The sequence below is a fragment of the Mesotoga sp. H07.pep.5.3 genome (assembly GCF_002752615.1).
Classification (GTDB): Bacteria; Thermotogota; Thermotogae; order Petrotogales; family Kosmotogaceae; genus Mesotoga; species Mesotoga prima.
In genome coordinates, this window is sequence record NZ_AYTV01000024.1 from 57,672 (window position 1) to 99,895 (window position 42,224).

The window sequence follows — 42,224 nt, forward strand, 5'->3', positions numbered from 1 at the left end:
CAGTTGCGAAATCCATCGAAGACCAGGCAAAGTGTTTTTCCAGCATTGCCTCTGAAAAGTATATTGGAGGACGAATTATTATCATGCCTTCAGTCGCGTTTGACAACTTTGTCAACGCTTCGTGAGACATTTCCGAGTAACCTCTGTAACTCGCGCTAATAGTATGAAATGGATACGACTTAACCAGCTTCAACAACTTGTAGTTGTCATCGTAGGTAGCTTCGAAAGTTAGATCGCCCGATGATATGGTGATTTTTCTGCTGTTGGGAAGATCCAGAAAGAGATCGACCACATAGCTTTTCCTGTTCACCAGGTCAATGAAGTTGTCTTCCACATCTTTGATTTTTGTGAGCGGCTCGAAAGCAATACTTCTTGTGCGAAAGATAGCAAAATGGCCTGAGCTGTTTCTCACCCAGCCAAATTCACCCTTTGCAGAAGAATACGATGTAACCAGTTTATAGGGACCGGATTTGATTACTCGCTCGTTCTTTGCAGTAGTAACTATTCCGCTCTCTTGTACGTATCTATCTACTTCATACGAAGAGTTCTTCAAAACATCTATCAGGGTAGTTAACTCTTCGACAGCATCCTTTCCAACCGCCAGCCCGACAACAAGCAACAGGACAACGAGTACGGACAGTTTTTTCACGGCGATTTCACTCCTTCTGTGTCTTAGAGCGTCTATAGATTAGTAGGTCGTGCTAATTCCAGAGATCTCAAAATCATTCTCCACAGCTGATTCACTAAGAAAGCCGAGCGAACGCTCCATTTCCTTCTCCATCATTACTAGATTATTCCCCTCTGCTTCGTCCTGCGCAAAGGCATTCAGATTGACCCTGAGTCTTTCATTCAGACTCGAGCTACTGCCTAGGACATCTGCGAGCTGGTAAAGCTCTCCCTTTTTCTTAATAAGAATAGTGTTACCCGTGAAGAACGAAACCGAAAAGATACCCAGTACCAAACAGGCAGCTACTGTACCGAGAATTTTGTAAGGTCTGCTCTTTAGCTTCCTTACATTGCTCAGAGTTCTTTTCTTCAGTTCATCAGAAGGCCTGTAGCAACAACTCTCTTTCAGAGCGTCTATAGCCTTCACATAGCCCTTTAGTTCTTTCCTTTCATCTACCCTCAGCTTATCAAACGGGATCTCACGATCCAAAATGCGGACAAACCTTTCTTCATCCAATGTAACCTACCTCCTCGAGAAGCTCCTTAAGCCGCTTTCGAGCGTAATGCAATCTGCTCTTGACCGTGCCGACCGGTTTATCAAGTATGTCGGCTATCTCCTCGTATGACAGATCATCTATGTCTCTCAATTTAATAAGTAATCGGTCATCTTCAGCAAGTCTCTCAACAACAGACATCAGTTCCTCAAAAGAGATCTCGTCCATAACTTCTCTGAACACGTTCGTCGTTGCCGGAGGTTCAAACGTGGCCTTATCTTCACTCTCTCTGAAATCTGTAAGAAATTCGTTGTTTCTCTTCCTCTTCACCAGAGTATCCTTACAGACATTCACGGCTATTCTATAAAGCCAGGTCGAAAGTTTTGCATCCCCACGAAACTTTCTAACGTTCTTGAAGACCTTTATAAAAACCTCCTGGATAACATCCTCAACATCATCGTATCCAAGGTATGATTTTACGACACTTCCCAACCTCGGAGCATATTCATCGTACAAGACTTCGTATGCCCAGACCTTCTTCTTCTTTAGTCCATCTATTAGCTTCTTTTCGTCCAACCATACCACCCTAATCTGTTCTATATGACGATGAAGGAGCGAATACAGTTCAACTCCGCACGTAAATTATATAATTATCCTCAAATCAATCATAACACCGGAGAAGAGACTGCGAATCTTTTGATTAGCGAATCATGAAAAACAAGACCATCTGCAAGCAAAAACTGAAATTTTGAAAAGCAAATCACTGAGCTCCAAAAAGCCAATCATATCGGATAAAATTAAAGGTGAAAGAACTTATTCGCATTACTGGAGGTGAAGTATTGAAACGGGAAGATGCAAAGAAGCTCAGTGATAAACTAACGATGAGGAAAAGGAGCACCTGGTTCTCGCTTGATAAGGAAGAGGTCTTCGCCTACTCGAAAGAGTACATGAAATTCATTGGCAAATCCGTTACAGAGCGCCTGGCAGTGAAGAATCTCGTTGATCTTCTTGAATCGAGAGGTTTCAAGCCTGTATCATCATTTGAGAAGACGGGCGTGAAAAGGGGAGACCGAATTTATCTGACCAAAGACAACAAGGCGCTTATCGCCACAGTGATTGGCGAAGACCTCAAGGAAGGTATCGACATGGTTGCCGCTCACCTAGATGCGCCAAGGCTTGATCTTAAGCCCAGTCCGTTGGTCGAAGATTCGGAAATCGCAATGCTCAAGACTCATTACTATGGAGGAGTTAAGAAATACCAGTGGCTCAACATTCCTCTTGCCTTTGTGGGAACTGTAATCAAGAGTAACGGAGAGTCCGTTGACGTCTCGATAGGATTGAACAGTGAAGATCCCGTCTTCGTTATTTCCGACCTCCTTCCACACCTAGACAACAGGGAAGGGGATTTCAGAAAGGTATTTCAGGGTAAAGACTTGAACGCAATGTCCGGCACGATACCTATTGTTGAGGGAAAGGATTTCGAGAATCCCGTCAAACTGATGTTCCTTAACCTCCTCTACGAAAAGTACGGACTTGTCGAAGAGGATTTCTTTTCTGCCGACATCCAGCTGGTGCCCGCTCTTGAGCCCAGGGAAGTCGGACTGGATAGATCCATGATCGGAGCTTATGGTCATGATGATAGAGTCTGTTCCTATTCTGCCCTTACTGCGCTTGCAGATATGTCCTCGATTGATAATCCTAAGCGTACGGCAATGGTTCTCCTCTTTGACAGAGAAGAAATAGGAAGCGAGGGGGTCACCGGAGCGAAGGGACAGTTCTGGGTTACGTTTATCGAAAAGCTCCTCAATCTCTCGGGGGCAAAAGGACTTTACGAAATAGATTTCCTTTTGGAGAAATCGAGAATGCTTTCCGGGGATGTCGCAGCCGGGTTCGATCCTACTTTTAAGGATGCTCATGACCAGGCAAACGTGGCGAGATTCGGCTATGGAATCGCTATCCTCAAGTACACAGGTTCCAGAGGAAAATCGGGGACAAGCGAAGCCAGTGCAGAATTCATGGGCTACGTGCGAAGACTGCTTAACCAGAAGGGAGTGCATTGGCAGAGCACCATACTTGGAGAGGTTGACAGAGGCGGTGGCGGTACAGTAGCAAAGTTCTTTGCTGAAAGAGGAGTCACCGTTGTCGATGCAGGAACGCCAGTCTTTGGTATGCATTCGCCGTTTGAGCTTCTCTCCAAAGCAGATCTTTACGAAACTTACAGAGCATACAAGGTTTTCCTGGAGGGGGGCGATGTCTAGAAACGACTGCTCTCCCGAAGCTGTTTCTAGCTGGATAGTTGAAAATTTCCCGCGCGAACAGGAATACGGAGACCCGTTCAAGGTTCTGGTAAGCACAATTCTCAGCCAAAGAACAAGAGACGAAAATACCGAGGAGGCCTCTCGCAGGCTCTTCTCGGTTTACCCAGACCCCCAATCCTTAATTGAGGCGAAACCCGAGGATCTCTACGACCTAATAAAGGCCTCGGGGATGTACAGACAGAAAGCCGCAAGAATTATCAATTGCGCCAGAATGATTGTGGAGAGCTTTGCCGGCGTAGTGCCGGATACTCTCGAGGAGCTGGTGACAATCCCTGGAGTCGGGAGAAAGACAGCCAACATCGTTCTAAACGTTTCCTTCAAAAAGGAGGCGCTGGCCGTTGACACCCATGTACACAGAATCGCCAACAGGTTGGGATGGGTGAAAACGAAGACTCCCGATGATACTGAATTTGCACTAATGAAGATCTTGCCACCTAGTATATGGGGACCGGTGAATGGATCGATGGTCGAGTTCGGCAGAGAAATCTGCAGACCGATCGGTCCTAAGTGCAATCTCTGCGGAATCAGCCAGTGTTGCGAATACTTCTCTCTGGTTTCTGAGCAAACCACCGAGAGACAGAAACAACAGAAATGATAATTATTCCCAACGCCGAACTGAGAAATCTCGCCTCCAGAAGATAGCGGCTGCCGTTGAGTCTGTAGATCGCAACGGCAAAGGTTGGAAAATCTTTGCTCCCAAGCATGAGCGACCCACCGAACTCACCCATAGAGATCGCGAAGACAACGGTTGCCGCATATATAATTGTGCTTCTGAAGAAGGGAATGATCATGTATCTTAAACGCTCTATCTTTGAGGCGCCGTCTATCTGTGCCGCCTCAAGGAAGTTCAGTTCTGCTCCGATAACCTGACCGCTTATATAATTTAGAACAACCGGCAGGGAAATCACAATATAGAGCATTAGAATCAAGATTGGAACCGGAAAACCACCGAACACAGTAAGATACGATACTGCCAGTATAGAGGGTGTTACGGAGAGTGCGATCAAAGAAATTATCCGAAGCTGTTTCGAGCCTTTTATGGTTTTTCGTGCCTGCCAGGAAAGCAAAAAGGCTATCGTTACGGTCACTAGCGCCGCAAGGGCAGAGAGTGTTAACGAATTGATCAGAGTATTTGTCAGACCGGCTCCAATGAGTACGAGTTTCTCACCAAAGAGCTTTGAAATTCTACTGAATATGAATTCCCCTCTCGTCCAGTCGTAGAAGGAACTCAGGAGCGCACCAAGAATTGGAAGCCATTCGAAAAGAAGGAAAGTCCATGAGTAAATCGCCGTAAATCTGTTTTTCTCTTTATACTGCTCACCCTGCTCAAAAGTCGCACTTTTTTCACTCGCTGAGATAAGCAATCCAAACAACATGATGAAAATGAACTGAACGACGGCAAGCACGACTGCGTTTTGAGGAGCAGCCAGAAGCCTGAAATTCATGTAGATCGAGACTTCAAGAGTGGCGAACTGAGCACCGCCAAGGATAAGTACTACTGCGAAAGAGGTAAAACAATAAGTGAAGATGAGCAGTGCCGAATTGATTATTGCCGGCGTAACGAGAGGCAGTTCAACGCGGAGAAGCCTCATTATTCTTCCAGATCCGTCTATCTTTGAACTCTCGAGAACATCCGAGGGCAGTTTCCTAAGAGCGTTCCCTAGCACGAGAATAACAATTGGCGCATTGTAAAACACGTGCCCAAGGAGAACGGCCCCCAAAGAATAAAGAATCTGTACCCTTTCGAACCCTAAACTAGACAGGAAGTTGTTGAAGATTCCATTTCTGCCATATACAGACAAGAAGCCAATTGCCATAGAAATACTTGGAAAGAAGAATGGTATATACGTAGTTATACCCAGCAAACTTGAAAGCCGTCCGCTGCTCCTCGCATAGTGTACCGCCGCGGGGAAACCTACGATCATTGCAAGCAAAGTGCTTAGCAAAGACTGTTTTACAGTGAATCCCGCAATTGATTTGAATGAAGGCGATGAAACCACAGAGAAGATCGTTTCAAAGTTTAGGTTTCCAAATGCGAGAAACAGCGGCAAAAGAACAACGGCCGCGATAGCGACTGAGTATATTGTTAGTGACTTACCTTTCGTAAATTACCTCTTCCCACGTTTCAATCAGCTTGGAGAGATCAACATCGGCTGAGAGTTTCAGAATCTTTTCAGGTTTTACCGCATAATCGAAGGCCGTCGGCATCTCTACTTCGATAACCGGGAACATCCACTGGTTCAAAGGGATGTGACTCTGGAAATCTTCGCTAAGAATGAAATCCATGAAGAGCTTCGCTTCTTCAAGATTATCAGTCCACTTAATTATCCCCGCTCCCTCGACCTGAACATATCCCTTACCCTCGGGTATAACGGTTGAGTAGATCGATTCTCCGTAGTAGTGCTTCGAATACGCTCCATCGGTGGCGTAGGAAACCATGATTGGAGCCTCTCCCGACTCGAACTTCTGGAAGGCGTCGTCCCAGCTCAACGAAACCGTCAGAATCGACGGAGTTATCGCCCGCCAGAACTCTTCGAAGCGCTCTCCAAACAAAAGGTAAGTCCATGCAAGAAATGAGAGACCGGTACTGGAGGTTCTCGGATCTTGGATTATTACGCTTCTTTCGAACTCCGGCTTAGTAAGGTCCCACAAGGTTGAAATTGACTCTTCGATCTGACTTCCGTTACAGATGAGCGCTATACTTCCAAAGTCATAAGGCGTGAGTCGCCACTCCTCATCCAGCAGGAGATCGTTGCTTATGATTCTCTCAAAGCCCATGGGGCGATAAGAGAGAAATATGTCCTCTTCGAAGGCCCGCCGCGAAAGAAGATTGTCAATCCCAATAACGACATCTCCATCAAACTTCTCTCTCTCCGAAATAATCAAGCTCAACAGTGAGCCCGAGTCTCCCACCGCACGAAACTCGACGTCAATTCCAGTCTGTTCTGTGAATTTCCCAAAACTCTCTTCGGCAAGCGGTTCGAGGGAATCATATGAGTAGACAGTCAACGCTGATACTGCTGAAAGAGAAAGGAAGAAGATCATCAGTGAGAGCAGTAATGCTCTTCTCATAAAAATACACCTCCTGTAAATGATTACCGGAGGCGCACTCATTGGCCGTCCCTACGCCGGTCCTAACCGGATCAGGTTCATGGGGTCTGCTTTCAGCACTCTCAGCCCTTTGGGCTCCCCCGGCAATCAATTATACCACCATCCTTTTGGTGATACAATTGACGAGGAGGTGGTCATTTGAAGGCTGCAATCCTTCTTACAGGCGATGAGATTACTAAAGGAGTTGTCAAAGACAGTAACGGCGGCTATCTTTCCGAAAAACTCACTGCCCTGGGATTCGAAGTTCAGTCAATAGTCATTGTTCCCGATAGGAAAGAATTCATAGAAAGAGAAATCAGTAACGCTCTGGATAGAGCCGATCTCTTGCTAATAACTGGCGGACTCGGAAGCACTTTCGACGACATAACGCTCCAAACGGTTGCCGATTTTCTTGGGAAAGAGCTGATTTATGACAGCGAGTATCATTCGTCGCTCTCCGAAAGTTTTGAAGAAAGGTATGCTCGAGAAGCTCCCGCAGGGTTGAAAAGACAGTCTTTTGTGATTCAGGACTCCATTCAACTAGCAAATCCATCGGGAAGCGCGAGAGGAGCTTACATAAGAGAAGACAATAAGGAAATCGTTATACTTCCGGGACCTCCAGTGGAGATGGAAGCGGTGTTCAGAGAGGCGCTTAAGTTCATCACGCTCCCACCGCCTTCTTATTCTAGAACAATTGGTTTTGTCGACCTTACGGAACCAGAAGTAGAGGAGTTCACGGAGCAGATGCTCACGGAATTTCCAAGCGTCAAGTTTGTCACGAGAGTAAGATACTTCTCGGGGCCGACTGTCATTCTCACTTCGGATAATGAATCTATCCTTGAAGAGATCTGTTCGTTATTCACAAGACGATGGAAGAAATACGTGTATACCACGACCGGTGAAGAGTTGGTCCAGGTAGTAGTGAAAGAGCTCAAGGCTAGAAAACTATCTGTCTCGGTTGCAGAATCCTGTTCGGGGGGGCGTCTCTCAGCTCTTCTAACATCGGTTCCCGGAGTATCCGATGTTTTTCCCGGTGCAATTGTCTCCTATTCCAACGACGTCAAGATGTCACTTCTGAAAGTGAATGAAGATACTCTGAATCGCCATGGGGCAGTTTCAGAAGAGGTTGCCTCTGAGATGGCGGCCGGAACAAAGATCCTTTTCGGCACAGACATCGGTCTTTCCGTCACGGGAATAGCCGGACCGACTGGAGGCACAGAAACTAAGCCCGTTGGTATGGTCTGCTCTGCAGTCAGGATCGGCGATTTAACAAAAACTTATACCGACATGTTTAGAGGGGATAGAGAGACTATTCAGCTAAGAGGGGCAAGTACTGTTTTGAAGAGATTGTGGAGGTTATTTTGGAACGAGTTTTATATAGAGTGAATGAACCAATCTCCTGGGTTGAAAAAGGAAATTATAATGCTTCGCGAAACTTGATCATCTTCCCAAGTGAGAGAATGCTTGAATCCTTCATTGAGATCCATGAGAAACGTGAAGGAGACGGCTTCTTTTTCTCTCATGATGTCTTTCCATTTGAGGAAATAGGTACTTCTTCGAGGATAAGATCGGAAAGGTTAGCCCTGCTCAGAAAGCTTCTCCTCGGAGAGCTGAGAACGGTTTACACTTCTTTTCACGGAATCCTGAGAAAAACCGTACCGATCGAAGTTTTCGAAGAGCTGTCCTTCAAGGTTGAAGTCGGCGGCCCGATGACAATCAGCGAGAGCCAGCTTCAGAGTCTCGGATATTCGAGATCATTCTCAGTTACTATCCCGGGAGAGTTCGCAATAAGAGGTGGCATTGTAGACGTCTTCATACCCGGATCGGAAATGCCGGTGAGGATAGACACCTTCGACAGGGAAATTGAGTCCATCAGGAGTTTCGATCCCGTCTCCCAGAAGAGTCTACAAAGGTTGAACGAAGTGTTGATTACTCCTGCCGCAGAAGGAATTACGGCTTCGCCTTTCAGAGAAACTGCATTGAAGCGAATCAGGGCGGCCGAGCAGGCGACTGGGGTCTCAGATGAGATTCTCTTAGACCGATTGGATACCATGGACACAACGGCCGGCATCTTCTACGAACGCCAGTCGATACTTCTCGACTTTCTAGAAGGTTACAACGTTATCTTTGTGAAGCCCGACGATGCGATCGTCGAGTATGGAAGAAGAGAACGAGAAACACTGGAACTCCTTTCCGAAAAGGCGGTAAGAAAGTTCCTTTACATTAGGTACGGGGGAGTATCGTCGGAAGTGCTGATGAAGCTCAAGGAATATTCGATCGTTTCCGACGGCGACGTCTCTTCTCTAGACTACGACGAAGAACTGACTGAAGAACTTCAGATCATCAAGAGACCGAGAAGAGAAGAGGAGTACTTACCGAGAATTCCCGTTGTCGACTGGACGGAACTTGAAGAGGGAGACTACGTAGTCCATAAGGAGTATGGCATCGGGCGGTATCTTGGAGTTAGAACGGTAGAGAATATTTTGGGAACGAGAGAATATCTTCTACTTGAATACAGAGATGGGAACAAGATCTATGTACCGGTAGACAGGGTAGATCGGGTCCATAAATATATAGGAAGCACCGAAGGAATTCAGCTGAACTCCTTGCGCGGAACTGCCTGGACGAGACAGAAATCTAAGGTCAACAAAGAGGTAAAGGCCCTCATCTCGGACCTGTCGAACCTCTACGGATCTAGAGAAGTCACTTCCGGCCTTCCGCTCACTGGAGACAGCGAAATGGAGAAGGGCTTTCGCGACAGCTTCCCGTATGTCGAGACAGAAGATCAACAAAAGGCAGTAGAAGAAGTAATGGAAGACCTTCAAAGCACCAAACCAATGGACAGACTCATAAGCGGTGACGCGGGCTATGGAAAGACCGAAGTTGCTTTACGCGCTGCGTTCCGAACGGTGGTATCCGGAAAACAGGTGGCCGTTTTGGTTCCCACTACGGTACTGGCCCGACAACACTACGAAAACTTCGAACGCCGGTTGAATCCCTTTGGAATCAGAGTCGAGATTCTCGACCGTTATCGGACCGATGTACAGCGAAACAAGCTTTTGAAGAAACTCAAGAAGGGCGAAGTCGATGTTGTAGTAGGAACACACTCTCTACTTTCGAAAGAAGTGGGGTTTGCCGACCTCGGTCTCGTCGTGGTCGACGAAGAACAACTTTTCGGAGTCCTTCAGAAAGAGCATTTCAAGAAGCTCCGCCTTCAGGTAAACGTTCTCTCAATGAGCGCGACTCCGATTCCGAGAACTCTTTACATGTCTCTTTCGGGTCTGCGGGATCTTTCGATAATCTCCACACCGCCTGCGGGACGCACCTCTCCAGAAATCTACGTTGGGCAGATCAACGATAGACTGATCAGAACCGCGGTCCTCAGAGAGACCAATAGGGGCGGCCAGACGATCTTCGTTCACAACAGAGTGACTGAGCTGCAGGAGTTACTCTCTCGATTGAGAGACCTTCTGCCCGAAGCTAAGATAGACGTCGCCCACGGGCAAATGAACAAGTCCGCATTCGAGCGAACAATCAGAGACTTCTATCTTGGCGAACTAGACATGCTTTTGTGCACAACGATAATCGAGAGCGGAGTCGACGTTCCTAATGCCAATACTCTTATAGTCGATGACTCTCATAGATACGGACTTGCCCAGCTTTATCAGTTGAGGGGAAGAGTTGGCAGAAGCAACAGAAGGGCATTCTCGTACTTTCTGTACGATCCAAAGAGATTGTCCGATCCGTCGAGAGAGAGACTGAAGGCTTTGAAGGAGTTTTCCGGAGCGGGAAGTGGTATGAAGATCGCCATGCGGGACCTGGAGATAAGAGGATTCGGGACCTTATTGGGAGCGGAGCAGCATGGAAACATAAACTCCGTTGGACTTTATCTCTACCGCGAGATGGTAGAAAAGGCAATGAGGGAACTTCATGGTGAAGAAGAGATCGGAGTAGAGGAGCGAACCGTCGATACTGAACTTAAGAACATTCCATTCGATATGGTTATCCCCGAGGAATATGTTTCCGATTCCATTGAAAGATTGAAGATCTATCGGAGAATAGCCGCATGCAAAGCTCAAGACGAGATAGATGAGATCGAATCGGAGCTTCTGGATAGATTCGGTCGGCTCCCCTCTCAGGTCAACTCGCTTCTCGAAGCTTCGAGGGTAAGATTAGGCGCATTCAACATCGGGATAAAAATCGTAGAATACGATCCACATTCAGAGAGTATAGTTATGTTACACGGTGAAAACCATATTCGGGATTCATTGGGGATCAAAGGAAGAAGGTTAGTTGTAAATGAACGCGAGGGCAAATCGATACTCTACGGCGTGCCGGAAAGACATCTCATGAGAACACTGAAATCGCTTTTTCTTGGAGCTGAGAGAAATGTTCAATGATCCTATATGTGCACTTTCAACACCGCGCGGACTTTCTGCTACCGCTGTAATTAGATGTTCCGGAAAGGGGATAGCTTCAAGGATAAGTCACCTGCTGCCGGACTTGAAAACCTTGAAACCAAGGCATGCTCACTTGACCTCATTTATGGAAGGTGATCGCTATATCGATGAAGTTGTCGTCGTCTTCTTTCAAGGACCGGCTTCGTACACCGGAGAAGATCTAGTTGAGCTTTCTTTTCACGGCAATCCCCTCATAATTGAGAACGCGCTTGAATCATTATTCAGAGTGGGTTTTAGAATGGCCCTCCCCGGAGAGTTCACAAAGAGAGCAGTCCTGAACGGGAAATTCGATCTTGTGAAGGCGGAAGCGATCAACGCCCTGATAGCCTCTAAGACCGAAAAGTCTCTTGAAGCTGCAATCAAAAGCTTCAGAGGATCTCTTTCCGAAGAAGTGGCTTCATTCAGAGAGAAGATGGTTCGTCTCCTCGCCTCAGTTGAAGTCGAGTTGAATTATCCCGACGAGATTGAGACCGACTACTCTTCGCTCTATGACGACCTTGTGAGCTTGAAGAAGGAAATGTGCGAATTCATAGAAAAATCCAGGAACGGTGTTGTGATCTCTCAGGGTATAAAGACCGCAATCGTAGGAGAGACGAATGTAGGTAAGTCGACTCTTCTGAATGCCCTTTTGAAAAGAGATAGAGCGATCGTGTCCGAAATCCCAGGAACTACAAGAGATACGATCGAGGAGGATCTCAACATCGGCGGCGTACTCTTCCGAGTAATTGACACGGCAGGAATAAGACAAGCCGAGAATGAAATCGAAGTGCTTGGAATTGAGAGAAGTCTCAAGGCCATCGAAGAGGCCGAACTGGTAATACTGCTGCGCGACCCACACAACCCTGAGAGCAAAGACCTCGAAGAAGAATTGAGAAACAAAGGAAAGAGGCTTATAGTAGCCGCGAACAAATCCGACATCAGAAAAGTCGAGCAGCATCATTTCGACGTTGTTATTAGCGCAAGAACCGGAGAAGGTTTGAAAGATCTAGAGAAGCTTATGTTAAAGAGAACGGAGGAGATTACTTCCATTGGAGACGAGGTAATCATCAGTGCGAGGCAGAAACAAAAGCTCTTAGATGCGGTCGATTATATTGCCAGATCTATTGAGGTCATCGAAGGTAACATTACCGTTGATGTTTTAAGCACGATGATCGAGCAGGCAGCAAGGAGTCTGGACGAACTTCTTGGAACACACATAACGGAAGACGTGCTGGAGAGAATCTTCAGCGATTTTTGCGTGGGGAAGTGATTTCGATGACTGGAATTCTTTTGCTTTTAGTCGGATCTGCGACAAGATTTCTGCTTTCGCCTCTATGGTTTTTCCTTGCCTGTACACCGTTCTATATAGCCTTTACGGTTCTAAGAAAGAGGTTCGACTATCGAGTTCTGGTCCTGGCTCCGTTTGTTCCCATAGTTGCAGAGATAATCGCAATTCTTTCAGGCAATTTCAGAGCCGGATTTCTTTTTGGTGATGTAATCTGCATAATTACGGTTCTACTGGGAATGGGAGATGAGCGTCCCAAGGAAAAGATGACAAGGGAGCTCGGCCTGTCAGGACCCGTAAACAGAAGAAGGGTCAGTTCGGTGTTCTACACGTTCGGAAGAGTCGCCCAGATCGAAAAAGTAAATATGAGCCAGAGCTATTCGATAGTCCATGAAAATGCCTTCCATTTCACGGTCGATGTGCCCGGAACGGGGAGAGTGAAGATGACAGTTCCGCTTGAAGAAATAGAAGAGGTCTCGGTTCACATGAGCATGTCCCCCGGTGAGCTGTATCTTCCTTCTCTGAGGGATATGTTTCTTCCCGCAAAGAAGATCAAGATGATAGGAAAGCCAAAGATTAAAGACTACTTCCTGCTCGTAAAGACTTCTGAGGATACTTACTCTTTCTATGAGGAGCCGTCGACGGTACTGAGGATTCAAGAGGAAATTGAAGAAGCAAAGAAGAAAATCTCAGTGACCTGAAGAAAGGCCTTCCCTCGACGTCCGTTATTAATACAGCGGTCGATACAAGTAGAGATATTTGTCGGCTAACGATTCTATCAATAACATACTTGTTTTACTAGCTTCATACTTAATGTTACCGGCGCTCCTTCTTTCCTACGATATAATGTCATAAAGGAAGCGAGGTGTTAATTATGGATAAGACGAAGAAGCACCACTTTGATACCCTCTCGATTCACGCCGCAGAGCAAGAAGACCAAAATCAGTCTCTGAATCCACCAATATACATGACCTCTACGTTTACATTTACTGACCTGCAGCAGGCGGAGGATACTTTTTCATTCAAACGACGTGCCTACGTATACACACGAGGTGGGAACCCTACGATAAATCTTTTCGAACAGAGGCTGGCAACCCTGGAAAACGGTGTTGACGGGGTAGCCTTCTCTTCAGGCATGGCAGCCATAAGCTCAGTTGTCATGTCCTTTGCCGCCGCTGGGGATTCGTTAGTTGCCCACAGGAATCTCTACGGCTCTACATTCGGTTTTCTAAATCACCTAATAACGAACTACGGGGTCAAGACGAAATTCATAAACATGACCGATCTTAACGCCGTAGAGAAAGCTATTACTTCGGAGACAAAGCTAATCTACCTTGAAACTCCTACCAATCCTGCACTCGAGATAATCGACATAGAAGCACTCGCTAAGATCGCACATTCAAACGGTGTCAAGGTAGTTGTCGACAATACATTTGCAACACCCGTCTTTCAACGACCGCTTGATTTCGGCGCGGATGTCGTGCTTCACAGCGCAACGAAGTACATATCCGGTCATGGAGACGTAATCGGCGGCTTTGCAACTTCAAAGGACTTCGACTACGTTCAAAAGCTCAAGTTTGGATACATGTGCGAACTGGGGGGAGTGATGAGTCCCTTCAACGCCTGGCTGTTGCTTAGAGGTATGAAGACATTGGGCCTTAGAATGGAGAGACACGAAAAAAACGCAAGGGAAATCGCAAACTTTCTGAGGAACCGCCCCGAAGTAGTGAAGGTATCTTATCCTGGCTTTGAAGATCATCCCGGACATGATATTGCATCGCGGCAGATGGAAGGATTTGGAGGTATCATAAGCTTCGAATTGAAGGGTCCAAGAGAGAACGCTGAAAGCTTCGTGAGAAATCTGAACCTAATCAAACTCGCGGTATCTCTCGGTGATGCCGAGACACTGGTGGAAGTGCCAGCGATGATGACTCACAGAGATTATCCGGAAGAAGAGCTGCACGAATTCGGCTTTTCAAGCAAGACTGTACGAATTTCTGCTGGACTTGAGCATTACTCGGATTTACTCAATGATATCGAAAATTCTCTCGACAAGGTTTACAGACAATGAAAGCGCTTGTCTTTGATGGCACCCTTAAACTGCTGGACGTTCCGTTACCGGTAAGATGGCCCGGAACATCTTTGGTAAAGGTCAATCTTGCCGGGATATGTAATACAGACTTGGAGATCACCCGCGGCTACATGGACTACCATGGAATTCTCGGCCACGAGCTTCTGGGGACGGTTATTGAAAGCGACTCGGCCATCTTGTCAGGCAAACGTGTAACTACGGAGATCAACATTCCCTGTAAGACCTGCGGTCTCTGCAAACAGGGGCTTCTCAAACACTGCAGAAACATCAAGACCGTTGGAATCTCCGACTACCCGGGGGTATTTGCAGAGTACGCGGTACTTCCAGACGAGAATCTTCATGTGATTCCAGAATCTGTTTCAAGTCTGAAGGCAGTATTTACCGAACCTCTGGCAGCGGCCGCTCAGGTCTTCGAGTCCGTAGAACTCTCACCGGATCAGAGAGTCTGCCTGATTGGTGACGGAAAACTGGGTTTGCTTATTTCAATGGCTCTTTCGGCAAAGAAGATTGAACACCGACTGGTAGGTAAACACTCCGAAAGGATAGGGCTTCTCGGAAGCAGCTCCGGTGCGCTATTTTTGAGTATCGATGAAGCCGAATCTTACGACAGGCACTTCGATATCGTAATCGAAGCAACGGGAAACTCTTCAGGACTTGCTCAAGCGCTTAGGGTAGTAAAGCCACAGGGGAAGATAGTGCTGAAAAGCACGTATCAAGGAATACCGTCATTTGACGTGACGAGCGTGGTCGTTAGGGAAATAGAATTGATCGGTTCAAGGTGCGGACCCTTTGATAAAGCTATTTCCATGCTTGAAGAAGGAACGGTAGACCCAACAACACTTATCGAGAATATCTTTCACATCGACGAATCACTAAAAGCTTTTGAAGCGGCAAAGAAGTCGCTCAAGGTGATAATAAGGATGGATTGATTTTGAGCAGTAAATATAGGATGTACTTCTTTGATCTGGATCACACGATCCTTGACTTTGAAAGGAGCGAAGTAGAATCTCTTCTAGAGCTCTTCAAAGCGCGAGATATTGATCTCTCTGAAGAACAGGTGAGATCCTATCAGTCTATAAATTCAAAGTGGTGGGGCTATCTTGAAAAGGGAACAAGGAATAAAGAAGAAGTAGTAGTCGGAAGGTTCAGGGAATACTGTGATTCTATTGACGTAAGCTTTGATCCTGAGGAGCTTAACGATGAATACCTTACAAGGCTTTCGAGAAAGGCATATTTCCTGCCCGGCGCAAGAGAGTTTCTCACGACCCTGAGGCGACAGGGTAAACGGATGGCAATAATAACCAACGGTGTATATCGCGTACAGCATAACAGATTTCTATCTGCGGGCCTCCCCGAATTTTTCGAATTCTCACTTTCTTCCGAAGAGGCGGGAGTGGCAAAACCCGATCCAGGAATATTTCATGAAGCAATCCGCAGGGCTGGCGTTCAAAAGAATGAGGTTGTGTATATAGGAGACAGCCTTGAGTCAGATTATAGAGGAGCCGAGAATGCGGGAATCGATTTCATCTGGTTTGGAAAACATGTCAGGAGAAACAAAGGCCCCGTTAACATAGCAAGAAACTACGACGAGCTATTAATGCTTCTTGTCTAGCTGCTGTTCCCTTGCGTTAGTTTCCAGTTCCCGACAAGGGCAACGGGGAGGTTAGAGGTATGAGGTTAGAGGTAAGAAGATCAAGCTCTTATCGCTCTTTCAACCTCTTCCCTCTGACCTCGGCTTTTACCAAGAACCTGGACGCGCAGCGTCGGAACGAAGAACCGGTGTTTATTGGCGGGGACGCTGTACCGTTGACTGGCAAATGGTTTTCATCAGCGTACATCGGGTTCTTGCTCCTAAGCGAACAGCGGCTCTCAGGACCTGGATGCTGAAACAAGTTCAGCAGCACAGGCCGACGTTTTCGGAATCAGCAAACACTGTCGTACCCGGCTCGCTTTCTCGAATGTTCTTAACTTAGTCATCCCGAACTTGTTTCGGGATCTGTGTTTGCATCTTCGAAGGCGGAGGACGGAGGACCTTTGACTGGCAAACGGTTTTCATCAGCGTACAGCGGATTCATGCTCCTAAGCGAACAGCGGCTCTCAAGACCAAGATGCTGAAACAAGTTCAGATGACAGGTTGACGTTTTCGGAATCAGCAAACACTGTCGTACCCGGCTCGCTTTCTCGAATGTTCTTACTTAGTCATCCCGAACTTGTTTCGGGATCTGTGTTTGCATCTTCGAAGGATCCTCTCGGAGGACGCTGTACCGTTGATTGGCAAACGGTTTTCATCAGCGTACAGCGGGTTCTTGCTCCTAAGCGAACAGCGGCTCTCAGGACCTGGATGCTGAAACAAGTTCAGCAGCACAGGCCGACGTTTTCGGAATCAGCAAACACTGTCGTACCCGGCTCGCTTTCTCGAATGTTCTTAACTTAGTCATCCCGAACTTGTTTCGGGATCTGTGTTTCCATCTTCGAAGGATCCTCTCGGAGTACGGTGGGCCGTTGACGGTTGACCCGAGACTCTTCCTGCGTAACAGCCTCACTTCCGGTGATGTTCTTCGCCGCATCACTTCAGCTCTCGCCAGTCTGCTAATTTCGGAGGCCGGTGGACCGTTGACTGACAAAGCCATCTACTCTCAAATTTTTGAAGACCTTCCCGGAAGCTTATCACCAAGTTATGATAAAATCCGATTGGCCGTGTAGCAAGTTGATTTTTGGTGGTGAGCTTTATGGATTATGGTTCTCTTATCAGGTTGATCGGCTTCGGATTGTCGTTACTCATGCTCTTCTTTTCTTTCAGATCGTACAGGCGAAAGCGGTTGATCGACGGCATGCCAACTTCGAAGGCACACGGGGTCTTCATAGGTCTGGTGGAAGTGTCGGGAAAGGTAGAATGCGAAACCCCAGTTACGAGTTATCTCACAGAATCTACATGCGTGCAGTACTCGTGGGAGATCTCTGAACACTGGAGCAAGACGACTACAGAAACCTATACCGATTCAAAGGGGAAGACCAGAACGAGAACAAAACGTGAGAGTGGTTGGAAGACAGTCGCATCTGGTGAGTCGATGTGTCCATTTGATCTCCGCGACGAGACAGGCACGATTCAAATTAGACCCGAGAAAGCGAAAATCGAAGGAGTGAGAGCGATGGATTTGAGATGCAGACCGTCCGATCCGCTGTACTATGGCAAGGGTCCTGCAGAATCGATAATTCACTCTGATCACTTAAGAATGTTCACTGAATCGATTATTCCCCTTGACGCAAGAGTTTATGTTATCGGCCAGTCGAGAGAAAGAGAGGATGTTGTTGCCCCTGAGATCGCTCATGATGAGAGTTCACCCCTCTTCTTGATTTCAACTCGTGAAGAAGAGAGAATCAGCAAATCGTACTCGCTAAACTACTGGCTGCTTTCTCTAGGTGGATTGGGAGTATCGTTGATCTCATTCTTCATAGCAAGCAGGATTGGCTTTTATAGATGGATACCTTCCGGAGTCTCAGATTACTTGATGCCGACCGGAATATATCTGGGCCTCTGGCTGATAGGATGGTTTTGGACTACTTTCAATAGCCTCAAATCACTTAGAGAAAGAGTGAGACAGGGCTTTTCACAGCTTGAGGTTCAGCTGAAAAGAAGGCATGATTTGATACCGCGCCTTTCTTCCGCCGTCTCGAGTTTGATGAAGCATGAACAGAGTATCCAGACAAAGATTGCAGCTCTCAGAAGCGAGGCAGCCGTAAACGGGAAGGCAGCCAAACGCCTCCTGGTTCTTGTCGAAGACTATCCCGAATTAAAATCAAGCGAAGCAGTATCCAGACTTCAAAGAGAGCTATCGGATACCGAAAATAGGCTAGAACTCGCCAGAGCTTATTACAATAACATCGCGACATTTTACAACACAAGGCTCGAGAGAATCCCCGACAATGTAGTCGCTACACTGGCGCGTCTAAAGAACTGTGAGTTATTGCTTCAATCAGAAGGCGACGGAGATTCCAAATAGACCTCCATCGGGGCTGGATGTGCTTTCGATAAAAGGTATGTCCAGCTCGAAATAGAACTTCCCATTCGTCAAGAAGAGGCCGGGAACGATACCAGCTTCGCTGGCCACGAAAAGCTGAAGTTTGGCTCCAACCATCCAGTCTCGTATGTAAAAGCCAGCCATCGGGGCTACTCTGAGGAAAGGTATGAAGTAGTCATCTCCGCTTATTCCGCTTGGTTTTTTGCCTAAAAAGACCCCTCCACTCACCAGAAGGGCTGCGTTTCTGAAGCCCGGGACTCCCAGCTTTGCCCCAGCTTCGACCGTAGCTGCCGGCGCGGAAATGAAGATGCTTGGAATTGCCACCCTAAGTGAACCTTCGAGATACTCCGTAAGACCCATCCTGGCAAGATACTGGAAACTCCAAGGGGCAAGAATAGATTCTTCGAAACCCACAAGGAGATCCATTCCAACGGCCTGTTTCAACGTGCCGCTAGGTAAAATCTCCGGTCCCATCATTAAAGCCATCGGAACGCAACCAGAGAGCAGAAACACAATTACCAAAGAAAAAATCATCCATTTCATAGTATTCACTCCTCTACTCCCCTAAGCGTCATGAAGGAAGATTTGAAAAGGTCGAATTGAGCGGGTGGTTCAGGAATCTCTGCCTTTTCACAGAGGAAGATAAAAAAGCTTAGCATCTTCCTGAGGTGAACAGGTGAGACTTCCTCATCTAGGAATCCTTTGTTTAGGTAGGCACCACGCAGGGCTTGGAGTATTTCTTCTACGCTGTACAGATCAAGAGCCGGTACCTCAAGCATCGAAGCCAGCTCATCTACTACGTCTATCATGGGATCCTCACTCTCATAAATCCTTTCAAGAGATGACAAGAGCTCAGAATAGAAGCTCTCGGGATCCTCCCATTCCCGAGAATCATTGACTATCTTCATCGCCTCATTCTTCTCTTCCGGGGAGAGCGAATCGAACATCATCTTGAAGACGTCTCTGTTCTCGAAGATATATGTATACTTTCCCTTCGTCAAGCCAAAAGCAGCCAGGGTATCTAGATAGCCTGCTTCGATCTGAAGTATGGCTTTCTCGGAATCGAAATCCAGAGTACTGCCGTACATAACTCTCGGTCTTATATGGGTGAGCTTAGCCCCGGAAAGATACGCCTGGAACTTCCCAATTCTATCTCTAAGAGCAGTTCTACCGATATCGACTAGAATGATCTCTCTAAAACCTCTTTCCAAAGCCATCTCAACTGGCTGATTTGAGTAGATTCCTCCATCGACAAAGGCCTTTCCGTCGATGACTACCGTTCTGAATCCGGGGAAATTCGCGCTTGCCATCAAATAATCCACTAGAGATCCTTGAGGTATATCTTCAATGAAGAGCATTTCGGGTCTGACATCGGTCAGATCAAAAGTCACAAGTCCGAAGTCCATCGAGGAGTTTCTCACGGCTTCTTCGGATATCACAGAGCTGAGCAGCTCCTTGAGGGGCGTCACATCTATGCCTTCATTGATGACGTCTACAGCTCCCTGATAAAGCTCACCGAGACTCCAGTCAGAACCTCCTCCATATGCCTCGATCAACTTCCGCTGCGCTTCCGTTGGCTTCATCACGCTCTCTTCAGAAATGTTTCTCCAGACATCCAATGCTTTGTCGAAATCGCCTTGTGCAACTGCAGCGGCATTAAGAGAACCTACCGAAGTACCGTAGACTCCACCCAAATCGACTCCGAGATCTATCAAAGCCTTCCAGGCACCGATCTCATAGCCGCCCTTCGCTCCACCGCCTGAAAGAACCAGGGCAACACTTCCCGACAACATAATCAAAGGAGCCAAGATAAAAAGAGCAACCGCGAGACTTCTCAATTTTTACACCTCTCTTCGGCAGTTTATAGAGGGATAATAGCATTATCTCAAAGCAAAACGGAAGAGAAAATCTAAATCTGACCTTTTCATTCAAGAAAAGAGATGATTAAAGGGATCGAAATTAGGGAGAAAAGAGTTGAGGAAGCTATCAATCTTGAAGAAAGCTCGAAGTCCGAATCAAAAAGCCGAGCAAATATCGACGTATTAGCTGCAGCCGGCATTGCACTCATTATTATCAGCACTTTCTCAACCGTTTGCGGGAGCCTCAAGAAGGAAAGGAAAAGAAAGACTATCATCGGCGCAATGCAAAGTTTCAGAAGGCTGTAGATTATTATCGTTCGCCCTTTCAGTATCGTGGAAATCTTCGAACTTGCCAAAATAATTCCTGCAACGATCATGGCCAGGGGGATAGTGCTCTCCCCAAGAAGTGCAAGAGCTTCGTCAAGAAAGACCGGAAGTTTAAGAGGTGTGAAGAAGAGAACAAGGCCAATGAAGACCGAGATCATTCCGGGATTCAGAAAGGCTTTTTTCCCTGACAGTTCCGTCTTGCCCGTCATTATCCTTATCCCAACGGTCCAGGTTAATATGTTGAACCAGATATTAAACACTGCACTGTAAAAAACACCTTCCTTTCCGATCACCAACTCCACAACCGGGTAGCCCATATAGGCGACGTTTCCGAAGAGCACAGCATAACGAAATACACTTCTAACATCACCGGTAAGTCTGAGAACTCTGGAAGAAGCAATTCCCAGGATCCAGAGAAACAAATAGAGCACACCACCGGCCATTAACAATATTACGGAGTTCGAAAGCATTTCGTAAGAAAAGTCGAAATTCATAGACTCTACTATCAAAGCGGGTAGGGTTATGTACAGGACAAATCTTGAGATCCCCTTTGTGAATAGATCGTCGGCCAAATTACTTTTCTTCATTATGAATCCAGTTCCTATCAAGACAAAGAAAGTAAGAATTTTCGAGACGATTGCGCTCATCAAAAGGATTATAAACCAGCATAACAAAGGACAGAACAAAGAGAGGAGACTAGACGTACTTAAGGACCTTGAATGACCAATACTGAAGAACCAGGGCATTACATTAATGACTCAAAATTGTGATAAACTAATCTTGTTAAAGATTATACTTTCCTTTTTGATATCCGGGCCATCCGGCTTTTATATCGGTCAAACAAGATATGTTATTAAAGGATGCCTGTCGGGCAGCCTCAATTCCTTAATAAAAGGGGGTTTTTGAATGCGCAAAGCACTATTAGTTCTGCTGGTAGTTCTTGTAAGCGCGGCTTTCATGTTTGCCGCAGAATTTCACATCGGCGTTGTAACCGGAACGGTGTCACAGTCTGAAGATGATCTTCGAGGCGCCGAAGCGCTGATCAAGAAATACGGAGATGCTGCTTCCGGTGGGATGATCGTACATCTTACTTACCCTGATAACTTCATGTCTGAACAAGAGACAGTTATAGCACAGATAACTGGTCTCGCAGACGATCCTCTAATGAAGGCTATCATTGTCAACCAGGCAATTCCTGGAACAGTCGAGAGCTTCAGAAGAATCAGGGAAACAAGACCAGACATTCTTCTTCTTGCCGGTCTGCCTCACGAAGATCCTCCAATGCTAGCCGATGCAGCTGATCTTTCCGTCAACGCCGACTCACTGGCACGTGGCTACCTGATAATCTACACGGCCAAGCAGCTGGGCGCAGAGAAGTTCATGCATATCTCATTCCCAAGGCACATGTCTTACGAACTTCTTTCCAAGCGAAGAGACATTATGAGAGCTGCATGTGAAGAACTCGGCCTCGAGTTTATTGACATGGGTTCTCCTGACCCTGTCAGTGACGTTGGAATCGCAGGAGCACAACAGTTCATTCTTGAAAAAGTCCCCGCCTGGCTTGACGAGTATGGACCAAAGACCGCCTTCTTCTGTACAAACGATGCCCACACAGAACCTCTTCTCAAGAGAGTTGCCGAACTTGGCGGTTATTTCATCGAAGCCGATCTTCCTTCTCCTCTCATGGGCTATCCTGGCGCACTTGGTATCTCCTTCACTGAGGAAGAGACTGGCAACTGGCCGGCAATACTCGCAAAGGTAGAAGAAGCCGTTGTCGCGAAAGGTGCGGCAGGAAGAATGGGTACATGGGCTTACTCTCTTGGTTACACGACTACAGCAGCTCTTGCTGAACATGCCAAGAATGTCATTGAAGGCAAATGTGAGGTTGACGACTTCGATGCAGTTATGGCTGCATTTGCCGAATACACACCAGGCGCGGCTTGGAATGGAAGCTATTACGTCGATGCCAATGGAATCGAGCAAGAGAACTACCTCCTGATCTATCAGGATACCTACATATTTGGCAAAGGTTACATGGGAATCACGGAAGTAGAAGTTCCTGAGAAATATCTAAACTTCTAAGCTAATAGCGTCGAGAAGGGGGGTAAGCCCCCCTTTTCTTGATTCTTTCCAACGTTCGGTATTTGGGGTGAAGCCATGGATGAAAAGCAATACTTGCTGAAGATGGAAAACATCAGCAAAGAGTTCTTCGGTAATCAGGTTTTGAAAGATGTTACTCTTAGAATTGGAAAAGGCGAGATCGTTGGATTAGTTGGAGAAAACGGCGCCGGAAAGTCAACGCTCATGAACATTCTCTTCGGCCTGCCTGTGATTCATGAAACTGGTGGTTTTCAAGGAAGGATACTTCTAGATGGCGTCGAAGTCAATTTTGCCAGTCCCTTTGAAGCGATAGAAGCAGGGATTGGCATGGTTCATCAGGAGTTCATACTTATACCCGGCTTCACGGCAACGGAGAACATCCTTCTGAATAGAGAGTCGACCAACTACAATATTTTCGTAGAGGTCTTCGGCGAGAGACTACGTACCCTAAACAGAGAAGAAATGCACAAAAGGGCCGTTGCTGCAATAGAAAAGCTTGAGGTCCAGCTGGACCCTGATATGCTCGTTAGCGAAATGCCTGTCGGACACAGGCAGTTCACGGAGATCGCGAGAGAGATGGATAGAAAGTCCACGAAGCTCCTCGTTCTCGACGAACCGACGGCCGTCCTAACGGAATCGGAAGCGGAAACGATGCTGACAGCGGCAAGAAGACTTGCAAATAAGGGACTTTCTATAATCTTCATTAGTCACAGGTTGAGCGAAGTGTTGAAAATAGCAGATCGTCTAGTAGTACTGAGGGACGGTCAGGTTGTTCGAGAGCTGGAATCCTCAAAGACGACTCCAAGAGAGGTCGCATCTTTGATGGTAGGTAGAGAAATAAAGGACAGCTCCTCGGTTAGAGCAAATATAGGTGAAGAGCCTGAAATTGTTCTGGACATAAAGGATCTCTGGGTAGACATGCCCGGAGAACAGGTAAATGGAGTCAATCTCCAGGTTCACAAAGGAGAGATTCTCGGTATTGGAGGTCTTGCCGGCCAAGGAAAGCTTGGAATTGCCAACGGAGTAATGGGTCTCTTTCCCGCGGAAGGTGAGGTCTATTACAAAGGCGAAAGATTACCGCTAAACAATCCCGTCGGCGTCCTGAGTAGAGGCATCGCATTCGTTTCGGAAGACAGAAGGGGCGTTGGTCTCCTCCTCGATGAACCGATAGATTTGAATATTGTTTTCACCGCGATCCAGATTCAAGGAAGGTTCATCAAGAATCTTCTAGGTGGCTTGATCAAGTGGCGAGATGACAAAGAAATCTCAAGGGTAGCCAGAGAGTACGTTGAATCTCTCCAGATCAAATGCGTTAGCGAAAAACAGCAGGCGAAGGAGCTTTCAGGAGGAAATCAACAGAAGGTATGTCTTGCCAAGGCCTTCGTTCTCGAACCCGATCTCTTGTTTGTCTCTGAACCAACGAGGGGAATTGACGTAGGCGCGAAGAGCGTGGTTCTCGAAACCCTAAGAACACAAAATCGAGAACACGGCACAACAATCATTATGACCTCCTCCGAGCTAGAGGAGCTTCGCTCGATCTGCGACAGAATAGCAATAGTAAGTGAAGGAAGGATAATTGGAATTCTGCCGCCGACGGCCGATCCGGCTGACTTCGGTTTGCTTATGCTGGGCGAACAGGAAGAGGTGAAGGAAAGTGTTTGAAAGCATTGCAAACCTTATAGAGAAGGCCGGTTGGCCGAGAATCATAATTGCTCTCTTCCTTTTATCTCTTTTCGTAATAGCACCATTTGTTAACATAAGTATCGGGACGTCGATTAGCGACACATTAGTAAGGTTTGCCATGAACTCCGTCCTGGTTCTTTCGCTCGTACCGATGGTTCAATCCGGTTGTGGATTGAATTTCGGAATGCAGCTCGGTGTAATTGCAGGATTGATCGGTGCGGTTACAAGCATTGAACTCGGTGTAACGGGGCTTGCCGGTTTCTTGACAGCAATTGGCATTGCAATACCATTCGCAGCAATTCTAGGGTTCTTCTACGGCCTTTTGCTAAACAGAGTTAAGGGAGACGAGATGGTCGTAGCAACATACGTGGGTTTCTCTTCGGTGGCCTTCATGAGTATGATGTGGCTTCTCCTGCCATATAAGAGCCCGAACATGATATGGGGATATGGAGGCTCCGGTCTAAGGACAACCATAAGTGTCGAGGGATACTGGTTGGGTGTCCTGAACAATTTTCTCAGCATAAGAATCGGAAACTTCTTCTTTCCAACGGGAACGATCCTTTTCTTCGCCCTCATTGCCTTGCTGGTCTGGTCATTCTTCAAGACGAAGCTAGGAACTGCGATGACGGCGGCAGGATCAAATCCTGTATATGCAAAAGCAGCCGGAGTTAATGTAGACAGAATGAGAATTCTATCAGTCGTGATCTCTACGGTTATCGCGGCTGTGGGAATCATTGTCTATGAACAGAGTTTCGGATTCATTCAGTTATACATGGCCCCTCTATTGATGGCCTTTCCGGCCGTTGCTGCTTTACTGCTCGGGGGCGCATCTGTTTCGAAGGCGTCTATGGGAAACGTCATAATTGGAGCGTTCTTGTTCCAGGGAATTCTAACTATGACACCTTCCGTCATGAATAATCTTATTAAGAGCGACATGTCGGAGGTAATCAGGATAATCGTCTCTAACGGTATGATTGTTTATGCTTTGACGAGAAGAACGAAGGTGAGAAAATGAAGGATCAGAGCTTAACACGCGCAAAGAATCCATTGGTGAGATTCGTAATTTCCAATGCGGTTCCAATCTTGTTTGTTATTCTCCTTATTTTCGCCGTACCGTTGTCGGGATTCTCAACTGATTATCTTCTGAACGAAATCATCACGAGACTCGGGAGAAATTCCTTCCTTGTCATATCGCTGCTGATACCTGTTATGGCTGGCATGGGATTGAATTTCGGTATTGTGCTTGGAGCCATGGCAGGACAGATAGGCTTGATTTTCATGCTCGACTGGGGAGTAGTAGGTATTCCGGGAATTGTTCTTGCTATGCTTGTTGGAACACCAATCGCGATTCTTTTGGGCATGCTTGCGGGAATGATCCTCAATCGTGCCAAAGGCAGAGAGATGGTTACATCAATGATTTTGGGATTCTTCATAAACGGAATCTATCAGCTTACGATCCTCTACGGTATGGGAAGTTTAATACCGATTGCCAGTGACAAGTTGCTGCTTCCCAGAGGATACGGTGTCAGAAATGCAATCGATTTAATAAGCGTAAGAAAAGCTCTCGACAATATGTGGTCCATTGAAATAAGCGGGGTCTCTATTCCTCTCGGTGTCTTCGCAATAATAGCTGCACTCTGCATATTTGTTTTCTGGTTCACGAGAACAAAGCTTGGTCAAGACATGAGGGCTGTGGGCCAGGATATGCAGGTGGCGGCAACCGCCGGAATAAATGTGGATAGAACGAGAACGCTCTCGATAATTATCTCGACCGTTCTCGCCTGTTACGGTCAGATTATCTTCCTGCAGAATATCGGGACAATCAACACATATAATTCCCATGATCAGGTCGGAACGTTCGCCATTGCCGCGCTTCTTATTGGAGGCGCCTCAGTCGCAAAAGCAACCATTCCAAATGTCTTCATTGGAATCACTCTCTTCCATCTAACCTTCATAGTCGCTCCAAGAGCGGGAAAAGAACTCTTAGGCCAAGCACAGATCGGCGAGTTTTTCAGGGTCTTTGTATCTTATGGAATAATCGCCATCTCACTTGCTCTCTACGCCTGGAGAAGACAGGTTGAAAAGGAGACTGAAAGAAGACAGGCAAAGGCAGCAATCAAAGCAGCGGTTGAAGATGGGACAGGAGGCTGATCGCATGAGGAGGAACGTTATTAGAGTCGCCCTTGTTGTGGTCCTTGTTGCTCTTGGATTCGGTCTTTATGTCCTAGGAAAACAACATACCATTTTCGTAGAAAACAAAGACATCGTCGTAGACGGCATCGAATATAAATCGGCAAATACAATAAATGTAATTGTCGACGATGTCGATCTTGAGGATGTCAAAAAGGGAAAGAGAAAGGTTGCTTATTCAGCCGGTCCATGGCACAAAATAAAGGCAGTTGAAGTGCTTCCTGATGGGACTACAAGGGAAATTGAACGAAAGTTTACTTTGTCGCCAAACGATACTGCAGTAATAAATCTTGTCGCGCTTTTTGAAGTCGAAGAGGGATGGCTTACGATAGAGCAAGCCGAGCGATGAAATCTCGAAATGAATGGTTGAGCTAAGCGCAATTGATGATAAAGGGACTGAATGTTGTAAGCGTTCGGTCCCTTTTCTTTTTGGATCGAAAAATATTCGAATAAAGGGTCGTTCTTCTAGGACAAGCCTTTCACAAGTTGATAGGCGAATCATCGTCAATCGATTCTTGAAAGCTCCTCTGAAAACAATCGCAGTCTAGATCGTTGTTTGAGCGTAGCAAGGATTGTGATATACTAAATATAGCAGAGACAAACTATCGGATTTCATCCTCATCTAAGGAGGTTCACTATGAAGAGATTCGAAGGCAAGATAGTAATGATATCGGGAGGAAGCTCTGGGATCGGAGCCGAAACCGCCATCGCATTCGCAGAAGAGGGAGCAAAGGTAGTAATTACAGATGTCAATGAAGAAAAAGGAAGGAAGTTAGCCGAAGAGATAAACGAATCCGGCGGCACTGCAGTGTTCATGAAGCACAATGTCGCAGACGCCAAGCAGACAAAGGAAATAATCAACAAAATCGTAGAGAAGTTTGGAAAGCTTGATGTCGCATTCAATAACGCTGGGATTGCTGGCCCTTCTCTTCCGATATCTGAGTACCCTGAAGAGGACTGGGAACGAGTGATTTCGATCAATTTGCTGGGCGTCTATTATGGAATGAAATACCAGATTCAGCAGATGCTTAAGCAGGGCGGAGGAGCAATTGTAAACAACTCTTCTATACTTGGAAAAGTCGGTTTCAACAATGCCTCCGCTTATGTAGCCGCCAAACACGCTGTCGTTGGACTGACGAAAGCCGCAGCGCTGGAGTATGCAAGCAAAAACATCAGAATCAATGCCGTTAATCCTGCTTTCATAAAGACCCCGCTGATTGAGAATGCCGGAATGAAAGAGGGTACGGAGATGTACGACATGCTAGTTGGCTTGCATCCTATAGGCAGGCTCGGAAATCCCAGAGAAGTCGCTAATGCCGTCTTGTTTCTTTCCAGTGAGGACGCCTCTTTTGTTCATGGAGAGTCTTTGATGGTAGACGGTGGTTATACGGCGAAATAATTGTGATTGTTCCTACTGAGGGCGCCATTAGACGTCCTCTTCTTTTATAATGGAGTAGAGTATTCATTCAGAGGAGAACTTCATGGAAGAAGAAACTCTTGAATTCAAGGATCTTGACAATATGCTAGAACATATTAGAACGATTCTTACAGATGCGGGTTTGAACAATCTGAGAGTCAAGTTTCCTGCCGATGTTACCAATATAAATGTCAGAGGCAGCTATGTATATATCAATGTATCTCAGGATTACGTTGAGCGAGGTACGAAGCGGCGAATAGATCTGAGCATGATTTCAGGCACCTCTGCCTTTGCAAGGATGGGAAGACAGCTAGCTCTAAAGAGCTCGTCCGATTTGAAAGGTAAGAAGTGGCTCTTCGAAGGGACTCTCAGTTTCTACAAACCCCGTGCAAGCTTTTCTATCTGGATAGATACGATCGCCCCGATCGGTGAGTCGGATATTGCCGCACGAAGAAGGGAGATCTATCTCGCTCTTAAAGCTCGGAATGCATTGAGAACCGAGGAACACGATCTCGCCGAGCTGCCCCCGGTTAAAAGGATTGCCGTAATCTCGTCTTCAACTGCAGCGGGACTCGGGGACTTCTTCTCTAATCTCTCTCTTCAATATCCTTACAAACCCATTGTTCATCTTTTTGAATCATATATGCAGGGGAATCGAACCGTCCCCGGGATTCTTTCCGCTTTGAGGAAAATCGCCTCCTGTCCAGTTAAATACGACGTTGTGGTCCTGACCAGAGGTGGTGGCTCTGCGAGCGACTTGATGTACTTCGACAACCTGGATTTGGGAAGTGCAATTTCGGATTTCAACAAGACTTACTGCCCTGTGCTTAGCGCTATCGGCCATGAAAGAGACTTCACGATTCCGGACTTCGTCGCATGGAAGAGATTCGACACCCCGACGGCAGTAGCGAGAGGAATAACCGAACAGGTAAACGAGTATGTCGCCTCTCTTGAAGAATTCGCCAATCTCTTAGACGACGAAATGAACTGGCTATTCCAAAGAGCTTGGGATGAGACCGATCCTAAAAGACTTGGGATCATGTCGGACAGAATAGAGGACAATATGAATCGAACGGAGCATTTCTTTGAGGATGAGATAAGGGTTTTGTCGGGAACCATTCTTCACAGGATCGGCCAGGCTGTGAACGAACTTGGATCCTTCAACCCAACCAGGTATGTTCTCTCTATTGAGCGAACGATGAACGAAATTTTAGCAGTTACCGAGGGGCTGATAAACAGGGCGGAGACGACCATCCAAAGAAGTTTTCACTACAGTGAAAGTCAGCTAGATTATGCAGGATTGAGAAATCAGCTCGACAGACATTTGATGAACGCAAATGGACAGGTCGAGCTACTTGACAAAGGAATACTCAGACTGTTCGACGATAAAATCAACGAGGCAGGTAACGACCTCGATGACCTCTTCAACGACCTCACTTTGCATGGGGGATACGCAGCCTCGCTCCTTTTCGGTGGTGTGGTTCTGAAGAAAGCCGACAGAATTGTTAACAGTGTCAGAACTGTCTCTCCCGGAGATGAAGTTGACTGTATTTTCAAAGACGGCGAAGCAAAAGCTACAATTGATGAAGTGAAATCGGAGGTATGAAATGGATGAAAAGACTCTCGAATCAATTCTGAAACTGAAAGAAGATCAGATAAACGCTATGGACTTCAAGAAGCTTCTTGGCTACATAAGATCGATAGACGAGTATTTCCGTGGCAACTCTCAGATCGATGTCGAAATTGCACTCAAAGCTTACCAGAAGGCTATTCAGCTGCTTACAGCCGCCCGATTGCGTTTGATCACTCTCAAAAAGGAAAAAGAAGAACTTGATCAACAGTACTCTAGTTTTCTGAATTCAATTGAGGCGCAAGATGTTTCCGAGGAGCCTCCAGAGACATCTGCGGAAGGCGAAGATGGAAAACTACCATTCTGAGAGCCCTCTGCGCGAAATCACTCTCAGAAACGGTGACACTTGTCACTTTTACAGAGCGGACATTGGCGACTCAGAGAGAATAATCGAATACATCAATTCAGTAGCCGTCGAGTCCGACTATCTCAGCTTTGGAAGAGGCGAGTTCACCATGAGCAGTGAGGATGAAAGGCGTCTCATAAGTTCTTTCAAAGAGAGAAGCAACTGTCTCATGGCAGTAGCCAAATGTGATCAGAGCATAGTAGGTCTTATCACGATGCAAGGGGGCTCAAGAAAGCGAATATACCACTGGGCCGAGATAGCTCTTTCAGTGTCAATGAAGTACTGGGGAATGGGAATAGGAAGAGTCCTTATTGAACTCGCAGTTGAACATGCTGGCAGAAACGGGATTACAAGGATCGGTCTTAAAGTCCGTACCGATAACGATCGGGCGATAGCCCTCTACAGAAAGATGGGCTTCGAAATCGAAGGGAAACTGAAGAAATTCATGCGAGTCAACGATGATTACTTCGATTTCTATCAGATGGGACGAGACGTTTGACTATTTCCTTCTAAAAAGAACGAGCAAACCAGAGACAATGAGAATCACACCGACAACTATCATTGTCCATTGGGAAAGTGATGAAGGTATAAGAGCGATCACACCCACAGCAGTTAATATCGCAATCGGAACGAGTAAACCGAAATTCCTTCGTCCATCGGCAAGATAAAGCTGTAGCAGCCCAAAGGCAGGAGCAAGAACGAAGAGACCCCAACCTCCTTGAGAATAGAAACCGGGGAAGATGACTCCAAGAGTGAGCGCAAGCGCAACGACCAGAAGAATTCCGCCGGGAACAAGCAAACCGTTATTCCTGTTTCTAAAAGCATTGTATTCCATAATCACTCCTGGAAGCCAGATAAACAAGAGCCAGAAGTTCGACAATACGGCGGGCACAAAAATGATCACCAATCCAAGCGCAATAACAATCAGACCCAGAAAGATCTGAGACAGTCCGCTCCCCTTCTTTACAGTCTCTTTCTTCACATTCTCTTCTTCCATACAAAGACCTCCCTTACGAAATCCCCTCACGAATATAATACCTGATAATTCTGGATGTTACACTTCTGCAGCTCAAGAGTCACAGAAGAGTTAGATTCTTCCTCGAATTTACGCCTCGCAGCAGACAAAGAGCAAAGTGCAGTCCCGAAGGCGAACTACTAAGATACAAACTGGACTATGAGAGAAAAAGCTCCAACGGAATCCATCCAGTCATTCAGTCCAACAAATCAGATTCCAAACATCTCAGTGACAAATGACCGCAAAACCTGGATAATGGAAACGCGTACCTTGCAATTACATCTGTGACTCGATCCACTTCTAGCTTCAAGAGCGGGGCGATACTGCCGATCGCCCCGTGCAATGTTTAGCAAAGAGACACTATCAAATCTTGAATCTAGGTTTGAACTCCTCTTCAAAAGGCGCAAAGGCTTTCTTACTCTGAAGGTAACCCAGCACGATCTCTTTGAAGTTTGGAAATCTGCCTGCCTCTTCATCAGTTCGGACCAGGGTTTCCTCACCCGTAACACCTATAATCTCTCCTGAAGGTATAGTCTGCCCCTTCGGGATAATCCGGTGTGTCTCCTTGGCACCGTCTATTGTGTCTGAGTATAGCACCTTTCCCTCAAGGACTACGGCAAAGGAACCGGCAATCTCCTCCAGATCGTAGATCTCGTGAGAGGAGATAATCATTGTTTTGCCCTCCTGAAGAACATAATCTCTCAGTACACCCATCACTTCCTGTCTTATCACCGGATCGAGACTTTGAGTTGGTTCGTCGAGGATGAGAAGATCGGCTCCGCTAGCAACCGTAAGAGCTATATGGAATAAGGTTTTCATGCCCATTGAATATGTTTCAACTCTCTCGTTTAGATTGAACTTGTAATGCACGGCAAAACTGGTGAAAACCTTCTCTCGCCAGCCTGGATAAAGCATTCTCCACATCCTTAGGTAGTCCTCGCCGAGGAACCTCCTGAAGGTCAGCCGATCTTCCGTCATGACCGCTATCTTCTCCTTAATACGCGATGTAACCTTCTCTCCAAATACCGTTAGCTCTCCACCTTCCGGAGCGATTTCTCCGAATATACAGCGGAGCGTCGTGGTCTTTCCCGCGCCATTTGGCCCGACTATCGCAAAGATATCTCCCTGCTCTACATTGAAAGAAATATCGTTCAGAACGGGCTTCGACGAGAAGGACTTTCTTAGTTTGTCTACAGAGACTATCATTTCTGCACTCCTTTCTTGACGAATAGATAGTTTGCAACCAGCAACACAACTAGCGAAACGGCCCCACTGATCCAAACGTTACCTTGGTGGGCCGGGCTTGCATAGAAGTACGGATTGCTGAACCTGTTTCCGACACCTCCAGCTATCAAATCGGCAATCAGCACGAGGAATGGAATACCAAAGTTGTCTAGACCGGCCGTTACGCTTATCATTGAAACGGCATAATAGGCAGTAGAAAAACTTATGGAACCGATCACCATTGAAAGCCAGTAAACATTCATCGATGAGATTAGCTGAGCACCGAACAACGCCATTCCAATCACCTGTGTAACAACGCTCATCGCAATGAGAAAGAGATACGATATCCAGAACAACTCCTGGCGCGAGTACGGAAGCGCCAACAGCGACCCAAGCCTCTTATGCTGAATATCTGATGGGAGAAGACTCATTGCCAATAGAAAGAGGAATATCATTCTCACCTGATAGAAGGGGATCAGCAATCCAAGGGAAAAGACGGCTATCCTTCCTGCCTTTTCACTGAACTCTTTCATAAAATATGCTTCAATCTTTTCAGTCATTCTTCCATACCTCCTCAAGCAAAACCTTAGCCATCTGCAGATCTATACCGTTTTTCTTTAATTCCCCTACACTTTCAGATATCGTCTTCATTACTTCTCTGTTTATCGAATGTGCCGTCTTCACAAAATAGCCGACCCCATGTTCTGCCTCCACTAACCCTTCGAACTGCAGCCTTTCGAGTGATCTGATTACGGTGTTCATATTCACTCCGAACATCGCGGCCATCTCCCTCACCGGGGGCAACTGGTCTCCGTTTTCTAGACGTCCGAGCATAATCTCCCTCTTAACTATGTTCATAATCTGTATATAGGCTGGAACACCATCGTGTTTATCTATTTTTCCAAACATGACATCACTTCTTTCAATACTTCTCAGTAACGACGCTCACCCTACCAGAGGTAATTAGTTCAAAGCCACCACTCCCGGTGGGCATCAATAGATTGAGCGATCCGCCTATTCCTGACACGTTCACTTTTCTGCTCCCGGTCCACGAATCGCTGAATTTTATCCTCCCGTTTACCACGGTTCCATGAATCGAAAGATTCTCGATTTTCGACGCATCCATAGAAAAGGCCAGTGCTATCCCGTTCTGCACGGTAAACTTTTCTGCCTCTACACTTCCCATGAAGGACAGCGAAGGCACATTTGCAATAATTATTTCCGGAGCTTTTAGGGTTCCAGTTATTGAGAGAGATGCTCCCTCAATCGAAATCATCCTGCTCGCCATGATTTCTCCCCTGATCTCTCCTGAGATAGTCTGAATTTCCATCTTCGCAACATTCACGTTGTCGTTCAGCCTCAAGAAAGCCGTTCTAAACTCCAATCTCTCAAGTTCTAAAAGCGTTCCAATAGTTATTTGCGCAGTTGAGTTTTTCATATCCTTGGGCATCGAAATCTGCAAACTCTCTCCATATCTGTTAATTTCGAGCTCCGAAGGGATGTGGACCTTATCTGAGTTTTCATCGAAGCTAATCTCAAAACCAAGTCCCGAAACAACGATTTCCTTTGCTCCATCCACATACTGATCAGGCATATAAGTCTTATGATCTGAGCCTTTCCTGTTGTAGTCCCTTTCGTTGTTGCCATAGTATTCGTAATCATCGTTCTCGATCCAGTTGAACCACTGAAGAATCGAAGGATCGTCTATGAAACCGAGAGGCCAGTTGAGGAAATTCTGCCCGATTCCATTTATCGCGCCCAGGGCTACTATTGGAATAACAAGGAACAGAACACCGAGAGTTATGAGCAGCCATTTGAATTTCTTCAGGCTTAACGCAACTATAACGATTCCAGCAATAGCTAGGAGTATCTTGACCGCCGCGAATGGAATCAGCAAAGCCAACAGACCAAGTACTCCTGCTAATATCAGCTTAGTGATCGAAGGATACTTCTTGTTCACCTGCACACCTCCTTAATGATATAGTGTTCTACTCCATTAGAACACTAGTTCTTTACATTGTCAAGTACTGCTTTTGGAAATTTCCCTTCGACTTTTACTCTCAAACAGTAGCTTTGAAACAGTATGGAGTTATGTGAATTTGTTCAAGAAATCGTGGTTCGGGGTCGGAGGTTGGGGGTTCGAAAGAGCAAAGGAACTGGTTCTCCGTTGAAAGGTTCTCCGTCCGCCGAAGAATAATTAGGAGCTGGATGCTGAAACGGGTTCAGCATGACGAATTACCACGCTTTCACAATTAGCATATATTTCCGAACCCGTATTGCCTTCTTGCATGTCTCTCACTCAGTCATCCCGAACTTGTTTCGGGATCTCGGTTTTCGAATATAACGTGGTTGGGGATAGCAGGTAGGGGGTTGGAAAGAGCCAAGTGAAACCGGTTCGCCGCCGTTGAAAGGTCTCCGTTCTCCAACAAGAACCGCTTCCCGCTTGCAAGGAGACGCTTAACGCTGGAAATAGCAAGAGATCAGCTGAAAAAAGCGGAACTGAAGTCATAATGCAAGAACTGGATGCCAAAACAAATTCAGATAGAATGTTATGTTCTCTTGATCACCCAATATTGTCATCCCGGACTTGATCCTGGATCTGGTTTTGATCCTCTCAGCGGAGGACGGTGGACCGTTGACGGACAACGTTGTCTTCAGCAGCGTTCAGCGGGTTCTTGCACCTAAGCGCACAGCGTCTTTTAGACCGAGATTCTAACCAGGAGCATTGTCAGAATGACGACATGTGGTACGTTCTGAGCAATCCAGGATCCACTTGGCATTTTCATTCATTCTCTCCTACACTGAATCAATTCCTCTTGCTTCCTTTTCTTTTAACCTCCTGGTGCGGCAGCGAGCATCAATTCCCCGGATGTTCCTCCGCGCATCACTTCCTGAGAAGCAGCATCATTTTTGCCTTTCTCTGAAGAGTGCTGAGCGTTGACGGACAACGTTGTCTTCAGCAGTCCTCAGTGGAAACTAATTCTTTGCCCGACGTAATCGGAACTGGCCTGCGAAGCAGACTGGCTACGCAGATCTTCCCCGCGAAGCGGGCATTGCGACCTGGCAAAGCCAGCCTTGCGTCCCGCCGAGGCGGCATTGCGACCGCCGATGATTTTCGCTGCCTTGCGTCTTTCGACTAAAACATGCTCTTCTCGGAGGACGGTGAACCGTTGACGGTTGACCCGAGGCTCTTCTCGAAATGTTCTTGCCCAGCCTTGCGCCCACGATTTCTTATCAGAATCACCTTCTCGAAATTCCTCTAATTTCTTCTGAATCTGCTATTCTTTGTTATGCTAAACTTATTTATATAGCTGAGGAAGGGGAGGGTTGCATGATTGATAGAAAGGAAGGAAGAGCCTTCTTAGGCAATAAGATCTGGGAAGAAGTGGATAGACAGCTTAAGAAAACAGATCAAATGGAAGGGAAACCTCAGCCTCCACTGGAAAAAAGCTCGGAGGGATATGAACTAATCAAACTGCCCGACCCGAACGCTGTTAACCTCCATATGAAAGACTTGAGGGAAATCATCTTTTCCAGAGAAAGCAGGAGAATATTCTCAGATGATAAGATCTCTCTTGAGTCGCTTTCATTTCTTCTCTGGTCCACACAGGGAGTCAAGGGTGTTCTGAAAAACAACTATGCGACACTGAGGACGGTCCCCTCAGCAGGTGCTCGTCACCCCTTCGAAACATACCTTTTCGTCAGACTTGTGAAGGGTCTCAAGAAAGGTTTATATCGCTACGTTGCTCTGTCTCATTCGCTAATCTTCCTGAAAGAAGGAGATTTCGCCAAAGAAGTGGCAGAGGCCGCTCTCGGTCAGAAGTTTGTCGGCCAGTGTGCAGTCACCTTTGTTTGGTCCGTCCTTCCTTACAGAACAGAGTGGAGATACGACTTGACTTCATATAAGCCGATTCTCCTGGATGCAGGTCACGTCTGTCAGAACCTCTACCTGGCGTGCGAGGCACTCAATCTGGGGACATGTGCTATTGCCGCTTACGATCAGACAAAGACAGACGAGTTGATCGGTTTGGATGGTTATGACGAGTTCGCAATATACATGGCTCCAGTAGGAAAACCAAAGAGGTATTGATTATGAGTATCTCTCAACCAGATAAGCTTGTTCTAGAAAGTATATACAGAAAAGTGCTTGGAAGAGAGAAGAGGTATTTTTCAGTAGACGAAGTAGTTAGGGAATCAGACCGTTACCCAGATGAACTAAATGAGATCGTGCAAGTCCTCGGCGAGAAGAACTCTTTGAGATAAAGCCCTTCAAAATGCTTGGAATTACACACAAAGGTATTCTAGAAGTAGAAGAAGAAAACAAACCCGAAAAGGAAGGAATTAGGCGGGCAGTGTTGTCAAAGATAATGGAGTTGACTTCGGCAGATCATTCTATTTTCATCAACATTGATGCTCTGGCAGGAAAGATGAACATGATGAGATATGAAACGTTCGATGCTCTGAATTTCCTTCACGGGCGAGGGTCTAGTGAAGATTCGCTCTAGAATCTCCGTGTCATTACCAGCAGAATAGAGAAAGAAGCCAGTCTCCTGGCTTCCATTTGGGGATGATGAAAAGGGCATTTTTCACTTTCTCAGAAGCGGAGCCTGATTTACTATCGCTTTACCGGAGTAGCTTAATCATCCTCAGGCTCCCTCTTCGTAATTTGCATTACCTACTCTGCGTACAGGGATGGAATCTATGTGAATCTTCTATCGCTGCATCAACTTAACTATAAGGCTCTTACATTAGAGAACAATTAAACTATCATTAGAGTTTTCTAATCTTCGAAGGTAGGCTTACTTTGAAGGTAGATCCTTTTCCTGGAGAGCTTTTTACCGAGATAACGCCACCATGCGCTTTTACAATTTCCTTAGCAATCGAGAGGCCGAGACCTGTGCCTCTCGTTTGCGATCTTGCTCTGTCCACTCTGTAGAACCTATCGAAAATCCTCTCCATATCTTCTAACTGTATGCCAATGCCGTTATCTTCAACGATTATCTCGATCCTCTCATTCGATTCACTAAGTCTTGCCACAATCCTTATCTTGCCGTTTTCAGGCGTGTACTTTATTGCGTTGTCCACAAGATTGAACACAGCTCTCGACAGATGCTTTCGATCACCTGCTATCTCTACGTTCTCCTGTAGATCGGTTTCGATCTCGATATTCTTTTCCTTCGCGAGAACCATCATCGTTTCCAGAACTTCCCAGATTAGAGCGCTCACAGAAAAGACCGCAAATTCCCTTTTCGGAAGAGTATTCTCCAGCCTTGTAATAATTAGCAGATCGTCTATCAGGCCGCTCAATCTCTCTATTTCTCTCTGAATACGCGAAAGAGCACTTACATATTCCTCGGAACTACGATCTCTGTGAAGCGTAACATCCACTATGCTTCTGATTGCCGCTAGCGGTGTCCTCAGCTCGTGAGCGGCGTCAGATGTAAACTGTCTCTGTTTCTTCACAGATTCCTCGAGCCTTTCGAGCATTCCGTCGAATGTACTGGCTAGGTGACCAAGTTCATCATCCGGAAGGGCGAGATTCAATCTCTTATTGAGCTTTTCAACACTGATTTCCTCCGCAAGAAGAGTTATTCTTTCAACTGGTTCCAGTGATTTCTTCGCCAAGTAGAAGCCCCCAACTACTGCAAGGATAATTATTGTGGGGCCAATCAACATCATGAGCCTTGACAAACGAAACAATGCGACCCTAACGCTTGAAAGAGACTTACCTACCTGTATCCATCCCCACTGCCCAATCTGCAATGTGAAGATTCTCCAAACTCCAACAGAGGTCGAAACGCTTGAAAACTCTCTGTCGGCCAAATCTATCGAGGCTTTCAATATTCCAAACGGTCCGAAACCCTCTACAATACTTCCGGAATTATTTATAAGTCTCACGGCAAAGCCCTCTGCCAGAAGCCTGTTGGTTAGCGAATCCATTTCGACCGACTTTTTGAATACCGGATAGTTCTGAACAATCTCGATATTCGCGAGCAGCTGTGAAGAGACAATTCTCAGCGAAGAATCTGTTTCGCTGTGCAGTTGAGCGCTCAAAATCATATAGATGAGAATGCTGAAAGCAAATAAAATCACACCGAGAAAGAGAACATACCAGAGGGTTAACTTTATCCGTATCGGAAGTAGTTTCTTCATTCTATCAACCTAGCCGGTAACCGAATCCTCTCACAGTATTGATGAGTTTCGTAGGAAACGGGTCGTCTATCTTCTTTCTCAAATACCTGATGTAGACATCTACCACATTAGAATCACTGAAGAAGTCCTGATCCCAGACGCTTTCGGCAATCTGCGTTCTGCTCAACACCTGATGAGCATTCCTCGCCAGATGCTCCAAAAGGCGATACTCTTTTGGCGAAAGCTCTATCTCTTTGTCGCCACGCTTGACGGTATGAGAAACGGTATCTATAGTCAGATCGCTAACTCTCAGGACCCTATCGAAACTTTCTCGGGGTCTCCTGAGCAACGCGTTCACTCTTGCAAGAAGCTCCTTGAAGGCAAAGGGTTTCACAAGATAGTCGTCCGCCCCAGTGTTTAGTCCCTTTACTCTTTCATCTACGGAGTCAAGAGCCGTGAGCATAAGGACCGGTGTGTGGTTGCCGCTGGCTCTAAGTTCACTGCAAACTTCAAACCCGTTTCTAATAGGCAAGAGAACATCCAGTATAATTACGTCATACGGATTGGATGATGATAGTCGTATCGCTTCATTTCCATCCTTTGCGGAATCAACTACGAATCCCTCTTCTCTCAAACCCTTTTGGAGAAAAGCAGATATCGTCTCTTCATCTTCGACAATCAAGATTCTCAGAACTACACCTCCAGAAATCAAAAAACCGGAGGGGAGACCCTCCGGTCAATTCTAGCATCCCAAATCGGTATCATGGATCTACGTCAATAAATCCAGTCAATCGCCGCTCCTTCAGGGACGTGTCCCTTCATGTAATCTGAAAGCTGTAATAGCCACTCCTGAAGAGCAAGGGCTTTATTAGGATCGGTCGGGCTCCAACCCTTCCAACCATGACCCTGGTTTGGACCGAAATCGAAGGTCATGTCGGAGACTGGATTTTCCATCTTCTCCATAGCTGCCTTCAAAAGATAGACGGCCTCATTGAGATAATAGTTGTCCATATCGCCCACTGCAACGTGAACGTCTCCAGCAATTTTCGGACCAATTTCTTCCCAGTTTTCCTGAAGAATATAGTTAAGATCAAAGTTCTCTTTCCAGTATTCAGCAACATCCTTGTTTATTTCACCGGTAATTTGGTCCCAAATCGGTTGAGGGAATCCATCTACTCCCACCGGGCTGTATGTTGATTCCCATACCGACCACTGTCCACCGGATCTGTTGCTCGGTCCTGCAGCCATTTCAAAGTAGTTCTCCTGCTTAACGGTGAATCTGATATTTCCGTGATTGTCTCTTGCACTTGGCCTTTCCGTCTTTACCCAGCCGAAGTCAGAGTAATAAGCATTGTCGTCATTGTAGATATTGATTAGCTGGTAGTAATTGAAGTCAACACCGTCCGGATACCAAACATATGTTCTTCCGAAGAAATCTGGATAGAAGACCTTCATTGCAAGAGCTTCCCATCCACCGGTAGAACCGCCAGCAAGAACTCTTGCCCACTTCTCGGGAATCATTCTGAACTGGCTTTCTAGGTAAGGAATGAGTTCCTCTATGATTGCTGTTCCGTAAGGCCCGGAGTTTTCCGAATCGACTGAGTAAGAGGTGTCGAAATAAGGTGTCGCATCTCTGAAAGAAACAGCGATGAATCTCGCATTGCCGTCCTCTGTCCAGAACTTGTAGACATCGTTGTCTACTCTGAAACCTACCGGTGCGCTTCCGCCCGGGAAGTGGCCCTGATAGTAAATGACAGGGTAATATACATCTGGGTTATCGTAATAGCCTTCAGGAAGAAGAACATTGGCGCCGATATACATGTCTTTCCCCCAGAATTCCGACACCACGTCACTCTTGATCTTTACGTACTTCACCCATTCTGTGTCTGTGTAATTTCCCTGCTGAAGTACCATTCCTGGCTCCAGATCGTAATCAGGCATTATTACTTCAGTGATAGCAAGTTCTACTGACCCTGGGTTTGCAGGATCAAGATAGACTTTCTTTGTCTTGCTCGTAGCATTACCAACGGATTCCCAGAACCATTGACCGTCGCCGGTATCGTCATGCATAAGAATTGTGTGACCGTCTGCCCTGTTAAATGTCGTGTAGACATTAATCAGTGCCTGAACGAAATATTCTCCAGCAGGCAAGTCAGATAGATCGATGGGATAGCCGGCTACTGCCATATCTCCATCGGAGATCTTCACAACCGATTCAGAGGTCATTTTGAATACATCTTTCCCCCAGAAGGGAACTCCTCTAACATCTGTCTGCATACTTGGCTCACTGGATGAGTCTTTGCTGACAATAACGAAGACCCTTCCATTTATCGGTGTCTCAAGGCCGAGAGAAGCCACTGTATCAATGGCTTCCTGGCTCATTGACACTTCGAAAGTCAGTGAAAACGCCGTGAATCCAGCAAAAAGAATAACAATTAGGGCAACAATACCCTTTCTAAACATATTTCCCACCTCCATAAAATCGTGGTATTTGTGGAATTATTGTCAAAAATCGCAGGTCAACAAAGGTCGTACTTAAATGATTGCCAAAACTGGGATTGAGGGATGCTAGCTTTGAAAGACTTTCTTTAGAAGCAACGACGACGAGCGCGGAGAGAGCGAAGTGAGTCTTCACACGAATGAAGTTTCACACTGTGAGGTTGGTTAAGTTTCATAAATTCGCATTCAACAACAGAAAGAAAGTTGAACTCCATTGTTTACCTCCTCCTCCGAACCCTATTAGGTCGGTCTTTGATATTATACACTCCTGAAGGCTATGAAAGTACACTATGCGAATTTATTTACATCATCTTATGTTTTCCGTTGCTTTGCTCGTCCTTTATTCAAACCTCGCTATCTTCTACCGTGACAGAAACTGTCGAAATCCTTGAAGTCGATATAATCTCGAACTCTTTGCAGAGAAGCCCATATGAACTCCTCAAAGAGTTTTGCATCATCTTCGCTGTTTAGTTCTTCAACAACATCTTCTTGCTCCGTTGGACGTGTAGCGATGTACCGACTCCCTACTGCCTTGTAATTTGAATAGAGGTTGAAATTGAAAATCCCATTTTCCTTTGATCTGTAATACACAGCTTACACCTCCTGCATTTCATAACAATTATATCATCCTGTGTAACAAGCGTAATTGGGGGCTTCAGGTAGGGGGTTGGAAAGAGCCAAGTGAAACCGGTTCGCCGTAGAACGGTTCTCCGTTTCCCGAAGAATAACTAGGAGCTGGATGCTGAAACGAGTTCAGATTTAGACGTTTTCGGAATTAGCAAATACTGTCGTATCATGCTCTCCTTCTCAACCGTCTTTCACTTAGTCATCCCGAATTTAGTTCGGGATCCGGGCTTAGAAATACTATGCTTATGGATTGCAGGTAGCGGGTTCGATAAAACTTTGGGAGAAGGATTCTGAATCAAGTTCAGATGACGGAATGAAGAGCAGGGTATCGAGCGTAGGGTCTCGGGTGCCGAGAAGAAAAGCATGCCACAGTCCAGGCTGTCTTCACGAAATAATGCTGAGACAGTCATCCAGGTAGCGCCTTCACGAGGTCCCTTACATTGTCATCCCGAACTTGTTTCGGGATCTCGGTTTGATCTTTCAGCGCATAGCGGTACTTAGATCATCGAGTAGGAGAGGGGCGGAGCCCCTCGTCCTCTCACAGAACCGTGCGTACGGGTCGCGTACACGGCTCATGGATCAAGTATCGGAAATTTCGACAGGGGATGATGGTATTTTGTCATATCGACGAGGTTCATCTCTTCAAAGAACCTGTTGGGGATGGCGTAATTGGCTGCTTTTGAGTGAGAAGATCGCCATTTGTTCATTCTCATATTGACTTTTTCTTTCCATCCGGTCCTTCTGAGAACTCTGTTCAGTTTCTTAGTTGTCT

Annotated in this window: 39 protein-coding genes, 1 pseudogene and 1 riboswitch (1 of these 41 only partly in view); of the genes and pseudogenes, 22 read left to right on the plus strand and 18 right to left on the minus strand. The window is 46.3% G+C overall.

Translation table 11 applies throughout. The features are described from left to right. The 3 genes in view from V513_RS10985 to V513_RS10995 are tightly spaced (at most 39 nt apart) and all read right to left on the minus strand, a layout consistent with a single transcriptional unit that may run on beyond the window. A protein-coding gene (locus V513_RS10985; RefSeq protein WP_099772784.1) for a hypothetical protein crosses the window boundary here: on the minus strand, positions 1 to 649 show its 5' portion. Its footprint begins 233 nt before the window's first position; only the first 649 of its 882 coding nucleotides appear in the window; its start codon is at positions 647 to 649; its stop codon lies beyond the left edge, outside the window. A gap of 39 nt (positions 650 to 688) precedes the next feature. After that, positions 689 to 1,183, minus strand: a complete 495-nt coding sequence (locus V513_RS10990; RefSeq protein ID WP_099772785.1) for a hypothetical protein — start codon at positions 1,181 to 1,183, stop codon at positions 689 to 691. Then, the gene (locus V513_RS10995; RefSeq protein WP_014730936.1) at positions 1,176 to 1,736 is read right to left on the minus strand and encodes an RNA polymerase sigma factor; all 561 of its coding nucleotides are present in this window, start codon (positions 1,734 to 1,736) and stop codon (positions 1,176 to 1,178) included. The genes V513_RS10990 and V513_RS10995 overlap by 8 nt, the downstream gene beginning before the upstream one ends. A gap of 263 nt (positions 1,737 to 1,999) precedes the next feature. Between V513_RS10995 and V513_RS11000 the strand changes: the two genes are divergently transcribed. Both V513_RS11000 and nth read left to right on the plus strand, forming a co-directional pair. Beyond that, positions 2,000 to 3,418 (plus strand): aminopeptidase, encoded by a 1,419-nt coding sequence (locus V513_RS11000; RefSeq protein ID WP_099772786.1) that lies wholly within the window; start codon positions 2,000 to 2,002, stop codon positions 3,416 to 3,418. Next, positions 3,411 to 4,073 (plus strand): endonuclease III, encoded by a 663-nt coding sequence (gene nth, locus V513_RS11005; RefSeq protein WP_099772787.1) that lies wholly within the window; start codon positions 3,411 to 3,413, stop codon positions 4,071 to 4,073. The genes V513_RS11000 and nth overlap by 8 nt, the downstream gene beginning before the upstream one ends. On the opposite strand, the gene V513_RS11010 is transcribed toward nth, so the two are convergent. Further along, positions 4,003 to 5,529 (minus strand): ABC transporter permease, encoded by a 1,527-nt coding sequence (locus tag V513_RS11010; RefSeq protein WP_099772788.1) that lies wholly within the window; start codon positions 5,527 to 5,529, stop codon positions 4,003 to 4,005. The two genes, nth and V513_RS11010, sit on opposite strands and share 71 nt — an antisense overlap. 43 nt (positions 5,530 to 5,572) lie before the next feature. After that, positions 5,573 to 6,550: a thiamine ABC transporter substrate-binding protein gene (locus V513_RS11015; RefSeq protein ID WP_099772789.1), complete on the minus strand. Its 978-nt coding sequence runs from the start codon at positions 6,548 to 6,550 to the stop codon at positions 5,573 to 5,575. A gap of 30 nt (positions 6,551 to 6,580) precedes the next feature. Then, positions 6,581 to 6,681: riboswitch (TPP riboswitch) on the minus strand. Positions 6,682 to 6,727: 46 nt separating this feature from the next. On the opposite strand from V513_RS11015, the gene V513_RS11020 reads away from it, so the two are divergent. The 8 genes from V513_RS11020 (at position 6,728) to V513_RS11065 (ending at position 18,385) form a co-directional block, all read left to right on the plus strand. Next, entirely contained in the window at positions 6,728 to 7,954 is a 1,227-nt protein-coding gene (locus V513_RS11020) for a nicotinamide-nucleotide amidohydrolase family protein (RefSeq protein ID WP_099772790.1), read from the plus strand. Next, on the plus strand, positions 7,930 to 10,968 hold the full coding sequence (gene mfd / locus V513_RS11025) for a transcription-repair coupling factor (RefSeq protein WP_099772791.1): 3,039 nt from the start codon (positions 7,930 to 7,932) through the stop codon (positions 10,966 to 10,968). Before V513_RS11020 ends, mfd begins: the two co-directional genes overlap by 25 nt. Continuing rightward, entirely contained in the window at positions 10,958 to 12,277 is a 1,320-nt protein-coding gene (gene mnmE / locus V513_RS11030) for a tRNA uridine-5-carboxymethylaminomethyl(34) synthesis GTPase MnmE (RefSeq protein ID WP_099772792.1), read from the plus strand. Before mfd ends, mnmE begins: the two co-directional genes overlap by 11 nt. A 5-nt stretch (positions 12,278 to 12,282) precedes the next feature. After that, the gene (locus tag V513_RS11035) at positions 12,283 to 12,993 is read left to right on the plus strand and encodes a hypothetical protein (RefSeq protein ID WP_099772793.1); all 711 of its coding nucleotides are present in this window, start codon (positions 12,283 to 12,285) and stop codon (positions 12,991 to 12,993) included. A 173-nt stretch (positions 12,994 to 13,166) separates the two neighbouring features. Further along, positions 13,167 to 14,363 carry a trans-sulfuration enzyme family protein gene (locus V513_RS11040; RefSeq protein ID WP_006486627.1) on the plus strand — a complete coding sequence of 399 codons (1,197 nt, stop codon included), beginning with the start codon at positions 13,167 to 13,169 and terminating at the stop codon, positions 14,361 to 14,363. Beyond that, positions 14,360 to 15,313, plus strand: a complete 954-nt coding sequence (locus V513_RS11045) for an MDR/zinc-dependent alcohol dehydrogenase-like family protein (RefSeq protein WP_099772794.1) — start codon at positions 14,360 to 14,362, stop codon at positions 15,311 to 15,313. The genes V513_RS11040 and V513_RS11045 overlap by 4 nt, the downstream gene beginning before the upstream one ends. 2 nt (positions 15,314 to 15,315) lie before the next feature. After that, complete coding sequence (locus V513_RS11050) at positions 15,316 to 15,996, plus strand: YjjG family noncanonical pyrimidine nucleotidase (RefSeq protein ID WP_257212086.1); 681 nt, start codon at positions 15,316 to 15,318, stop codon at positions 15,994 to 15,996. A 1,117-nt stretch (positions 15,997 to 17,113) separates the two neighbouring features. Next, entirely contained in the window at positions 17,114 to 18,385 is a 1,272-nt protein-coding gene (locus V513_RS11065) for a LemA family protein (RefSeq protein ID WP_099772795.1), read from the plus strand. Here V513_RS11065 and V513_RS11070 read toward each other — a convergent pair. From V513_RS11070 to V513_RS11080, 3 genes are all read right to left on the minus strand, one after another. Continuing rightward, on the minus strand, positions 18,359 to 18,946 hold the full coding sequence (locus V513_RS11070) for a hypothetical protein (protein ID WP_099772796.1): 588 nt from the start codon (positions 18,944 to 18,946) through the stop codon (positions 18,359 to 18,361). The two genes, V513_RS11065 and V513_RS11070, sit on opposite strands and share 27 nt — an antisense overlap. A gap of 5 nt (positions 18,947 to 18,951) precedes the next feature. Continuing rightward, on the minus strand, positions 18,952 to 20,241 hold the full coding sequence (locus V513_RS11075) for a patatin-like phospholipase family protein (protein ID WP_099772797.1): 1,290 nt from the start codon (positions 20,239 to 20,241) through the stop codon (positions 18,952 to 18,954). Positions 20,242 to 20,327: 86 nt separating this feature from the next. Next, positions 20,328 to 21,236 carry an AEC family transporter gene (locus tag V513_RS11080; protein ID WP_236609224.1) on the minus strand — a complete coding sequence of 303 codons (909 nt, stop codon included), beginning with the start codon at positions 21,234 to 21,236 and terminating at the stop codon, positions 20,328 to 20,330. 259 nt (positions 21,237 to 21,495) lie between these two features. Between V513_RS11080 and V513_RS11085 the strand changes: the two genes are divergently transcribed. The 9 genes from V513_RS11085 (at position 21,496) to V513_RS11125 (ending at position 30,454) form a co-directional block, all read left to right on the plus strand. After that, on the plus strand, positions 21,496 to 22,671 hold the full coding sequence (locus V513_RS11085; RefSeq protein ID WP_014730949.1) for a DUF3798 domain-containing protein: 1,176 nt from the start codon (positions 21,496 to 21,498) through the stop codon (positions 22,669 to 22,671). 75 nt (positions 22,672 to 22,746) lie between these two features. Further along, positions 22,747 to 24,351 (plus strand): sugar ABC transporter ATP-binding protein, encoded by a 1,605-nt coding sequence (locus V513_RS11090; protein ID WP_014730950.1) that lies wholly within the window; start codon positions 22,747 to 22,749, stop codon positions 24,349 to 24,351. Then, positions 24,344 to 25,387: an ABC transporter permease subunit gene (locus tag V513_RS11095; protein WP_014730951.1), complete on the plus strand. Its 1,044-nt coding sequence runs from the start codon at positions 24,344 to 24,346 to the stop codon at positions 25,385 to 25,387. The genes V513_RS11090 and V513_RS11095 overlap by 8 nt, the downstream gene beginning before the upstream one ends. Beyond that, entirely contained in the window at positions 25,384 to 26,523 is a 1,140-nt protein-coding gene (locus tag V513_RS11100; protein WP_014730952.1) for an ABC transporter permease, read from the plus strand. The genes V513_RS11095 and V513_RS11100 overlap by 4 nt, the downstream gene beginning before the upstream one ends. 4 nt (positions 26,524 to 26,527) lie before the next feature. Then, on the plus strand, positions 26,528 to 26,911 hold the full coding sequence (locus V513_RS11105; RefSeq protein WP_257212087.1) for a DUF6672 family protein: 384 nt from the start codon (positions 26,528 to 26,530) through the stop codon (positions 26,909 to 26,911). Positions 26,912 to 27,199: 288 nt separating this feature from the next. Further along, positions 27,200 to 27,961 (plus strand): SDR family NAD(P)-dependent oxidoreductase, encoded by a 762-nt coding sequence (locus V513_RS11110; RefSeq protein ID WP_099772799.1) that lies wholly within the window; start codon positions 27,200 to 27,202, stop codon positions 27,959 to 27,961. Between the two features lie 82 nt (positions 27,962 to 28,043). Next, positions 28,044 to 29,585, plus strand: coding sequence for an exodeoxyribonuclease VII large subunit (locus V513_RS11115; protein ID WP_099772800.1), 1,542 nt, complete (start codon positions 28,044 to 28,046; stop codon positions 29,583 to 29,585). 1 nt (position 29,586) lies between these two features. Next, positions 29,587 to 29,916: a hypothetical protein gene (locus tag V513_RS11120; protein WP_014730956.1), complete on the plus strand. Its 330-nt coding sequence runs from the start codon at positions 29,587 to 29,589 to the stop codon at positions 29,914 to 29,916. Beyond that, complete coding sequence (locus tag V513_RS11125) at positions 29,897 to 30,454, plus strand: GNAT family N-acetyltransferase (RefSeq protein ID WP_099772801.1); 558 nt, start codon at positions 29,897 to 29,899, stop codon at positions 30,452 to 30,454. Before V513_RS11120 ends, V513_RS11125 begins: the two co-directional genes overlap by 20 nt. Here the strand turns inward: V513_RS11125 and V513_RS11130 are convergent, their stop codons facing one another. From V513_RS11130 to V513_RS11150, 5 genes are all read right to left on the minus strand, one after another. Further along, positions 30,455 to 30,952, minus strand: coding sequence for a hypothetical protein (locus V513_RS11130; RefSeq protein ID WP_099772802.1), 498 nt, complete (start codon positions 30,950 to 30,952; stop codon positions 30,455 to 30,457). A 381-nt stretch (positions 30,953 to 31,333) separates the two neighbouring features. Next, a complete protein-coding gene (locus V513_RS11135; RefSeq protein ID WP_099772803.1) occupies positions 31,334 to 32,176 on the minus strand; it encodes an ABC transporter ATP-binding protein in 843 nt (280 codons plus the stop codon). Continuing rightward, positions 32,173 to 32,754, minus strand: a complete 582-nt coding sequence (locus tag V513_RS11140) for a hypothetical protein (RefSeq protein ID WP_099772804.1) — start codon at positions 32,752 to 32,754, stop codon at positions 32,173 to 32,175. Before V513_RS11140 ends, V513_RS11135 begins: the two co-directional genes overlap by 4 nt. Further along, positions 32,747 to 33,103, minus strand: coding sequence for a GntR family transcriptional regulator (locus V513_RS11145; RefSeq protein WP_099772805.1), 357 nt, complete (start codon positions 33,101 to 33,103; stop codon positions 32,747 to 32,749). Before V513_RS11145 ends, V513_RS11140 begins: the two co-directional genes overlap by 8 nt. A gap of 13 nt (positions 33,104 to 33,116) precedes the next feature. Beyond that, positions 33,117 to 34,154: a hypothetical protein gene (locus V513_RS11150; RefSeq protein ID WP_099772806.1), complete on the minus strand. Its 1,038-nt coding sequence runs from the start codon at positions 34,152 to 34,154 to the stop codon at positions 33,117 to 33,119. Between the two features lie 1,371 nt (positions 34,155 to 35,525). On the opposite strand from V513_RS11150, the gene V513_RS11155 reads away from it, so the two are divergent. The 3 genes from V513_RS11155 to V513_RS11160 are packed head-to-tail and all read left to right on the plus strand — an operon-like array spanning position 35,526 to position 36,699. Then, positions 35,526 to 36,284, plus strand: a complete 759-nt coding sequence (locus tag V513_RS11155; protein WP_099772807.1) for a SagB/ThcOx family dehydrogenase — start codon at positions 35,526 to 35,528, stop codon at positions 36,282 to 36,284. Positions 36,285 to 36,286: 2 nt separating this feature from the next. Continuing rightward, positions 36,287 to 36,457: a hypothetical protein gene (locus tag V513_RS13900; RefSeq protein ID WP_180274886.1), complete on the plus strand. Its 171-nt coding sequence runs from the start codon at positions 36,287 to 36,289 to the stop codon at positions 36,455 to 36,457. Between the two features lie 11 nt (positions 36,458 to 36,468). Next, the gene (locus V513_RS11160) at positions 36,469 to 36,699 is read left to right on the plus strand and encodes a methyltransferase (protein WP_099772808.1); all 231 of its coding nucleotides are present in this window, start codon (positions 36,469 to 36,471) and stop codon (positions 36,697 to 36,699) included. Positions 36,700 to 36,964: 265 nt separating this feature from the next. Here V513_RS11160 and V513_RS11165 read toward each other — a convergent pair whose 3' ends face one another. The 5 genes and pseudogenes from V513_RS11165 to V513_RS14015 form a co-directional block, all read right to left on the minus strand. Then, positions 36,965 to 38,347, minus strand: a complete 1,383-nt coding sequence (locus V513_RS11165; protein ID WP_099772809.1) for a sensor histidine kinase — start codon at positions 38,345 to 38,347, stop codon at positions 36,965 to 36,967. Between the two features lie 4 nt (positions 38,348 to 38,351). Then, positions 38,352 to 39,017: a response regulator gene (locus V513_RS11170; RefSeq protein WP_180274889.1), complete on the minus strand. Its 666-nt coding sequence runs from the start codon at positions 39,015 to 39,017 to the stop codon at positions 38,352 to 38,354. An 83-nt stretch (positions 39,018 to 39,100) separates the two neighbouring features. Beyond that, the gene (locus tag V513_RS11175) at positions 39,101 to 40,789 is read right to left on the minus strand and encodes an alpha/beta hydrolase-fold protein (RefSeq protein ID WP_099772811.1); all 1,689 of its coding nucleotides are present in this window, start codon (positions 40,787 to 40,789) and stop codon (positions 39,101 to 39,103) included. Positions 40,790 to 41,179: 390 nt separating this feature from the next. Continuing rightward, positions 41,180 to 41,416: a hypothetical protein gene (locus V513_RS11180; RefSeq protein WP_006486683.1), complete on the minus strand. Its 237-nt coding sequence runs from the start codon at positions 41,414 to 41,416 to the stop codon at positions 41,180 to 41,182. A gap of 608 nt (positions 41,417 to 42,024) precedes the next feature. Continuing rightward, positions 42,025 to 42,224: pseudogene (locus V513_RS14015) on the minus strand (group II intron reverse transcriptase/maturase); the annotation flags it as partial.

Excerpts from the sequence above, each read along its gene's own strand:
- nth (WP_099772787.1), top strand. The coding sequence starts at position 3,411 with ATGTCTAGAAACGACTGCTCTCCCGAAGCTGTTTCTAGCTGGATAGTT.
- V513_RS11015 (WP_099772789.1), bottom strand. The coding sequence starts at position 6,550 with ATGAGAAGAGCATTACTGCTCTCACTGATGATCTTCTTCCTTTCTCTT.
- mnmE (WP_099772792.1), top strand. The coding sequence starts at position 10,958 with ATGTTCAATGATCCTATATGTGCACTTTCAACACCGCGCGGACTTTCT.
- V513_RS11035 (WP_099772793.1), top strand. The coding sequence starts at position 12,283 with ATGACTGGAATTCTTTTGCTTTTAGTCGGATCTGCGACAAGATTTCTG.
- V513_RS11040 (WP_006486627.1), top strand. The coding sequence starts at position 13,167 with ATGGATAAGACGAAGAAGCACCACTTTGATACCCTCTCGATTCACGCC.
- V513_RS11045 (WP_099772794.1), top strand. The coding sequence starts at position 14,360 with ATGAAAGCGCTTGTCTTTGATGGCACCCTTAAACTGCTGGACGTTCCG.
- V513_RS11065 (WP_099772795.1), top strand. The coding sequence starts at position 17,114 with ATGGATTATGGTTCTCTTATCAGGTTGATCGGCTTCGGATTGTCGTTA.
- V513_RS11070 (WP_099772796.1), bottom strand. The coding sequence starts at position 18,946 with ATGAAATGGATGATTTTTTCTTTGGTAATTGTGTTTCTGCTCTCTGGT.
- V513_RS11080 (WP_236609224.1), bottom strand. The coding sequence starts at position 21,236 with ATGAGCGCAATCGTCTCGAAAATTCTTACTTTCTTTGTCTTGATAGGA.
- V513_RS11085 (WP_014730949.1), top strand. The coding sequence starts at position 21,496 with ATGCGCAAAGCACTATTAGTTCTGCTGGTAGTTCTTGTAAGCGCGGCT.
- V513_RS11090 (WP_014730950.1), top strand. The coding sequence starts at position 22,747 with ATGGATGAAAAGCAATACTTGCTGAAGATGGAAAACATCAGCAAAGAG.
- V513_RS11100 (WP_014730952.1), top strand. The coding sequence starts at position 25,384 with ATGAAGGATCAGAGCTTAACACGCGCAAAGAATCCATTGGTGAGATTC.
- V513_RS11105 (WP_257212087.1), top strand. The coding sequence starts at position 26,528 with ATGAGGAGGAACGTTATTAGAGTCGCCCTTGTTGTGGTCCTTGTTGCT.
- V513_RS11110 (WP_099772799.1), top strand. The coding sequence starts at position 27,200 with ATGAAGAGATTCGAAGGCAAGATAGTAATGATATCGGGAGGAAGCTCT.
- V513_RS11115 (WP_099772800.1), top strand. The coding sequence starts at position 28,044 with ATGGAAGAAGAAACTCTTGAATTCAAGGATCTTGACAATATGCTAGAA.
- V513_RS11120 (WP_014730956.1), top strand. The coding sequence starts at position 29,587 with ATGGATGAAAAGACTCTCGAATCAATTCTGAAACTGAAAGAAGATCAG.
- V513_RS11125 (WP_099772801.1), top strand. The coding sequence starts at position 29,897 with ATGGAAAACTACCATTCTGAGAGCCCTCTGCGCGAAATCACTCTCAGA.
- V513_RS11130 (WP_099772802.1), bottom strand. The coding sequence starts at position 30,952 with ATGGAAGAAGAGAATGTGAAGAAAGAGACTGTAAAGAAGGGGAGCGGA.
- V513_RS11135 (WP_099772803.1), bottom strand. The coding sequence starts at position 32,176 with ATGATAGTCTCTGTAGACAAACTAAGAAAGTCCTTCTCGTCGAAGCCC.
- V513_RS11140 (WP_099772804.1), bottom strand. The coding sequence starts at position 32,754 with ATGACTGAAAAGATTGAAGCATATTTTATGAAAGAGTTCAGTGAAAAG.
- V513_RS11145 (WP_099772805.1), bottom strand. The coding sequence starts at position 33,103 with ATGTTTGGAAAAATAGATAAACACGATGGTGTTCCAGCCTATATACAG.
- V513_RS11155 (WP_099772807.1), top strand. The coding sequence starts at position 35,526 with ATGATTGATAGAAAGGAAGGAAGAGCCTTCTTAGGCAATAAGATCTGG.
- V513_RS13900 (WP_180274886.1), top strand. The coding sequence starts at position 36,287 with ATGAGTATCTCTCAACCAGATAAGCTTGTTCTAGAAAGTATATACAGA.
- V513_RS11160 (WP_099772808.1), top strand. The coding sequence starts at position 36,469 with ATGCTTGGAATTACACACAAAGGTATTCTAGAAGTAGAAGAAGAAAAC.
- V513_RS11165 (WP_099772809.1), bottom strand. The coding sequence starts at position 38,347 with ATGAAGAAACTACTTCCGATACGGATAAAGTTAACCCTCTGGTATGTT.
- V513_RS11175 (WP_099772811.1), bottom strand. The coding sequence starts at position 40,789 with ATGTTTAGAAAGGGTATTGTTGCCCTAATTGTTATTCTTTTTGCTGGA.